Source organism: Mesorhizobium qingshengii, assembly GCF_027563465.1.
Lineage (GTDB): Bacteria > Pseudomonadota > Alphaproteobacteria > Rhizobiales > Rhizobiaceae > Mesorhizobium > Mesorhizobium qingshengii_A.
In genome coordinates, this window is the sequence record NZ_JAPFQA010000004.1 from 1 (window position 1) to 56,100 (window position 56,100).

Genomic DNA, 56,100 nt, shown 5'->3' on the forward strand with positions numbered 1-56,100 from the left:
GATTGAGGTATCCGAGCGTCGTCACTCCCCTTGAGAAAGACAGGTATAATTCCGGCGTTCCCGACGCGGGATAGGCCCGTTTCGGCGAACAGGAGGGTAAGATGCTGCGCGCAATATTCAGGGTTCTGGCTATCGTCGTCCTCTGCTCCACCGCCGTCGGAATCACGGCAAGTCTGACCATGGCTGACACGCGTGACGCTGGCCACAAGCCGGGTGATAGGGGACACTAGGTCCACTGCCCAATCCCGACGCGAGATCGGTCAATTCGTCACCGCCCAAGTTGATGGCCCGTTGCTCCCGCGGCGGGCCTATCTTTCGCCCAAGGCAGCAAGATCGCTGGGGTGTGACAGGTAAGCTTGGAGAATGAACCGACAGTTCGAATCCCGGCAAATCCTGCAAACGTAGCCCAGGATACAGCGCCGATCGGAAGGCAGCACGGTGCGTCAAATGAAACCGTGCTGCCTCCTGTGTTCAGCGATTTCCCAAATCAGCCGGCAGGCCTGTAAGCGCAGGCAGCCTTTTTGGCGACTGCAATCACGGCTTTCATGTCGAGTTCTTCGAGCACGACGACGTCGCTCACCGAGCCGCTTGCCCGCACCGCCAGCGTTAAGCCCATCCCAGCGGATTGATCCGGCACTTCACCGTTGATGACGACGTCATTGATGGTACGCGTAAACATCATGCTGGCTACTTTGCCGCCGACGCTTTCAAAAAGCGCCTTGACGGCAGCTTCCCAATCCCAGTCGGAGAGGCGCGGAAATATCCACCACAAGCCCCAAGGAAAGCTTCGCCCCCCAGCAGGCGCGCTTGCACGAATGTCAATAACGACGTGGCCGCAACGAAAGTATCAGCCCGACCACCAAGCCGAGAACGAACCCGAGCGGCCCTGTGATGAAGATGCCGAGCAGCGGCCCCTGGTTGGCCTCGGGCGTGAAGATGAGCGGCCCAACGAACCCGCCGACAAAGCCGACGACGCCCAGGATCACGCCCCAGCGGAACATAGTAGCGATCATGTATCCCCCAAAACCTCGCCCCGATTTGCTTACGAATCTGCAAGTCGCGCATCTGAGCCTAGTCCAATAGGCTGACCGGGGAGCAGCGAATTCATTCAGCCCTTCGCTACTCCCTGGGTTCCCCACACCCGACAGCCCGCTGCACCCCCCAAAAATCCCGGCAGCGGGCTGGTTCCCGCGGCGGTCCTGGACGAACGCAAAACCACCGACTGATCAAGTCGTCAAGTTGGCGATGTGGCCCGCTGCCTCGGTGGCGGGTCTCCTGGCCTGGAACAAAAGAGCGGCGATCCGGTTTCAGCGGGATGGGAGGAAATGGCTATGCCAAACAAAATCAAAGATCCGTCACCGAAACCCGACCCGGAGAAGGCACCCATCCGTCGCCGCGAAAAGGAAGCACCGCCAGAGCTAGAACATGTCAATCCGCCACCGCGAGATGTGCGAGAGGCACCGGTCCCAAATCCAAACGGCGAGAAGAATTGTTAAGCGCCGGCCGCATGCGGCGACGATGAGTTGCGGGTGGCTGTGCGTTTTAGCCAGTGCACCTCCGGCATGATAATTGCTTCCACATCCCTGAGGGGGAAATGGCTGGGCCAATGCATCGAAATGATGAAGAACTGTGCAATTGGGCGGGCGCAAGGGGCATCACGATCTACCAGCGATCAAAGACTGTCTGGATTGCGGCGGGAACGTATCGGGGCCGTGAATATGAGGTGAAGGGCCGTACTCCTGCCCTTGCGCTTGCATTGTGGATGGAGGCCGCGCAGTACCGAGGTTCGGGAATATAGGGCAGCAGGGTGCGGCCGACGCCTTCGGGTCAGGGTGGCTCCATCGAGCGCCGGCCTTGGCAGGGTTGGGGTCCTGCCACCGCATAAAATTAGCTGATTCTAAAATATCAAGGAATAGTGTGATTGCGCAAAGGTGCCATTCCGATGGTCGCCTTCGCCGAACTCGTCTCCGTCGATGGAGCGGGACTCCGCTGCCCCCGTTGCCAATGAAGGACGAGGCGGGCGGCACGCACTTCAAGATGAGGGAGGCGCCGACGCCCCCACGTCTCGCAGCATCCTAGAATCGGTCGTTCACCGCTGTGAACCGGCCGTGAGCGAATAGGAGCGATGGGTTGGGCTCCAGCCGCACGACCGTGGGGGGCTTGATGTGAACCCTCTGGCCTTCCGCAAATGCCAGGGCGAATGATTTCAGCGCGAAAGAGTAGGTGCGCTCTTCGTCATGCTCGACAACACGCACGAACCACTCGCCGTCGGCCTCAAACACTTCGACTCGGGTTCCCGAGAGCCCGCCGTAGCTGGTCAGATAACCGCCGATATCGCGCTGGGAACGGGCCACCGCTTTCCTCCCATGTAGAAAAATATGCAACCATGCTAATGAAGATACCCTGCAATGAACTATGACATGGCTCACATAGCTTTCGGCCAGGCCAATTGGATCCCTGTTTTGCGGATCAATGCATGCGTTTGAAGTTCATCCCCCACTGATGCCAACTCTGTGGAACTCAGAGCCTATAGCTGCCCTATCCCAACTGCCTTTCAAAAACCGGCAGATAGCCATGGTCGATGCCATTGGCCGTAAGGTGCGGATCGAGGAGCTCGCGCCGAAGCCGACGAAGGTCGCGCGCCTCACTCAAATCGCTGCCGGCGCTCCGACCCTGGCGGTCGCAGAGAAGATGGCCGGCGCCAGTTGGGCGGGGTGGGCTTTGGGGTGACGCCGGCCAAGCGGACATCAAATCCGCCGCGATTGTAATATGCGCCAGCCGTCAGGGTGCGGTTATGGTGTGATCGCGGAAGCCGTTAGAACTTCATTGCCAGACCGACCCTGAAATCATGTGTCTGAACTGTGTGTTCGAGCACGCAGCCGCCGCCACAATATTCAAGCGTCTTCTTGCCGAAAAACGAGAAGTCGTATTCGCCGCGCAGGAACACGTTGTGGGTCAACGCCACATCGACGCCAGCGCCTACGATACCGCCCACAATTGTTCCGTCGCGCTCGGCCGAGCCGCCAGGATAGAACGTCTTCAGCTTTGCTGCGGTGACACCGGCCGTCACGAACGGCAAATACCGCCCCATGTCCATACCAACCCGGCCCTTCAACGATCCGAATAAACCGGTGGAGGCATCAAGGATGCCTGGCCCCGGAATGTCGTCGAAAGTGTTCTTCTTGAAGCGATATCCCAACTCGCCTTCGACGCCGTAGACGACCTTGCCCGATTGGAAGTTGTAGCCGGCAAAACCGCCAAGGGTCGCCGAGCCGACACTGTGCGTGGCACTGGCGCCGATGTTCGGCTCGTGAATCTTGTAGTGCTCAAGCGTTCCGGCGCCAAACACGCCTGCATAAGGCCCTTGCCATGTCCATTCTGGGGTTTCGGTCGGCGTTGCCATATCGGCGGCCATCACCGGTGTGCACAGTGCAAGACCAAAAACAGAAGCGAGCAAGAAACTCTTCATCAGAATCCCCACCGAATTCGATAAAGCCTAAAGTATATCAGCTTAGTCGGTTCTGTATGTAGCCACAAAGTCACAGGCTCAAAACAAACGTGGCGAGATTCCTTACGAATCCGTAAGTCGCCGATCCGTGCAAAGCCAGCTAACCGTCACCGGTGGCAGCGAACGGCACTTCGCTGCCCGGTGGGCCTCCACCCGCCGAAACCAATGGCCCGCTGCCTGCTCAGTCTGCCCGGCAGCGGGCTGTCGGCCTTCTTACGAATCCGTATGTAGCGCATCTGAGCCTGGGTCCCATATGTTGGCCGGGAGCAGTGAAAACTGGTTCACCCCTTCGCTGCTCGGTGGGTTCCCAAACCCGACAGCCCGCTGCTACCCCCAACAAAAATCAGGCAGCGGGCTGGTTCCCACAGTGAGCCTACATTTCGTTGTTTTCGATGATCCCGGCTTTGGCGTCGGGCAGCTTGTGATCGGGCGATTGGCAAGTATGTCGGCTCGGCCTTCATCAATTCCAGCCGTGCGATCCGCGAAGACGAGCCGCTCCTCGGAAAGTCCGCACTCGTCGCGGACCCACGAGAGAAATGTGCCGTGCGGCATCTTTGCCTTCTGCCGCTCCAATGCCTGTCCGATCTCGATTCCCTTCTTCGCAATGTCGTCAACGCGGGTCCGGACAAGGGCGGCGTCTTGCCATTGTGACGTAAGTCACAGCCGCCAGTCCATTTCCAAGCCATGCTTGCCGTCGGTCGGAATTCCCGACAGCTCAGCTTTGGAGATGATCCATGCCTGGTGGTGGACCCGAAGATTTTCCCGAGATGGAAGGCGCCTTTGAAGGACATAGCATGGGCCATGATTGGAAAGCAGGGACGGGCTTCGGCCCTGCTGGCGGCAATGACGGCGGCGTGCAGGAGTTTACCGGGGTCTACTTTGCATCATGTCAAGATTGCCCGCAGGCCGGAGGTTGGATTGGACCAAATCGGCCAACGCGAGAACAGGCTCAGGCCGACGCTGACGCCCACAATGAGAGCCATCCGGGTCACCGAGCGGGAGTGGCTTGAATTTCACATATGTCAGCTTGGCTTAATGTGCCGACGTTGATCGCGTAAGCCCTTGGCAAGCGATCGGCGCGATGAAAATAATTCTCCGGTTGCGGCGACCCCTTCAACGGAGATCGCCATGTCAAAGACCCTCGCCGATACCCTTGCCGCCAACGAGTCGCTCAGCATCACCTGCGGGCATCCGGCCTGCTGCAAATCGACAAAGCTCGATATCCAGGCGCTGGTCGCCAGGCTAAGGCCGGATCACGGCTCAATGCATCAGGATCTGGTTGGGCTGTTCGGCTGATCGAGATGCAAGGCCGCGGGCCGCGATCGCCTGCCGGCGTTCTTCACAGTCATTCCCGTTTACGAAGGCCAGCAGCGCGAGCGGAACCGCGACTGGAAGCCGACATTCGAACGACGGTCATGAAAATGGCCGGCGCCAGCCGGGGATCGGGTGGGCTTTCGGAGGCGCCGGCCAAGCGGACATCAGGCCCGCAGCCATACAGACATGACCGATTGGCCAGCGGGCGCCAAACGGCGCGATCGCGAAATGCCAGTCTTGCCGAGACGGCCCCGGACGATCACGCCGAAGCGGTCGTCGTAACTAGAAGTGGTAGTTTATGCCCACCCGAACCGTGTCGAAATTGATGCGATCGACAGACGGAAACGGGGGGTTTAGGGAGGTGATGCTCGGTGTTCCCAAGTCCACGTGCAGGTACTCGGCTTTAAAAGAGAGGTGCTGATTGAAGGCCCATTCTACGCCGGCGCCGGCGCTCCAGCCCCACCTGGTATCGCTATAGCTACAGGTCGGAGTGAAACCGCACGCCCCGAGGTCGGCCGACCCTTTGACGTGGCCGACTGCAAAACCGCCCGTCGCGTAAGGTAGGAAATTTTCGAACGCATATCCAACTCGCGCGCGGCCGGTGCCGTACCAGTTGATCTCGGCGCTACAGCCTTCGATGTAGCATGGTGCAGAGGGGGCGGGTGCGACGACATCGCCCTTCATGTCGGCGTACGATATATCCCCCTCGATACCGAACACCCATTGTCCACGCTGCCAATTGTAGCCTGCCGTGGCGCCGCCAACGAAACCATTGGCGTCGAAGTCCACCGACGACCCAAAGTAATTGGACGTGTTCCTGTCCCAGCCATAGCCAGCGACCCCGCCGATATAGGCGCCGGACCAGTTGAAATTTGCCGCCCCAACGTCCGTCGCTACGGCGTCGGCGGCAAGCGCGGAGCCGGCAACGAGTGACAGAAACCCCGCAAGCAGAATGGACAAGATGCGCATCGATATCCCCTAGCCACGTAATATCTTCAAATTGCGATAAGATCAGAAATTCTTCATGTAATCTGTGCTGTTCCTGTAACACTTGGCAAATATCCATCTGGTCGGGGTGTTTGCAGCAGCATGAGGTGCGGGTCGCAGACGGACCCGCACCAATCACTCTCGCCGAGTGTCCGCACCTATCGTGCCGGCCTAGCCGTCTACAACGCCCACGTTCCCGACGATGATGACAGGTTCATGGAAAGATATGTCGATCTGTGGCGGGTTCCTTTCGATGTTCTTTCTGAAGCCCCTTGGCATGCCCAAGGGCATGGACCCGCGCACATATGGCGCCAGGAAGTCGAGAAGCGCGTGAATGACCTTCTAGACCGCGCCATGAGCCTCATAACGGCGCTCGACTGCATGGAGGCCGATTGGGATCTGGTGGACACCGCAGACGATGAGCCGTCGTCAGGCTGGGGGCATCGCGGCGGGCAATCGTTTCTTGTTTGGCACCGCGCCTATCCCGGTCCACGCAGCACATGCGATCTGGAGCTCGACAGCTGCGACGACGAGGACGGCGGCGACCTGGAGGGTACTGCCCGGGAGACCACGGCGAAACCGTCATGTGGCCCGACGACTTGGAATCGCAGGGAGTGCTCGTGAGGTCAGGGCTATGATCACCGTGCTCAATCCCAAGTGCCCGGGGGCGGAGGGTGACTAAGTGCCTTGAAAAGATTTGGCTCCCCGGGCCGGATTCGAACCAGCGACCAACCGGTTAACAGCCGGTTGCTCTACCACTGAGCTACCGGGGAACGGAGGCTCTCATGCGAGTGGCGCAGCCTATAGCTGCCCTTTTCGGCTTTGCAAAGAAGCATTTCGCATTTTTCCGAGGCTTTTTCGCACCGCGGTTTCTCGCAATCGTCCCAGGAGCCCCTCATATAAGCCCTCTTACCAAGGGACAGGGAACCGAAAAGCGTGTCTGCGGCTTTGGTTCAATGACGGTCCTGAACGGTCAAACGGGTCAATCTTTCGAGACGATGACAGCACAAGACAACCATATGCCGGCGCGGAAAATTTCGGTTTTGGGCCGCGAGTTCAAAATGCCGCGCTCGCGTGGCCTCAGAATCGCGATCGGTATGCTGCTGACCGTCGGCGGCATCCTCGGTTTCCTGCCGATCCTCGGCTTCTGGATGGTGCCGCTCGGATTTCTGGTGCTGTCCTATGAATTCGCCATGGTTCGCCGCCACCGCCGGCGCTTTGTCGTCTGGTGGGAACGGCGACGTCGACCGGATTGAAGTTCGATGGTGCAAGATGGCACGCCTTAGCGGTCGGCGTGCTCCTTCGGTGCCTCGCGGATCTGCCTGAGAATCGCCACGGCTGAGGCGAGCTTCGCACGGTCCAGGGCGACAGGCTGCTGGCACCGCCGATACATGGGCGGTCAAAGGCATTGCGCTAAAGCTCATCGCATCGCGGCAGCGACAGGCCGGCTGGCGCGCTCCTGTCTTTTGCCGCCATTGCAGCATGGCTGGCGCCTCCTGTCCTGCTCAACACCTGGGTCGCTCTCCGGTTTCTTCCGACGGCGGCCCATGCTAAACAAATCGCTAATATATCGTTGCGATTCCCGGAGCTTGAGGATTTGACACATGCCGCCCGGATTGGCGCCGAGGAAACCGTTCGGAATGCACGGTGGCCGCTTGACGGCATTTTCGCCGCAACCTATTGGAACCGGGTGGAACGCCGGGAGCAACGAGGCCTCGTGGCGGAGTGGTTACGCAGAGGACTGCAAATCCTTGCACCCCGGTTCGATTCCGGGCGAGGCCTCCAATGCCCGAGCTCCCGCGCATCCGCGCCGGAGCTTGAAGTTCCGGTCGAAATGAACCGCGCCTCTGGCGCGGCAAGCGGATTGGTTGGGACATGAACGCTGATTTTTCCGAACGTCGCGTCAAGATGGTCGATGGTCAGGTTCGCACCACCGATGTGACCAGCGCGCCATTGCTGGAAGCAATGCTTGTCGTGCCGCGAGAGGTCTTTGTCGGCACCGGCCAGCGCGATCTCGCCTATATCGACGAGGACATCCGCATTGCCGATGGCGCGGGTGGCGCGCGCTACCTCATGGAACCTTCGCCGCTGGCCAAGCTGATGCAACTGGCTGAGATAAGCCAGACCGATTCGGTACTCGATGTCGGCTGCGGCACCGGCTACGCCGCGGCCATCCTGTCGCGACTGGCCGGCTCCGTGGTGGCGCTCGAGAGCGATTCGGCGCTGGCCGAGACCGCCAGATCGACACTTTCATCGCTTGGCTGCGGCAATGTGACCGTGGTGCAGGGGGCCTTGTCGCAAGGTCATGCCGCCAAGGCGCCCTATGACGTCATTTTCATCGGCGGCAGCGTCGAGGACGTGCCGGCACCGCTGCTCGACCAGCTTGCCGAAGGCGGTCGCCTTGTCGCCGTTGAAGGGCAAGGCAATTCCGGTGTGGCCCGGCTTTTTTTCAAGGCAGGGGGGGTTGTAACCGGAAGACGTGCGTTTAATGCGGCAATTAAGCCACTACCGGGGTTCGAACGTGCGCGTGCCTTCGAATTCTGAGTGATTTTGCCTTGCAGGACAGGCTTTGTCATGGTCGCTTGTGTTTGAACAATCGTTGCTGATCCGCAAACTGGGGGCGCTTTGGGGCTGAGCAGCAGGGAACACCAAACACGCGGCGCCGGTTGCTCACAGGGAGAGGCTGGCGTGGCGTGGTTCCCATGGAAAACGAATGAGGGATACACCGTGCTGTCTGTACGCAAGAGCCTTTTTGCCGCCATCCTCGTTTCCGCGACCGCGCTTTCTCCATTCTCGGCTTCGGCGGAAACCATCCTTGGCGCGCTTGCAAAGGCCTATCAGAACAATTCCCAGCTCAATTCCGCCCGCGCAGGCGTCCGTGTCACCGATGAAAGCGTCGCCATCGCCAAATCGGGCTGGCGGCCGACCGTCACAGGCTCGGCAAGTATCGATTACTCCAGCAGCCACATCAACGGCACGGACAGAAGCGCCCGTCTGACCACTGGCAACTTTGGCGTCCAGATCAATCAGACGCTGTTCGACGGCTTTCAAACCAGGAACAATGTGGCCGCCGCCGAATCGCAGGTCCGCGCGTCGGTCGAAAGCCTGCGCAACACCGAAGAGAACATCCTGTTCAGCGCGGCCCAGGCGTATATGAACGTGATTCGCGACCGGCAGGTGGCCGTGTTGACCGAGCAGAACCTGCAATTCCTGACTGAAACGGCGCGTGCGGCGCGTTCGCGCTTCGATGTTGGCGAAGGTACGCGTACCGATGTGGCGCAGGCCGACGCTTCGCGGGCTGCCGCCGTGGCATCGCTGAGCGCCGCCCGGGCGCAGGCGCTGGCAAGTGCCGCCCTCTATCGTCAGATCGTCGGTGACGAGCCGGGCAAGCTCAAAGCCGCTTCGCCGGTGGCAAAGCTGTTGCCATCGAGCCTCGCCGCCGCCGTCGGGGTAGCCTCGAATGAGCACCCGGCCATCCTTGCCACCCAGCATCTGGTCGACGCCGCCGGCTTTTCGGTGAAATCGGCTGAAGGCGCCCTGCTGCCGCAGCTGTCTGCTTCCGCCGGTGTTTCGAGCGCTTATCGCAATACCGTGCCGGGCTCCGTTTCGACGCAGGATGGCACCACAAATTCGGCCAGCATCGGGGCCACGCTGACCATCCCGATCTATTCGGGCGGCCGCACCTCGGCGATCGTGCGCCGGGACAAGGAATCGCTCAGCCAGGCCCGCATCGAAGTCGACGTCAGCCGCGACCAGGTGCGTCAGGCGGTCACAGCCGCCTGGACCGAGTATACCGCCGCGCAGCAAAGCCTCGCGGCCAACAGGCAAGTGATCGAGGCCGCGAAGCTGGCACTCAACGGTGTTATCGAAGAACGCAATGTCGGCCAGCGCACCACGCTCGATGTCCTCAATGCGCAGGCGACGGTCATCACCGCCGAGATCAACCAGGCCGGCTATGAGCACGACGTGGTGGTGGCGAGCTACGCCATCCTGCAGGCGACCGGCCGTCTGTCTGTCGACCGTCTTGGCTTGCAGGTGACGAAATACCGGCCCGAAGAGCATTACAACGCGGTCAAGGACAAGTGGATCGGCCTGCGCACGCCGGATGGCCGCTGAACGCGTTCGGCTCGGATTCCGCAGTCTTCCTGTTCGAACGTGATCTTTTCGGAAACCGGTTTCCGCTTTCTGGAATCATGCTCTAATCTGTTGAAATCCCACAAGTCCCCAGATTGGGGATTCTCGTGCGGCGATCCGTCGGCTACGCTGTCGCCATGATTCGATCCGGCCTTGCCGGAGCGGAAATCTGCAATGGGTCACAAAGGCGGCGGATGTGACGATGGCAACGGCAAGCAGCGCGCAGCGCGAACCTTCGATGGAAGAGATACTGGCTTCCATCAGGAGGATCATCGAAGACAGCGATACCGGCCGCAAGCAGCCGGGCGAGGCCGATGAGCCGCGGCAGGATATGGGGTCGAGCGCCGATCCAGCCCCCGACGTCGAGGCATTCCGTGCCGACCTGCATGCCGCGCCCGAGGTCAGGAAGCCTGTCAAGCTGGCGGAAGTGCAGGCGCTGGTGACGACGGCCGAGCCGGTGATCGGGCGGATGGAAACATCGGTGCGTCCCGAACCCACCCCGGCAAGGCCATCGATGACACTCGCCGAGGTCAGTGCCCGGGTCGCCGCCGAGCCGGCCCCACTGGCCGCCGCCGAGGCGCCGGCGGCGCGTGCTGTCGCTAACCCCGATGCCAGCGTTGCCGATTGGCGGCGCGAGATCGCCGCGGTCGGCGAGCAGGCCCAGATGGGGCAGGACAGGGGCGAGGCGCGCAAGCCGGTTGCCCAGGCGCAGTTGGACAATCCCGGGGACGAGCCGAACGCGAACCGGGCCTTCGAGCAATCTCGTCCGGGCGGAAGCCCGGCGCGGCCGGTGGTGTCCAGCGACGCGCCGTCAGCTCGTCCGGCCATTGTTTCCGAGCACACGGGCCGGCAGGTTGCCGCTGCCTTTGGCGAGCTTTCCGATGCGTTTGCCAGCCGCAGCAAGAAGACATTCGACGAGATGGCCGAGGAGATGCTGAGGCCGATGCTGCAGGATTGGCTGGACAACAATCTGCCGACACTGGTCGAGCGGCTGGTGCGCGAAGAGATCGAGCGCGTGGCGCGCGGAGCGCAGTAATCTCCATCCAAATCACCGATGAAACGCCGCCCGAGAGGCGGCGTTTCTGTTGGCAGGGTCCGCTGGCGCGATAGGCTTTCCTGACCTGATCCGGGCTCTATCTATTTGACGTCGACAGCCCGGGCTGCCCTTGCGGTTGACTTGGTCAAGACCTTCCGATTTACACCGGACCAGCAAAAATCCCGACAGCGCGGACCATTTCCCATGCTTGAAAAGACCTACGACGCAAAAACCGTCGAGCCCAAGATCGCCAAGATCTGGGAGGATGCCGACGCTTTCCGTGCCGGCGCGGGCGCGGAGGAGGGGGCGGAAGCCTTCACCATCGTCATCCCGCCGCCGAACGTCACTGGCTCGCTGCATATGGGGCACGCGCTCAACAACACACTGCAGGACATATTGGTGCGTTTCGAGCGCATGCGCGGCAAGAACGTGCTGTGGCAGCCCGGCATGGACCATGCCGGTATTGCCACGCAGATGGTCGTCGAGCGGCAGTTGATGGAGAAGCAGATCCATCGCCGCGACCTGACGCGCGAGCAGTTCATCGAGAAGGTGTGGGAGTGGAAGGCCGAATCCGGTGGCGCCATCTTCAACCAGCTGAAGCGGCTCGGCGCCTCTGCCGACTGGTCACGCGAACGCTTCACGATGGACGAGGGCCTGTCCAAGGCGGTGCTCGAGGTGTTCGTCACCCTCTACAAGGAAGGGCTGATCTACAAGGACAAGCGCCTTGTGAACTGGGATCCGAAGCTGTTGACCGCGATCTCCGATCTCGAGGTCGAGCAGCAGGAGGTCAACGGCAATCTCTGGCACTTGCGTTATCCCATAGAGGGCGCGGTCTTCGATCCGGAAAACCCCAAGACTTTCATCACGGTGGCGACGACGCGCCCGGAGACGATGCTGGGCGACACGGCCGTGGCCGTGCATCCGGACGACGAGCGGTTCCGGCATCTGGTCGGCAAGAACATCGTGCTGCCGATCGTCGGCCGCAAGATACCGGTGGTGGCGGATGAATATTCCGATCCCGAGAAGGGCTCCGGCGCGGTCAAGATCACGCCGGCACACGACTTCAACGACTTCGAGGTCGGCAAGCGCCACAAGCTGCCGGCGATCAACATCCTCACCATCGAGGCCGCGATCAATCTGAGGGACAACGAGGATTTTCTCGCCGGGCTCGAGGTGACACCGGAGCGTCAGGCCGTCTGGGATGAACTCGATGGCCTCGATCGTTTCGTCGCGCGCAAGAAGATCGTCGAGCTGATGGAAGCCGGCGGGTTCCTCGAAAAGGTCGAGCCACACCGCCACGCCGTGCCGCATGGCGACCGCGGCGGCGTGCCGATCGAACCCTTCCTCACCGAACAGTGGTATGCGAACGCGGCGGAACTCGCCAAGCCGGCGATCGCCTCGGTGCGCGAGGGCCGTACCAATTTCGTGCCGAAGAACTGGGAAAAGACCTATTTCGACTGGATGGAGAACATCCAGCCCTGGTGCATCTCGCGCCAGCTGTGGTGGGGCCACCAGATACCGGCCTGGTACGGGCCGGACGGGCGTGTCTTCGTCGAGAAGACCGAGGAAGAGGCGCTGGGCGCGGCGATCGAATATTATCTGGCGCTGGAAGGCCCTTGGAAGGCCTGGGTCGAGGACAAGCTGGAGAACTTCAAGCCGGGCGAGATCCTGACCCGCGACGAGGACGTGCTCGACACCTGGTTCTCGTCGGCGCTGTGGCCGTTCTCGACGCTCGGCTGGCCGGACGAGACGCCGGAGCTGAAGACCTACTACCAGACCGACGTGCTGGTGACCGGCTTCGACATCATCTTCTTCTGGGTTGCCCGCATGATGATGATGGGCCTGCATTTCATGGACGAAGAGCCGTTCCACACCGTCTATGTCCACGCGCTGGTGCGTGACAAGAACGGGCAGAAGATGTCGAAGTCGAAAGGCAACGTCATCGACCCGCTCGATCTCATCGACGAATATGGCGCCGACGCCTTGCGCTTCACCTTGACGGTGATGGCGGCGCAAGGCCGCGACGTGAAGCTCGACCCGGCACGCATCGCCGGTTATCGCAATTTCGGCACCAAGCTGTGGAACGCGACGCGTTTCGCCGAGATGAACGAAGTCGCGCGCAATGACGATTTCTGGCTGAACGATGCCAAGCTGGCGGTCAACCGCTGGATCCTCACCGAACTGACGCGCTCCGCGCGGGAGATAACGGACGGCATCACCTCATATCGCTTCAACGAGGCTGCGGGTGCCGCCTACCGCTTCGTCTGGAACCTGTTCTGCGACTGGTACCTGGAACTGCTGAAGCCGGTGTTCATGGGCACGGACGAGGCGGCCAAGGCCGAAAGCCGCGCCTGCGTCGCCTTCGTGCTCGACGAGATCTACAAGCTGCTCCACCCGATGATGCCGTTCATGACCGAGGAATTGTGGGCGCAGACAGCCGGCGAGGGCAAGGAACGGGCCTCGCTGCTGTGTCATGCGGCGTGGCCGTCGCCGGATTTCGAAGACGCGGATGCTGCCGCCGACATCAACTGGCTGGTCGACCTCGTCTCCGGTATCCGCTCGGTGCGCTCCGAGATGAACGTGCCGCCGGCGGCCATTGCGCCGCTCGTGGTGGTTGGCGCCAACGACGTAACGCGCCAAAGGCTCGCTCGTGAGGATTCGGCGATCAAGCGGCTGGCACGGGTCGGCGACATCTCGCTGGCCGAAACTGCCCCAAAGGGTTCGGCACAGATCGTTCTCAACGAGGCGACGATCTGCCTGCCGCTTGGCAGCCTGATCGATCTCGCCGCCGAGGCTGCGCGGCTACAGAAGGAACTGGCCAAGCTGACCGAGGAAATCGCCCGCCTGCACAAGAAGCTGTCCAACGACAGGTTCGTCGCCAGCGCGCCGGCCGAGATCGTGGAGGCCGAGCGCGAAAAGCTCGCCGAATACCGCGATGCGCAGGACAAGCTTTCGGTGGCGCTGACCAGGGTTCGCGACGCTGGTTGAAGGGCAGATTCGCGATGTTTCGACTTGCCCCAAAAGAGGGTCTTCTTGCCTCGAAGATGGGCATTCCGTTGCGTTAATGTTGACGTAAACGGAAGTTTTCGCCCCATTGTTGCCATAATGTAACAATGGGGCCCAGCGCCTCGCAAAATGCTGTTTTTGGCACCTTTTCCAGCGGGATTTTTCATTTTTTTTTCGGCCGATACATCGCAAATGGCTGTTTTTTAGCCCCGCGACGCTGGCTGGCATTTTGTCGAAAATGCGTTCGCCAGGCCTGTACGTGTACGCCTCATGAATTCGTTGTTGCAGCGTTAACCTGAATTGGTTCTAGCTTGAGCCACTAGTTATTCGGGGAGGATATTTATGAACAATTTGCGTCTGAGAGCGCTGCTGGGGGCAGGGTGCTTTTCATTGGCTTTGGTCGCATCGGCGCACGCTGGCGGCTTGGAACGCGGCGGTTACAACATTGATCTGCTGTTCGATCCGGCTCCTGTCGTGGGGGAACTTTCAGGCACCTATGTGATGCCTGACCGGAAATTGAAGAATGTTGTCGATACGCAAACGGGAAATGGTTCGCCCGGTGGCGGCAACCTCAACGGCCGGCCAAACTCGGCTGACGAGACCGAAGGCTATTTCGTCCCGCGTATCGGGTTCAAGGCAAGCATCGGCCAGCAAATCGATTGCATGGCCGACTACTCACAACCCTGGGGGGCTCACACCAAGCCGGGATCGAATTGGGCTGGAGCAAACAGCAACATCGAAACCAAGATCAATAGTGACAATTATGCCGCGACATGTTCGTATAAATTTGACGCCGGCAAAGGGCAACTTCGTTTCATCGGCGGCGTTTTCTATCAGGAAGTCGATGGTTTCAAAGAAAGACTGGTTCAAGATACCAGTATCTTTCCTTTCCCAATCAACACGCTGAGCGGTGTTGGCCGGCTCGATCTCGCCGGTCATGGCGTTGGTTGGCGTATCGGTACCGCCTATGAGATTCCCGAGATCGCGTTCAGGGCAAGTCTGGTTTACAACAGCGCGGTCGATCTCGGCGACATCACCGGCACGCTGGACCTGAGCCAGGTTCCTGGTCAGCCTTCGACACCCATCCCGGTATTCGGCAACCAGTCGATGCCGCAATCGGTTGAACTCAAGCTGCAGTCGGGTATCGCGCCAGGCTGGCTTGCCTTCGGCTCGGTCAAGTGGGTCGATTGGAGCCAACTCGGGATTGTCAGCTTCTGCTCTACAGCGATCAAAGCGGCTGGGTTGTCATGTGCATATGGCGGCCCCGGCTTTGCCACCTCGCTGGATCTCCTCTATCGAGACGGCTGGACAGTTTCCGGCGGTATCGGCCACAAGTTCAATGAACAGTGGAGCGGTGGGGCGACCCTTACCTGGGATCGCGGCACGACGACTGGGTTGAGCTCTTTGACCGATACCTGGACTGTTGCTGCTGGTGCGTCGTACACGCCGACCAAGAATGTTGAGGTTCGGTTCGGCGGCGCGGTTGGCATTCTGACCAGTGGTTCTGTCGGCGCGGAAAACGATCCGCAGGGGCATCCACACGGCACCGACGCCTCCTATACATTCGGCAATGACCTTGTGACTGCCCTTTCGGCCTCCGTGAAGGTTAAGTGGTAAGCTATTGGACTTAACCACAGAAGCCGGGCAATGCCCGGCTTCTGTCTTTTTTGGGCCATCCAGCCGGCTCTCGAAAAACCGCCTGGAGCCCGCATTCAGTTGCGCTACTGTTGACGTAAACGGAAGTTTTCGTCCTGTTGTTGCCATAATGCAACAATGGCCAAATGACCGCCAGAGGCGTCGTCCCCGGACCGTTTTGGGCCGTTTTTCCTGAATTTTTTGAGGACGCACCGCGCACGGACCGGTTTTTTTGCCGACCGGCCCTGGGTCAAGAATGCGGTCGGAAAATATGTACACGTACGCCTCTTGAAATCGTTGTTGCGTCACCCATGCGAATTGGTTCTTGCTAGGTTGTGTTTCGAATTCGGGGAGGGACTCATGAGCAATTTGCGACTGAAGGCGCTGCTGGGGGCGGGGTGCTTTTCGCTGGCTTTGATCGGGACGGCGATGCATCCGGTGCATGCCGGTGGCCTGGAGCGCGGCGGCTACGACATCGACTTACTGTTCGACCCGGCACCCTTCGCCACCGAAGCGGAATCGACCTACGTGATGCCGGACCGCAAGTACAAGAATGCGCTCGGACCAGGGGGGACCAATCTCGGCTTGAGCAGCACCGCCGACGGAGCCGAGGGCTATTGGGTCCCGCGCATTGGAGCCAAGGTCCAGGTTGTGCAAGGCGTCGACTGCATGGTCGACTATTCGCAGCCTTGGGGTGCGCATACCGCGCCGGGCAGTACGTGGAACGGCGCGTTTTCCAACATAGAAACCGATATCAAGAGCAACAACTACGCAGGTACCTGTTCCTACAAGATGGATGCTGGCAAGGGCCAGATCCGCTTTATCGGAGGGTTGTTCTATCAGGACATCTCGGGGTTCAAGGAAAGCTTGGTGAACCTCACTCCGGCATTGACAGGTCGTGTTGATCTGAAGGCCAGCGGATGGGGCTGGCGCGCCGGCATTGCTTACGAAATCCCTGATATCGCTCTCCGCGCCAGCTTGGTCTACAACTCGCAGGTCAAGCTTGACAACATCTCAGGCACACTCACTTTGCCAGGAGGTCCTACCCCGATCTTCGGTGCGACGGAGTACATGCCGGACTCGTTGGAACTGAAATTGCAATCGGGCATCGCCCCCGGCTGGCTCGCCTTCGGCTCGGTCAAGTGGGTCAACTGGAGCCTGCTGCAAAGCGTCCCGATCTGCCCAGTGGGTTTTCCCGCTTCGTCATGCGTCACTGGTTCTCCGGTTGCTGTGACATCGCTGGACCTGATGTATCGCGATGGCTGGACGGTCACCGGTGGCATTGGTCACAAGTTCAACGATGCATGGAGTGCCGCCGGCCAGCTTTCCTGGGATCGCGGCACCTCGCATGGCTATGGCGCGCAGTCCGATACCTGGACGCTCGGCGGTGGCGTTGCCTATACGCCGACACCGAATATCGAAGTTCGCTTGGCCGGTGCGATTGGCGTCATGACCAGTGGCCACTCCGGCACGTTGGCTGGCGAGAACGGTTATGTGGCCGGCCTCGACGCCAGCTACGACTTCGGCAACGATCTCGTGACGGCAATTTCCGGCGGTCTCAAGATCAAGTTCTAAACCGCTGAAAGTTTTAACAAAAAGGCCGGGCAATGCCCGGCTTTTTCTGTTTGGACAGGCGGTGTTTCCGGTATCCAGGCTGCGTTGCAAATAAGCCGCACGGCTTTTGCCTCGTGCGATTGTTGTGTTTTGGCAACACTTTCTGAACAACCCCTGCGCTAAAAGTCAGGCCGGGGGAATTGCCCATTTCCCGCCATAAACCCGGCGCACCTCGATCTTGTCTCGGGACACGCGCCAAAAGGCTCGGCGATGGGGCAGGCCGCACCGCCCGCGGCAAGGAAGAGTATGGACGCCAGAGTCATTTCCAAGGCAAAGCTGCCCAGCCGTCATGTGACCGTCGGTCCGGCGCGTGCGCCGCACCGCTCCTATCTCTATGCGATGGGATTGTCGGCGGCCGAGATCGCGCAGCCGCTGGTCGGTGTCGCGTCCTGCTGGAACGAGGCGGCACCCTGCAACATCTCGCTGATGCGCCAGGCGCAGGTGGTCAAGAAGGGCGTCGCGGCCGCCAACGGGACGCCGCGCGAATTCTGCACCATCACCGTCACCGACGGCATTGCCATGGGCCACCAGGGCATGAAGTCATCGCTGGTGTCGCGCGAGGTCATCGCCGATTCGGTCGAACTCACCATGCGCGGCCATTGCTACGACGCGCTTGTCGGCCTCGCCGGCTGCGACAAGTCACTGCCCGGCATGATGATGGCCATGGTGCGTCTCAACGTGCCGTCGATCTTCATCTATGGCGGCTCGATCCTGCCCGGCAGCTATCGCGGCCGCCAGATCACCGTGCAGGATGTATTCGAGGCGGTCGGCCAGCATTCGGTCGGTACGGTCAGCGATTCCGAGCTGCTTGAGATCGAGCAGGCGGCCTGTCCTTCGGCCGGCTCTTGCGGTGCCCAGTTCACCGCCAACACCATGGCCACGGTCGCCGAGGCGATCGGTCTGGCGCTGCCCTATTCCTGCGGCGCGCCGGCGCCCTACGAGATGCGCGACCGTTTCAATTTCGCCTCGGGCGAAAAGATCATGGAACTGATCGCGAAAAATATCCGGCCGCGCGACATCGTCACCCAGAAGGCGCTGGAAAATGCCGCGACCGTGGTCTCCGCCACCGGCGGTTCGACCAACGCGGCGTTGCATCTGCCGGCGCTCGCCCATGAGGCTGGCATCAAGTTCGACCTGTTCGATGTGGCGAAGATCTTCGAGAAGACGCCTTACATCGCCGACCTCAAGCCCGGCGGAAAATACGTCGCCAAGGACATGTTCGAGGCGGGCGGCATTCCGCTGCTGATGAAGACGTTGCTCGACCACGGCTACCTGCATGGCGATTGCCTGACCGTGACTGGCCGCACTTTGGCCGAAAATATGGAGCACGTTGCCTGGAATGAACATCAGGACGTGGTCCGCCCGGCCAACAGACCCATTACTCAAACCGGCGGCGTTGTGGGCTTGAAGGGAAACCTTGCCCCCGAAGGCGCGATCGTCAAGGTCGCGGGCATGTCGGAGTTGAAGTTCTCCGGTCCGGCGCGCTGCTTCGATTCGGAGGAGGAATGTTTCGAGGCGGTGACGCATCGCAACTACAGGGAAGGCGAGGTTCTCGTCATCCGTTACGAAGGGCCGCGCGGCGGCCCCGGCATGCGTGAGATGCTGTCGACGACGGCGGCTCTCTATGGCCAGGGCATGGGCGGCAAGGTGGCGCTGATTACCGATGGGCGCTTCTCGGGCGCGACGCGCGGTTTCTGCATCGGCCATGTCGGGCCGGAAGCAGCCGTTGGCGGCCCGATCGGGTTGCTCAGGGATGGCGACGTGATTTCGATCGACGCGGTGAATGGCACGATCGACGTGGCGTTGTCGGCGACCGAACTGACGGAGAGGGCAAGGACTTGGAAGGCGCGCACGACCGATTATCAATCGGGCGCGATTTGGAAATATGCACAGACGGTAGGGCCGGCGCGCGATGGCGCGGTCACCCATCCCGGTGGTGCGAAAGAAACACACTGTTATGCGGACATCTGAGTTGCTGAGGTCGTCTGTCTTTCCGGCACTGGTCGTGCTCGCCATTTTTGGCGCGATCTTTGGCGCCGTGGGCCAGGCCATGGCCTTCGACGACAAGGTGTTCGATGACAAGACCGGGGTGAAGCCGCAGTCCAGCCCGTGGGCGGTGTTCCAGTTCGGCTTCTCCGCTTACAAGAACGGCCACAAGGAGCAGGCCGCGGAGGCCTACAAATACGCCGCCGAAAACGGCCAGATCGGCGCCACCTGGAAGCTTGCGCGCATGTATGCCGAAGGCGACGGCGTGGCGCGCGACGACTATGAGGCGTTCAAGTTCTTCTCGGAGATCGTCGACCAGGATGTCGAGCCCGGCTCGCCCGAGGAAAGCTATGTCTCCGACGCGCTGGTGGCGCTCGGCGACTATCTGCGCAAAGGTATTCCCGGCAGCCCGGTCACCGAGAACGAGGTGGCGGCCCAGGAATATTACATGCGCGCCGCCGCCAACTATCGCAATCCGAACGCGCAGTTCGAGATGGGGCAGATGTTCCTGAAGGGCGAGGGCGGCGTGAAGGCCAGCGTCAAGCAGGCCGGGCGTTGGTTCCAACTCGCCGCCGAGAAGGGCCATGCCGGCGCGCAGGCGACGTTGGGCCACCTGTTGTTCCAGAGCGGCAAGATCGTTCGCGGCCTGGCGATGATGACCGCGGCGCTCGAACGCGCTTCGCCGGCCGATCAGCCCTGGATCCGCGGCATGCAGGAAGAGGCATTTGCCACCGCCGGCGAAGCCGACCGCCGCACCGCGATCTCGCTGGCGGATGACATCCTCACCAAGGGCGGCAACGCCGACCAGTAGGGTCGCGGCCACGCAGGCCTCACCCACCGCCACACTCGATTCTGGATCTTGATCAGTTCTCGGTCGGTTCCGTCGGCACCATGCTAGGGGCCGGTGTCGAGATCGGCGTGACATGCGGGTGCGGCGCCAGCGTGTTTTCAGGACAGCTGTCCTGGATCTTCGTCCACGACGTGTTGTTGAGCACCATCTCGCAGCGGGCAAGATGGCTTTTGTCGGCAACCGTCAGGCATGCGACCTGGCCAAGTGGGTACGATTTTCCATTGGCCAGGCATTCCTGGGCGGCAAGTGCCGCTGCAGGTGCGACCATGGCAAATGCCAGGCCGATCGGACAAAGAGCAAATCGTATGGTCATGGAAACCCAGCCGCCACGCTGATCCCAAGTCAAGGGCGCGATTGTGGCGATATGAGGGTTGGGGCCGGTATCACCGCGCGAGGCGGGGTGGTATTTACCACACCCGCGGCGGTAGAAGACCGTCAGGCCGGCCGCAGCGCGAGATCGATCGCCACCGGCACGTGATCGGACGGCTTTTCCCAGGCGCGCACATGCTTTTCGATCGAGGCGGATGAAAACCGGTTGGCGGCCTCCGGCGACAGCAGCAAATGGTCGATGCGGATGCCGTTGTTCTTCTGCCACGCGCCGGCTTGATAGTCCCAGAACGTATAGGTGTCGGGTGCGTCGGTGACGGCGCGCACCGCCTCGGTGAAACCCAGATTGAGCAGCCGGCGGAAGGCCTGCCGCGTCTGCGGCTGGAACAGCGCATCGCCCAGCCAGTTCTCCGGAAACCGCGCGTCGATCGGCTCGGGAATGACGTTGTAGTCGCCGGCAAGCACGAGGGCCTCCTCCAACTTGAGCCGATCCTCGGCCCAGCGCTCCAGCCGTGCCATCCAGGACAGCTTGAAGGGGAACTTCTTCTCGTCATCGATCGGGTTGCCGTTCGGCAGATAGAGCGAGACGACGCGCAACGCGCCCTTGTCGGTCGAGAAAACGCCTTCGATGAAACGCGCCTGCTCGTCGGCATCGTCGCCGGGCAGGCCACGATTGACTTCGTCGAAGCGCAGCTTCGACAGGATGGCGACGCCGTTGAAGCCCTTCTGGCCATGGGTTTCGACATTGTAGCCAAGCGCCTCGATCTCAGCGCGCGGGAATTGGTCGTCGACTGTCTTGATCTCCTGCAGGCAGACGATGTCGGGTGCGCTCTCGGTCAGCCAATGGGTGAGGTTGCCGATGCGGGCGCGGACGCCGTTGATGTTCCAGGTGACGATTTTCATGACGGTCTCATTGTTCTTGCGGCGGATGGCGTTCGACGAGGCCGATCGTATTGCCGGCCGGGTCCTTTAGGAAGGCCATCCATTCGCTTTCCCCCGCCGGACCGAACTGGCCTTCGGTGTCGCGGTGGACGAGCGTCGGCGGCGCGGTGAACGGCACACCCGCGGTTTTCGCCCGGGCATGGAAATCGTCAAGGCCTGAGATGTCGAGATAGACGGTTCCAGCCGGTATGCCGTCAGTGAACAGCAACCGCACATCGCCGGCCATGATGAAGGCAATGCCCGGCGGATCGAAGCGCGCATGCAGGTCCATGCCGAGCACGTCGAGCCAGAAGGCCAATGTCGCGTCGAGGTCGCGTCCGGCCGACAGCGCGATCTGACGGACCGCGCCGATGGCAGGCATCGCACTATCGCTAGATGGAGAAGCTGGTGCCGCAGCCGCAGGAGGCGACCGCGTTCGGATTGCGGATCTGGAACGACTGGCCCATCAGGTCGTCGACGAAGTCGATCACCGAACCACCCATATAGACCAGCGACAGGTCGTCGATCAGCACCGTGGCGCCATCCTTCTCGATGGCTACATCGTCGTCGTTGCGGGTGTCGACCAGATCGAACTTGTAGGAAAAGCCGGAGCAACCGCCGCCTTCGACCGAAACGCGCAACGCCGTTTTGCCGGCTTGCCCCGAGACAATCTTGGCGATCCGCTTGGCGGCGGCCTCGGTCATATCGACTTTCATGGCAGTCTTGGCATCCGCGCCCATGGGCGTCACCTTGCTTTCGGTTTCACATGATAGGTATGAAGCGCGACGGGGCAAGTCAACTGCGGCGGCATCAGCTATGACAAATGAGCTTGGCGACATCGGATTCGGCTATCGGCCACGCGCGGCCTATGCCTGCGACCCGGCGAAGTCGCGCGGACGGCTTTTCGACGAGGTCGAAAGCCCGACCCGCACGCCGTTCCAGCGCGATCGTGACCGCATCATCCATTCAACGGCATTCCGGCGGCTGAAGCACAAGACGCAGGTCTTCATCGCCCATGAGGGCGACCATTATCGCACCCGGCTGACCCATTCGATCGAAGTGGCGCAGATCGCCCGCGCCCTGGCGCGAGCGTTGCGTGGCGACGAGGATCTCGCCGAGGCGGTGGCGCTGGTGCATGATTTCGGCCACACGCCCTTTGGCCACACCGGCGAGGATGCGCTGAACGAGAAAATGGCGGAATGGGGCGGCTTCGACCACAACGCGCAATCGCTGCGCATCGTGACAAGGCTGGAGGCGCGCTACGCCGAATTCGACGGGCTGAACCTGACCTGGGAGACGCTGGAAGGCCTGGTCAAGCACAACGGGCCGATGACGGACGCCAACGGCAAGGGCCTGAAAGGGCCGGTGCCGCAAGCGATCCGTGATTACTCACAACTGCACGACCTCGAGCTGGACCGCTTTGCCGGCATCGAGGCGCAGTGCGCGGCGATCGCCGACGATATCGCCTACAACACACATGACATCGACGACGGCCTGAGGGCAGGGCTGCTGACGCTGGACATGCTGGAGGCTGTCTCGCTGCCGGGAACGATCCTGCAAGGCGTGCGGGCACGCTATCCAGTGCTTGATGCCGTGCGCACCGGCCATGAACTGATGCGCCGGCAGATCACCGCCATGGTCGAGGATGTGATCAAGTCGACGACCGCCAATCTGGAGCGCATCAGGCCGCGAAGCGCCGACGCGGTGAGGGCGGCGGGCGAGACCATGGTCACCTTCTCGACCAAGATGGCCGCGGCCGAGAAGGAACTGAAGGCATTTCTCTACAAGCATCTCTATCGGCACGAGGAGGTCATGCGGGTGCGCGCCGACGCCGAACAGATCGTCAGGGACCTCTTCGACGCCTACTTCGCCGACCCTCGCGCGATGCCGGACGGCTGGCGCGAGGGGCTGGATCGGGCCGACGACCGCATCAAGGCGCGCAGCGTCGCCGATTTCCTGGCCGGCATGACCGACACCTACGCGCTCAAGGAGCACCGGCGTTTGTTTGACCATACGCCGGATTTGAGCTAGGGCGGGCTCGATTTTGCCGGCCAACGAGCCGGATTCCCTGCAAGCCGCCAGCGCCAGACCCAGAGTCAGACCAATGAACATTTTCGCCGATTTCACCGCGCGAATCACAAAAGCCGTCGAAGCACTTGATTTGAAAGACAATGAGGGCGTTTCGCCCGACCTGTCGCGCATTGCCGTCGAGCCGCCACGTGACGCCAGCCACGGCGACCTGGCAACCAATGCGGCGATGGTTCTGGCCAAGCCGACGGGCCAGAATCCGCGCGTGCTGGCCGAAAGGCTGGCGCAAGCGCTGCGGGACGACAAGGATGTCGCCGCCGCCGAAGTGGCCGGGCCTGGCTTCGTCAATCTCCGGCTGAAGGACGGTTTCTGGCAAGCGCATCTTACCGCACTGCTCGGCGAAGGCCGCAATTATGGCCGTTCGACGGTTGGCGGTGGCCGGAAAACCAATGTCGAATATGTTTCGGCCAATCCGACGGGCCCGATGCATGTCGGCCATTGCCGGGGCGCCGTGGTCGGCGACGCGCTCGCCAATCTGATGGCCTTCGCCGGCTACGACGTGACCAAGGAATATGTCATCAACGATGCCGGCTCGCAGATCGACGTGCTCGGCCGTTCGGTTGTGCTGCGTTACCGCGAGGCGCTTGGCGAGGATATCGGCGAGATCCCGGCCGGTCTCTACCCCGGCGATTACCTGGTCCCTGTCGGCCAGGCGCTGGCCAAGGAATTTGGCCACTCCTTGCTGCAGATGCCGGATGACGAGGCTCTCGCCATCGTCAAGGACCGCACCATCGATGCGATGATGGCCATGATCCGCGAGGATCTGGCGATGCTCAACGTGCATCACGACGTGTTCTTTTCAGAGCGCACGCTGCACGCCGACAATGCCAAGAAGATCCGCTCGGCGATCAACGACCTGACGCTGAAGGGCCATATCTACAAGGGCAAGCTGCCGCCACCCAAGGGCGAGAAGCCCGACGATTGGGAGGACCGCGAGCAGACCCTGTTCCGCTCGACGGCCGTCGGTGACGACATGGACCGGGCGCTGGTCAAGTCCGATGGCTCTTTCACCTATTTCGCCGCCGATGTGGCGTATCTGAAGGACAAGGTCGATCGCGGCTTCGTCGATCTGATCTACGTGCTTGGTGCCGACCATGGCGGCTATGTCAAGCGGCTGGAGGCGCTGGCGCGCGCGATTGCCGGCGACGAAGTGAAGCTCACGGTGCTGTTGTGCCAACTGGTGAAGCTGTTTCGCGACGGCGAACCGGTGCGCATGTCGAAGCGCTCCGGCGATTTCGTCACCCTGCGCGAAGTGGTGGAGGAGGTTGGCCGCGACGCGATCCGCTTCATGATGCTCTATCGCAAGAACGATGCGCCGCTCGATTTCGACTTCGCCAAGGTCACCGAGCAGTCCAAGGACAATCCGGTGTTCTACGTGCAGTACGCCTCGGCACGCTGCCATTCGGTGTTCCGGCAGGCGAGCGAGCAACTGGGCGAAGCAAATTTCGACCGCGCCAGCCTTGCCGGCGCTGTGACATCGCTGACCGACGAGGGCGAGATCGGCCTGATCCGCAAGCTTGCCGAATATCCACGCCTGATCGAGTCCGCGGCACTTGCGCTCGAGCCGCATCGGCTGGCATTTTACCTCTACGATCTGGCTTCCAGTTTCCATGGACACTGGAACCGGGGTACCGATAATCCGGACTTACGTTTTGTTAAGGTTAACGACCGACAATTGACGCATGCCAGACTAGGGCTGGTGCAGGCTGTTTCGGACGTTCTGACGTCCGGCCTGACGTTGATCGGAGCCGCCGCGCCCACCGAAATGCGTTAGGTTTGACTAAAAAACCTGTCACCTTTTGCCCACATTGCGCTGGTAAGGGCCAACCCTACGCGACGTCCATGGCGTCCGAATGAGTGCGAGTTCGGGAACAATAATGGCAGACAGAACCCAGCTGAGAGTAGCCGACCACAACGACATCGCCGACGATGATCCGTTCGCGGAACTGACCAGGATCATGGGATTCGACCCGCGCCAGCCGGTCAGGCCGCAAGGGCCTGCAGTCGCCGATCAGCCGGCGGAAGAGGGCGATTTCGACATCGACCTCGAAAAGGAACTGATGGGCGAGTTCGGCGCTGATGACAGCGACGCCGCTCTGGTTGCCGAGGCTCATGAGCCGGCATTCGAAACGGCTGCCGTGAGTTCGGCGGACGAAGATCTAGCTGTGTCGCTCGACGACGATTTCCATCTGGACATGGCGGATTTCGACGATCATGCAACCAGCGTTGATCGTGCCGATCTCTCCGCTGCCGAAACCGCGCCATCCGTCGAGGCGGCTTTCGGCTCCGATTTCGACAATGCCGTCGCCAGTTCGCTCGAAGACGTTTCGCCATTCGAAGACGACCAGCCGATGGAAGACGAGCTCGCGGCGTCGCTCGATCATGATTTCCGGATCGATGACGAAGCCCAGCACGTTGCTGCCGTTGCCGACATGCATGCTTCTGTCGAGCCGGCCCATGATCCCGAATTCGACGATGCGGTAGCGATTTCGCTCGAGGACGAGCTGATGCTGGACGACCATTCGTCCGCGGAGCAGTCCTACAAGGCGGCGGATGCGGTCGCGTACCCCATGCCGGCCCAGGCAGCCGCGAGTGACAGCCAGGCGATCTCCAGCGGCGATTTCGCCGGTCACCTGGACGATGCCATGGCTGATGTCGACATGGATTTCGATCTTGCCGCGCATCGACCGGTGGCTTTCGATGTGCCGGAAACGCATGACTTGCTCGCTGATGAAGTGGACGCGAAGGGCGAAAGCCACAGCTCCGAAAAGGCGTCGGACGATGCTTTCGACCTGAACTTCGACGATGCGTTCGTCGACACGGACGAAGAGCCGGTCGCCGAAGTTGCCGCCGCCGCGGTTCAGCCGGCAGCGCCGGCTGCCACTGTGATCGAGCCGGCGCATGCCCCCATCGCGGATGAACGAAGCCTGGAAGACGAGTTGAACGCGCTGCTGGGCGCCATGACCGCGCACACGACGCCGGTGGCCAGGGAGGCCGCCATGGTTCAGCCAGCCGTCGCTGTTCAGCCGGCTGTAGCCGCGGCAGAAAGCGCCGGTGAACAGACTGATCCCGTTGGCGACCTCGACTGGGATCTTGACGAACCCGCGCTTGATGAGCCGCAACATCCTGGCGCCGCCCAAGCCGCCGAAGCGGATCTCGACGATCTGCTGCTTGATGAACTTCAGAGCCAGGATCTGGGCTCGGATGTCGCCGGACAGGCTGACATCGATTTCGACAATGATGCGTTCGACGCAGCGCTCGCCAAAAGCCTCGATCCGCGTGATGTGGCCGCTTCCCGGCAAGATCAGGCTGATTCTCTCGATTGGCTGGCGGAGCGTTCCGCACCGGCAGAACCTGCCCGCTCGTGGAGCCGCGTGACACCGGTTCCGCAACAGCCGGCATTTGCCGCTCAGCCGACCGTTTCGATGGCATCCATGGCCGCGGCGACGTCAGTGGCCGCCCTGCCGTCCTACCGTCCGGCCGAGTCGGTTGAGACTGCCGCCCCTGCAGCCCCTGTATCCGTGCCGCAGTCGCGACAGCCCGCGCGTTACGAAGAAATGCCCGATGTCGAGACAGTCGATGTGCCGGAACGTGTCGTGGCGTTGGCGGACGATCTCGACATTCCGGAACTGCACTTCGAGGAAGATGAGCCGGCGGCGTCTGGCTATGACGATCTCGATGCCGAATTCGCCAGTCTTCTCACCGACATGAACGCGGTGGATGTCGCTGCCGCTCCGGCGGCCAGCGCCCCCAGTGCATCCTATGACGATGAATCCTACAATGCCGGTTTCAAGCCGGGCTATGACCAAGTCAAGCCGGTCTATGATCAAATCAAGCCGGGCTATGAGGGGCTCAAGCCGGGCTATCAACCGGAAGCGCGGACCTATGCGGCGCGGCCGATGGAAATGCCTGCCCGCGCGGCAACGCCCATGGGCTATGCCGATGCCGCTGACGGCTTCAACCTCGACAACCTGCCCGGCAGCCAGCCGGCTTCACAGGCGGACGATTTCACCGTCGATGAGCTAGACTACGATCCCGAGCTGGACGAGGCGATGTCTGTCCCGGGGCTCGGCGAGCGGGAAGCCGCAAAATCCTCACGTGGGCGTGGCATGTTCATTGCCGCGATTATCGGCGCCGTGGCGGTGGCTGGCGGCCTCGGCGCCTTTGCGCTGTCATTCGGCGGCAAGGGCGGCAGCGAAGCGCCGGTGATCGTCAAGGCCGACAACACGCCGATCAAGGTCAAGCCGGAAAATCCGGGCGGCGCCGTGGTGCCCAACCAGGACAACAAGGTCTACGACGCGGTGGCCAAGGGGGCCAAGCCCGCCGAGCCGGTCCAGGAAAAGCTGGTCACCAACACCGAAGAGCCGGTGGATGTGCAGGCGAAGGACCCAGCTCGTGCCATCGATCTTTCGCCGGGGACGGCCGATGATACCACCGCCGCCGCTGATGGTGCGGATGCGGCTGGCAATGCCGTTGCGGCCGCTCCGGCGCCGAAATCCGAGGATCGCATCGCGCAGGTGCTGCAGGATGCCGACAAGGGGACGAACGCCGATGTCGTCGCGGTCGCGCCGCGCAAGGTGAGGACCATGGTGGTCAAATCCGACGGTTCGCTGGTGCCGCGCGAGGATCCGGCGCCCGCCGCACCGCAGGTGGCCGCGACCGAGCCGGTCGATCCGGCGCCGCAGCATGTCGGCCCGGCGGCACAGGCCGACGCGGACCAGACTGGCACCGTGGCGCCAGCCGCCGTCCAGGCGGATGTCGAGCCGGCGCTCAAGCCGGCAGCCAAGCCCAAGGCTGAGGCCAAGGCTCAGTCGGCCAACACGCCGGCCAAGGTTCCGGTCGCGCCGCAGCGCCCGTCCGACCAGCCGGTTGACGTCGTCGGCGAGGTGAAGCCCGATCAGGTTGCATCCATCGATCCGTCGTCAACCGCGAGCGGCGGGGGTTCATGGTCGATGCAGATCGCTTCGCAGCCGACGGTCGAAAGCGCCCAGTCCAGCTATCAGGACCTGCAGCGCCGCTACGGCAGCGTGCTTGCGGGCCGCACCGCCAACATCGTCAAGGCCGAGATCGCCGGCAAGGGTACGTTCTACCGCGTCCGCGTGCCCGCGCAGTCGCGCAACGATGCGATCAACCTGTGCACCAGCTACAAGGCGGCCGGCGGCAACTGCTTCGTGTCGCGCTAGGACCTGACCAACCAATCAAAGCCGGCGTGACCCAAGGGCCACGCCGGCTTTTTCATGTGCCCTGACTTGTTCGTGTGGAGGCAGATCTGACGTTTGACCGCATGTGGCCCGGGACGATTCCCTTTGATCGCGCGAAGCCTTAGACTCCTGACATGACCGAATCAAAATCCATGATCCTCGGCTGTGCCGGGAAATCGCTCACCCGCGAAGAAATCAATTTCTATCGCAATGAATGCCCTTGGGCTTTCATCCTGTTTGCGCGCAACATTGGCGAGACCGAGCAGATCCGCGATCTGGTCGCCGAGATGCGCGACTGCATCGGACGCCCGGACGCGCTGGTGTTCATCGACCAGGAGGGCGGCCGGGTGCAGCGCCTGCGCCCGCCGCTGGCGCCGAACTATCCGGCCGGCGGCGCGCTCGGCGCGTTGTGGCGCAACGATCACGACGCCGGCGCGCGCGCGGCGTGGCTGATGGCGCGGCTGCATGCTTTCGATCTCTTGCGCTACGGCATCACGGCGGATTGCCTGCCGGTGCTCGACGTGCCGATCGAAGGCGCCAGCGACGTCATCGGCGCGCGTGCTTACGGCAAGGAGCCGCGCCCCGTCATCGAACTGGGCCGGGCCGCGGCCGAAGGCCTGATGGCAGGCGGGGTGTTGCCGGTCATGAAGCACATTCCCGGCCACGGGCGAGCCTTTGCCGACACGCATTTCGAATTGCCGATAGTGAATGCCTCGCTGAGCGATCTGCAACGGCATGACTTTGCCCCGTTCAGGGAACTCAACCATCTGCCGATGGCGATGACGGCGCATGTCGTCTACAGCGCGATCGATCCCAACAACCCGGCGACGACTTCCGGAAAGGTCATCGATGAGATCATCCGTCGCGAGATCGGTTTCGACGGGCTGCTGATGAGCGACGACACCTCGATGAAGGCACTTTCTGGGGATTTCCCGACAAAGGCGGCCTCGATCCTTGCGGCGGGCTGCGATCTGGTCCTTCACTGTAACGGTGTTTTCGAGGAGATGGCCGGCATCGCGTCGCGCACCACCGGGCTTGAAGGAACGTCGCTTGAGCGCGCCAAGCGGGCGCTGACCTATATAAGGAAAAGCGACGCGGCTGAAGAAGCCGAGATACGTGCGGAATTCGCCACCTATTTCGACGCGGTGGCCTGACAAAGGAAGCGAGAGGAAGTGGCGGAGACATTGGAAAGCAAGGCCGCGAAGGCCGCACCGATGGACCGTCTGTGGGCCGAGAACGACGATTCACGCGTCACTGGCGACCCGTCGCTGGTCGTCGATGTGGCCGGCTTCGAAGGTCCGCTCGATCTGCTCCTGCATCTCGCCCGCACGCAGAAGGTCGATCTGGCGCGGATTTCGATCCTGGCGCTGGTTGAGCAATATCTGACCTTCGTCGAGACGGCGAGGGCGCTGCGGCTCGAGCTTGCCGCCGACTATCTGGTGATGGCGGCGTGGCTGGCCTTCCTCAAGTCGAAGCTTCTCATTCCCAAGCAGCCGGGCGACGAAGGCGAAAGCGGCGAGGAACTGGCGGCGGTGCTGCAGTTCCGGCTGAAGCGGCTGGAAGCCATGCGCGATGCCTCGGCGCGGTTGGTCAACCGCAATCGGCTCGGCCGCGACGTGTTTGCGCGCGGCATGCCGGAAATGGTCATCGTCGAAAGGCGCAACGCCTATTCGGCGTCGCTCTACGATCTCTTGACCGCTTATGCCCAGCAGCGGCAGAAGCAGGCCATCAACAATGTGACGATCGCCAGGCGCGGCGTGTGGTCGCTCAAGGATGCGCGCGATATCCTGACCCGGCTGGTCGGATCTCTGCATGACTGGGCAACGCTGGAAAGTTTTCTCATCGAGTACATGACCAGCCCCGAGGAGCGGCGCACGGCGATCGCGAGCTCTTTTGCGGCCACGCTGGAACTGGTGCGCGAAGGCAAGATGGATGTACGGCAGGACGAAGTGTTCGCGCCGATCTATCTGCGCGGCCGTGTGCAGGCAATCAAGGCAGTCGAGGTGGCATCATGAGCGAACGCGCCAACGCTTCGGTTCTCCCGTTCAAGGTCGGTGACGAACCGGATGAGGCGCTGTTTTCCGAGGAGCCGGCCGAGCAGGTACAGAACCCGGCCGAGCGGCTGCATCTGGCGGAAGCCGTGCGCATGGCCGAGGCGATCGTGTTCGCCAGCGCTGAGCCGGTCAGCGAAAAGCAGCTCGCGGCGCGCCTGCCTGACGGCATCAACGTCGCCGTCGCCATGGCTGAACTGCAGCAGATCTATGCACGGCGCGGCGTCAATCTGGTGCGGGTCGGCGAAGCCTGGGCATTTCGCACCGCCGGCGATCTGGCCTTCCTGATGAGCCGCGACACGGTGCAGCAGCGCAAGCTGTCGCGCGCCGCGCTCGAAGTGCTGGCGATCATCGCCTATCACCAGCCGGTGACGCGCGCCGAGATCGAGGACATCCGGGGTGTCGAAACCTCGAAAGGCACGCTCGACACGCTGCTGGAAACGGAATGGGTGCGCATGCGCGGTCGGCGTCGGACGCCCGGCCGTCCCGTCACCTATGGCACGACCGACACGTTCCTCGACCATTTCGCGCTGGAGGAAATCCGGGATCTTCCCGGTATGGAGGAACTGAAGGGCGCCGGGCTGCTTTCAGGCCGCATGCCGTCGAATTTCTCCATTCCGCAGCCGCCGGCCGATCCCGACGCGCTGACCGACGACGAGGATGCGCTGACCGACATCGATCTCGAGGAACTCGGCCTGCTGACGCCGCGCGTCACGGAAGATTGACTGGCAATTGCAGCCCATTTGTCGAGGATGCGCGGATTCGTAGCGGCCATGGTGTCGAAAATGCGTGACATCCGCCACCCTTTCATAAACTCTGTCGCAGTTGTGTTTGAATCCCAACGCGAAAACGCATAGATCATCGCCAGGGAAAACATTCGAGAGAGATTTGCTATGGGTTCATTTTCGATTTGGCATTGGATGATCGTGCTGGTGATCGTGCTTTTGGTGTTCGGCCGCGGCAAGATTCCCGAGTTGATGGGCGACATGGCCAAGGGCATCAAGAGCTTCAAGAAGGGCATGGCCGACGACGACGTCGCCGAAGACAAGCGCACCGTCGAACACCGTGCCGACGAGACCGTCTCGGCCGTGAAGGAAAAAGCCAGCAAGAGCTGAGCCACAGGTTCTAGTCGGAACAGAGTGCCATGTTTGAAGTCGGCTGGACCGAAATGCTGGTGATTGCGATCGTCATGATCGTGGTCGTCGGGCCCAAGGATTTGCCCAACATGCTGCGCACCTTCGGCCGCACGACGGCCAAGCTGCGCGCCATGGCGGCCGATTTCCAGAAACAGTTCAACGAAGCGCTGAAGGAAGCCGAGCTCGACGATGTCAAGAAGTCGGTCGACGAACTCAGGAACCTCAGCCCGGCCGCCGAGATCCGCAAACAGCTCAATCCCTTCGAGCAGGCGGCGGCCGATGTGCGCTCGGGCGTCGATGCGGCGATGAAGCCGAAGCCGGCCGCCGATCCTGCAGCACCTGCCGCTTCGACCCCGCAGGCGGCCGAACCCTTGAAGAACGGCGCAACGACCATGCCTGGCGTCAACGGGCCGGAAGCCGCGCCAGCAGCGCCGATTTTCCCGGCCATGACCGATGAATCGGTGGTGACATCGTCCGCGCCCACCGAACCGGTCGTGGCGCCGAAGGCATCCGCGAAGAAAGTGGCCAAGGCTGCAAAGGCGACGCCGGCGGCAAAAGCGCCGGCCAAGGCGTCGGCGAAGGTGGTGACGGCGTCAAAGCCTGAGTTGCCCAAAACAGCGAAGCCGGCCGTGGCCAAGACGGTCGCGACCAAGACCGTGGCGAAAGCCGAGCCGAAACCGGTCGCGGCGAAGAAGCCGGTGGCCAAGAAGACGGCTGGAGCCGCCAAGTGAGCGTTTCGGACAAGGAAAAGGACGAGATCGAAAAATCGTCGGCGCCGCTGATGGAGCATCTCATCGAGTTGCGCCGGCGGCTGATCTGGTCGCTCGGTGGCTTCTTCGTCGCCTTCCTGATCTGCTTCTTCTTCGCCAAGAGGCTGTTCAACCTTTTGGTCGTCCCGTTCAAATGGGCGACGAAGTGGGCGGGGCTCGATCCGCACAAGGTCGAGCTGATCTACACCGCACCGCAGGAATTCTTCTTCACCCAGGTCAAGCTCGCCATGTTCGGCGGCATGGTCATCGCCTTTCCGCTGATCGCCACGCAGATCTACAAATTCATCGCGCCCGGCCTCTACAAGAACGAGCGCAACGCCTTCCTGCCGTTCCTGATCGCGTCACCCATCCTGTTCCTGATGGGCGCCTCGCTGGTCTATTTCTTCTTCACGCCGATGGTGATGTGGTTTTTCCTCGCCATGCAGCAGGCCGGCACCGACGATCAGGTGCAGATTTCGCTGCTGCCGAAGGTGTCGGAATATCTCAGCCTGATCATGACGCTGATCTTTTCCTTCGGCCTGGTGTTCCAGCTGCCGGTGGTGACCAGCCTGATGACGCGGGTCGGCATGCTGTCGTCCAAGGGACTGGCCGAGAAACGCAAATGGGCGATCGTCATCGCCTTTATTGTCGCGGCGGTGCTGACACCGCCCGATCCGATGAGCCAGATCGGCCTGGCCCTTCCGACCATCCTGCTCTACGAGGTTTCCATCTGGGCCGCGCGGTGGATCGAGCGCGACCAGGAAAGGCAGCGGGTGGCGCGCGAGAAGCAGGACGCCGCGGAAGCCGTGGCGGACAAAGCACCGGACGAGCCACCGGCGCCGGCGGCCTCGTAAGGCAACAGAGTGCTAACGGCGGAAAACAACAGCCGCCGGCCAGCCTCATCTTGCATCAATCAAGGATGCGGTTTACGCCCCTCTAGCCTAGCTTGAGGACGAAAAAACCATGCTTGATATCAAATGGATTCGCGACAACCCGAAGGCCCTTGTCGAGGCGCTGGTGAAGCGCTCCTGGTCGGCCGGTGACGCGCAGTCCACGGTCGATGGGCTGATCGCCTCGGACGAGGCGCGGCGCGAGCACGTCACCGAGCTGCAGACGAAGCAGGAGCGCCGCAACGCCGCCTCGAAGGAGATCGGCAACGCCATGCGCTCGGGCGATGCGGCTCTCGCCGAAAAATTGAAAACCGAAGTCGGCGAGATCAAGACTTTCATCCAGAACGGGGAGGCACGCGAACGCGAACTCGACAAGGCGCTGAACGATGCGCTGGCGGTGCTGCCCAATGTGCCGCTCGACGACGTGCCGGTCGGCAAGGACGAGCACGACAATGTGGTCAAGCACATCGTCGGCAAGATACCGACGCGTCCGAACTGGGTGAAGGAGCATTTCGAGGTCGGCGAGGCGCTCGGCATGATGGATTTCGAACGGGCCGCAAAGCTCTCCGGCTCGCGCTTCACCGTGCTGAAGAGCGGGTTGGCGCGGATGGAACGCGCGCTCGGCCAGTTCATGCTCGACCTGCACACGACCGAGCATGGCTATGAGGAAGTCATCCCGCCGCTGATGGTCAAGGACGACGTTCTTTTCGGCACCAACCAGCTGCCGAAGTTCGAGGAGGATCTTTTTTTCACCTCGCACGGGGAGGGCAGGCTTGGCCTGATCCCGACCGCCGAGGTGCCGCTCACCAATCTGGTGCGCGAGGAGATCACAGCGCATGAAAAACTGCCGCTGCGCTACACCGCGCTGACACCGTGCTTTCGTTCGGAAGCGGGTTCGGCCGGGCGCGACACGCGCGGCATGCTGCGCCAGCACCAGTTCTACAAGGTCGAACTCGTCTCGATCACCGATCAGGAATCGTCGCTCGCCGAGCATGAGCGGATGACGCAATGCGCCGAGGAAGTGCTGAAGCGGCTCGGCCTGCCGTTCCGCACCATGACGCTGTGCACCGGCGACATGGGCTTTGGTGCGCGCAAGACCTACGACATCGAGGTCTGGCTGCCCGGCCAGAACGCCTATCGCGAAATCTCGTCCTGCTCGGTGTGCGGCGATTTCCAGGCGCGCCGCATGGACGCCCGCTACAAGGACAGGGACGGCAAGGGCAACCGCTTCGTCCATACGCTCAACGGCTCGGGCACCGCGGTTGGCCGCGCCCTCATCGCCGTCATCGAAAACTACCAGAATGAGGATGGCAGCGTAACCATTCCTGAAGTGCTGCGGCCTTACATGGGCGGTCTGGAAAAGATCGAATCGAAATGATGCGTATCCTCCTGACCAATGACGACGGCATTCATGCCGAGGGACTGGCGTCGCTCGAACGGGTCGCGCGAACGCTGTCCGACGATGTCTGGGTGGTGGCGCCGGAGCAGGACCAGTCCGGCTATGCGCATTCGCTGTCGATCTCGGAGCCGCTGCGGCTGCGCAAGATCGGCGAGAAGCATTTCGCCGTGCGCGGCACGCCGACCGATTGCGTCATCATGGGCGTCAAGAAGATCCTGCCGGGTGCACCGGACCTGATCCTGTCCGGCATCAATTCCGGCGCCAACATCGCCGACGACGTCACCTATTCGGGAACCGTCGCCGGCGCCATGGAAGGCGCGCTGCTCGGCATCCGCTCGATCGCGCTCAGCCAGGGCTACAGCTATGTCGGCGAGGATCGTGTCGTCCCTTACGAGACGACCGAGGCGCTGGCGCCGGCGCTACTGAAGAAGCTTGTCGCGACGCCGTTGCCGGACGGCGTGCTGCTCAACGTCAATTTTCCGAACTGCCTTCCCGAGGAAGTCGCCGGTACGGTGGTCACCTCGCAAGGCAAGCTCGTGCATAGCCTGTGGGTCGACGAGCGCCGCGACGGGCGCGGGCTGCCTTACTACTGGCTGCGTTTCGGCCGCGAGCCGGTCGAAGGCAAGCGTGGCTCCGACCTCTACGCCCTGCACAACAGGCTGGTGTCGGTAACGCCGTTGCATCTCGACCTCACCGCGCATGAAATCCGTGACCAACTGAGCAAGGCGCTTGCATGAATCAGGGCCTCCCAATCGATGATCGCGAAGGCTTTGCCGCCTTTCTGCTGCGCTTGCGTGGCCGGGGAACGGTGCCGAAGGCGCTGATCGCTGCTTTCGAGGCAACACCGCGGCGTGGTTTTCTTGGTGCCCAGTTCCATCAGATCGCCTGGTCGGACCGCATGCTGCCGATCGAATGCGGCGAGGCGATCGAGGGCGCCGACATGCAGGCGGCGGTGATCGCGGCGCTCACCATCGAGCAGGGCAACCGCGTGCTCGAGATCGGCACCGGCTCAGGCTACACGGCAGCGGTGATGTCGCGGCTGGCGGCGCGGGTCGTCACCACCGACCGCTACAAGACGCTTGTCGAGCAGGCCAGGCAGCGCTTCGAGGCGCTCGGCATCGGCAATGTCATCGTGCGCCAGGCGGATGGTTCCGGCGGACTGCCGAATGAAGGGCCGTTCGATCGTATCGTCGCGTGGGCCGCCTTCGACAGCCTGCCGCGCTTCCTGCTCGACCAATTGTCGAGCGGCGGCATCGTCATCGCCCCGATCGGCCCCGAGGAGGGCGAACAGGTTCTGGCCAAGCTGACCAAGGTCGGCAGCCGGTTCGAGCGTGAGGACATCGGCCTCGTTCGCCTGCAGCCGATCCTGCGCAGCGTGGCCGCCGTCATCTAGAGCCCATCCCGATTCAATCGGGATGGGCTCTATCTGTTTGTTTGAGCATGATCTTTTCCGAAAGCCGGGTCCACTTTCGGGATCATGCTTTAGCTTTGTTTAGGCGATACAGGCTGCGGACGGCGAGGTCATGAGCTTTCGTGACAGCGCGGCGCAATTGCGCTCAGCTAGGGCGACCGCTTGCAAGCTCGTCGGAGCTGGTCTCGGTGCCTCTCCAGGCGGCCTCAAATATTTTAAGAAAATTTGCGTCTGATTTTAAGGGGTTAACCGACCAGTAACATTAACGCGCTTTAATCATGCCCAGTTGGTAAAGAGTATGTGCGGGTTATTGCGATGCAACTCAGTGTTTTGAAGGCAAACGGGCGCAATCTGGCGCGAGGCTGCGCCGTCCTCGTGATTGCAGGCGCCGCGGCTGGGTGCAGTTCCCAGGCCTCTCGGTTCAACAGCGTCGACGACGTCTTCACGTCCTCGACCAACAATCAGCGCGCCATCATCAACAAGCAGGATGCCGTGCAGCCCTATCCGGGCGATGTCTCGGCCGCTCCTCTCGACGGCAGCCATACGCAGTCGGTCAGCCGCTCCAGCCTCGAGCCGGTTTCGTCCCGGCCGCTGCCGCCGCCCGTTGCCCAGGCGCAGCCTGCTCCGGCGCTGGCGCCTGCCGCAAACCCGGTCCGTGTCGCTTCGGCGCCGGCCTTGGTGCGTCCGGCTCCCCGCGTCGACAGGACGACGACCGGCACCGTTGCTCCGGCGGCATCGCCGTTCAAGACGGCGCAGCCCGACGCCCCGCGTGTGGCGACAGCGGCCGGTACGCCACATGCAACCGAGATCGTGGTCAGGGATGGCGAAACCGTCTCCGCCCTGGCGCAGCACTACAAGGTGCCCGCCGATGTCATCATGAAGGTCAATGGGCTGAGCGCGACCAAGGGGCTGAAGACCGGCCAGAAGCTGATCATCCCGGCCTATGCCTATTCGAGCAAATCAGAGCCGAAAGTCGCCGACGCCAAGCCGGCAAACGGCGGCAAGCGCGACCTGCCGGCCACCGCGCCGGACAAGGTCGCGGTGCTGCCGCAGCAGCCGAAGCTCAAGGAGGGCAAGTCCGCCGCACAGGTGGATGCCTCGGCCGCCGCGAGCCAGCCCAAGGAGCCCAAGCCCGTGCAGGTGGCCAAGGCGACCGGCGCCGCAGGCACCTATACGGTCCAGTCGGGGGACACGATGTCCTCGATTTCCAGGAAGACCGGCGTCAGCGTCGTCGCGCTGAAACAGGCCAACGGCATGAAGGATGGCCTGCTCAAGATCGGCCAGACCCTGAAGGTGCCGGCTGGTGGGACCGCGACGGTCGCCAGCGCCAAGCCGGCGAAGGTCGATCCGGTGACTACGGCGACGACGCAGCCCGCTGCAAAGACGACGCCGTCGGAAACGCTGGCGTCCTACACGCCGCCGAAAAAAGATTCGAAGGTCATTCAGCAGGCCGAGGACGACGAGGCTGTCGCGCCTGACGCCACCGGCATCGGCAAGATGCGTTGGCCGGTGCGCGGCCGCGTGATCTCCGGTTTCGGGGCTGGCAAGGACGGCGTCGACATCGCCGTGCCCACGGGCACGCCGGTCAAGGCAGCCGAGAATGGCGTCGTCATCTATGCCGGCGATGGGCTCAAGGAATTCGGCAATACGGTGCTGGTGCGCCACGAGAACGGCCTGGTCACCGTCTACGGACACGCCAGCTCGATCGAGGTCCAGCGCGGCCAGAAGGTCAAGCGCGGCCAGGAAATCGCGCTGTCTGGCATGAGCGGCACGACGGACTCGCCGAAGCTGCACTTCGAAGTGCGCAAGAACTCGGCTCCGGTCGATCCGTCGGGCTATCTCGAATAGAATAAAAAAAGCGATTTGCAGGCCGCCTGACCTCCAGTCCGGCCCGCCGGCTCAGCCCGCTCCGCAAGGGGCGGGCTTTTTCAGTTGGGTCGGGGCAGGTTAGTCCTTGAGCGGCTTGCCAAGCCGGCCTGCCAGATCCTGGGTGAACTGCCAGGCGACGCGACCCGATCGGCTGCCGCGCGTCGTTGCCCATTCCAGCCCTTCGGCGCGCAGCTGCTCGGGATCAATGTCGAGGCCGTGATGGCTGGCATAGCCGTCGATCATGTCGAGATACTCGTCCTGCGAACATTTGTGGAAGCCGAGCCACAGGCCGAAGCGATCGGACAGCGAGACCTTTTCCTCGACTGCTTCGGACGGGTTGATGGCGGTCGAGCGCTCATTGTCGATCATATCGCGCGGCAACAGATGCCGGCGGTTGGAGGTGGCGTAGAAGATGACGTTGGCCGGGCGCCCCTCGACGCCGCCCTCGAGTGCTGCCTTCAGCGATTTGTAGGACGTATCGTCGTGGTCGAAGGAGAGGTCGTCGCAAAACAGGATGAAGCGAAAGGGCGCCGCTTTGAGCAGGCCCATCAGCTTCGGCAGCGTGTCGATGTCCTCACGGTGGATCTCGATCAGTTTCAACGGCTGGTCGGACCTGGCCCTGGCATTGATTTCCGCATGCACGGCCTTGACCAGCGACGATTTACCCATGCCGCGCGCGCCCCACAACAGCACGTTGTTGGCCGCATGGCCGGCGGCGAAGCGCTCTGTGTTGTCGACAAGAATGTCGCGGACGCGGTCGACGCCCCGGATCAGGCCGATGTCGACGCGGTTGACCTTGCGTACCGGCTCCAGAAAACCAGGGTCGGCCTGCCAGACGAAGCAATCGGCCTCGCCGAGATCGGTTCGAGGCACCGGTTGCGGGGCGAGGCGGCTGACCGCCTCGATCAGCCGGTCGAGCTTCTGGTTCAGGGCGTCAATGCTGCTGTCGGTCATGTCTGGCTTTTGTTTTTTCGCGGTTTTGAAGTGTGGGAGCGTGGACCTGTCCAATTCCGACGGGTTCGAAACCGGTTGCAACCTTTTGTTCGAGCGTGATCTTTTCCGAAAACCGGCTCGCGCTTTTCGGGATCATGCTCTAACACGGCTCAACAGGCCGGAAAAGCAGCCGATTTGCCCGGCCGCGCAGTTGCATTGACAACTTTACCGACTATATTCCGGCCAAATTTCAAGGGGCCGCCAAACTCCACAGGACGGTTGGCGGCTGTTTTCAAAATTCAGGAGTACTCTCGATGTTCGTGACACCGGCATACGCCCAAGGCATCGGCGGCGCCTCTCCAGATATGTTCATCAGCATTTTGCCGTTTGTCCTGATTTTCGTGATCATGTATTTTCTCATCATCCGGCCGCAGCGCACGCAGCTGAAGAAGCGCGGCGAGATGCTGGCCGCGGTTCGTCGCGGCGACACGGTCGTCACCGGCGGCGGCTTTGTCGGCAAGGTGACCAAGGTGATCGACGACAACGAGCTCGAGATCGACCTCGGCGGTGGCACGAAGGTGACCGCGTTGCGCTCGACGATCGCCGACGTGCGCGTCAAGGGCGAGCCGGTGGCCAACCAGAACGCCAAGAAGTAATCCAATTCCAGGCGGAGCGATCCGCGGACACGCTCTGACGGACGACGCCATATGCTGTATTTTTCGCGCTTCAAGATGATCCTGATCTGGGTGGCAGTGGCCATCACAGTGATCCTCGCCGCGCCCAATCTGTTCTCCGCCAGCACGCTGGCCCAACTGCCCAGCTGGGTGCCGAAGCGGCAGATGACGCTCGGCCTCGATCTGCAGGGCGGTTCGCACATCCTGCTCAGGATGGATCCCAACGACCTGATCAAGGACCGGCTGTCAACGACGCGAGACGAGATCCGGACGCTGCTGCGCGATGCCAAGGTCGGCTATACCGGTCTTGCCGGATCGGGCCGCACCGTGCAGGTCCGCATCACCGATCTGGCCCAGGTCGATGCCGCCAAGAAGGCGTTGAAGTCATTGACCGACCCTGTCGCCGCCGGTCTGTTCAGCGGCGGTTCCATCCAGGAAATGACGCTGGATGAATCCGAACCCGGCCTGCTCAAGTTCAATGTCACCGACGCAGGCATCAAATACCGCACCTCGACGGCGCTGACGCAGTCGATCGAAGTCGTCGGACGCCGTGTCAATGAACTCGGCACCACCGAGCCGATCGTGCAGCGCCAGGGCGATGACCGCATCCTGGTCCAGGTGCCGGGTCTGCAGGATCCGCAGCGGCTGAAGGAAATCCTCGGCCAGACCGCCAAGCTGACCTTCCAGATGGTCGATCAGTCAATGCCGGTGCAGGACGCGCTGAAGGGGCGCCCCCCCGCCGGGTCATCGATCCTCTATTCACAGGACGATCCTCCGGTTCCCTACCTTATCGAGAACCGCGTCATCGTCTCGGGTGAAAACCTCGTCGATGCCCAGGCGACTTATAATTCGCAGAACAACGAGCCGGTGGTTTCGTTCCGTTTCGATTCGAAAGGTGCGGCGCGCTTCGGCCAGGCGACCTCGCAGAATGTCGGCAAGCTGTTCGCCATCGTGCTCGACAATCAGGTGATCTCGGCGCCGCAGATCCGTGAGCCGATCCTCGGCGGCACCGGCCAGATCTCGGGTAACTTCACCGCCCAGAGCGCCAACGACCTCGCCGTGCTGCTGCGCGCCGGCGCCTTGCCGGCGACACTGACGGTGATCGAAGAGCGCACCGTGGGTCCGGGCCTCGGCCAGGATTCGATCCATGCCGGCAAGGTGGCCGGCATCATCGGCTCTATCCTCGTCGTTGCGTTCATGTTCGTCGCCTATGGCTTCCTCGGCTTTCTCGCCAACATCGCGCTTGCGGTGCACGTGGCAATGATCGTCGGGCTGCTTTCGCTGCTTGGTGCGACCCTGACCTTGCCTGGTATCGCCGGTATCGTGCTGACCATCGGCATGGCGGTCGATTCCAACGTGCTGATCTACGAACGTATTCGCGAGGAGCGACGTAACGGCCGCTCCGTGATCCAGGCGATCGACACCGGCTTCTCGAAGGCGCTCGCGACCATCGTCGATTCCAATGTCACCTCGCTGATCGCCACCGTGGTGCTGTTCTATCTCGGTACGGGTCCGGTGAAGGGCTTTGCCATCACCTACGCCATCGGCATCCTGACCACCGTGTTCACCGCCTTCACCTTCACCCGCCTGCTGGTGTCGATCTGGCTGCGCCGCGCCCGTCCGAAGGAATTGCCGAAGGCACCGGTGACCTTCATTCCGCCCGGCACCAAGATCCCTTTCATGGGTATTCGCCGCTGGACGTTCGCGCTGTCGAGCTTGCTGTCGGTCCTGTCGGTGGTGTTGTTCATGACCGTCGACATCAACTACGGCATCGATTTCAAGGGCGGTTCGCTGATCGAGGTGCAGGCCAAGACCGGCAATGCGGATCTCGCTGACATCCGCGCCAGACTGACGGAACTCAACATCGGCGAAGTGCAGGTGCAGCAGTTCGGCGAGCCGAACGACGTGCTGATCCGCGTCGGCACGCAGGATGGCGGCGAGAATGCCGAGCAGAGCGTCGTCGACAAGGTGCGTGGTGAGCTGCAGGATCAGTATGATTTCCGCCGTGTCGAGGTGGTGGGGCCGACGGTTTCCGGAGAGTTGGCCAAGCAAGGCACGATCGCCATGCTGGTCGCGCTGCTCGGCATCCTGGTCTATGTCTGGTTCCGCTTCGAATGGCAGTTCGCGGTCGGCGCCATCGTGGCGACGGTGCACGATGTGGTGATGACGCTGGGCTTCTTCGTCATCACCGGGCTCGAGTTCAACCAATCGTCGCTGGCGGCGATCCTGACCATCATCGGCTATTCGCTGAACGACACGATCGTGGTCTACGACCGTGTTCGCGAGGATCTGCGAAAATACAAGCGAATGCCGCTGCCGCAGCTGTTGAACAACGCCATCAACGAGACGCTGTCGCGAACGACGCTGACCTCGGTGACGACGATCCTCGCCTTGCTGGCGCTGGTGCTGTTCGGCGGCGAGGTGATCCGCTCGTTCACCATGGCCATGCTGTTCGGCGTCGTGTTCGGCACCTATTCGTCGATCTTCATCGCGGCACCGCTGCTGATCCTGTTCAAGCTGCGGCCACAGGCTACAAGCTCCGACGAGGAGAAGCCGGTTGGCGGCGGCAAGGCGATCGCGACCTGACGCGCGGCCGCGAAGGGGTGACATAACGGTGACCAGCAAAGGCATCGTCATCCGCGAGGCGCATTTCCCCGGCCGCGCGCCGATCGAGGCCTACGGTAATGGCGGGTTCCGCTTCGCCGACATGTCGCATCGCGGCTCGTTGCTGTGCCTGCCATCCGGCATCCACGGTTGGGAGCCCACGAATCCGCTGGCGTTGACGGTGGCGGATTTTGGCAAGCTGCTGGCTGAAGCCGACAAGGTCGAAATCCTGCTGGTCGGCATGGGTAGGGAACTCCGGCCGCTACCGGCGGCGCTGCGCGCGGCGCTGAAGGCGGCGGGCATCGCGTCCGATCCGATGTCGACGGGGGCAGCGGTGCGGACTTACAATGTCCTCCTGGCGGAAGACCGTGCGGTGGCCGCCGCGCTCATCGCCGTCGATTGACATGTCCCAAAATGCCCAAATCGTCATGGATGCGGTGCGCGCCGCCGACCACGACCGCTATCTGACCGCGCTCTACGCGCCGGCCGGCCGCCGCGACGCGCTGTTTTCGCTCTATGCCTTCAATGCCGAGATTGCTGGCATCCGGGATCGCATCCACGAGCCGTTGCCCGGCGAAGTGCGGCTGCAATGGTGGCGCGATGTCATTGCCGCCGGTGGCGAGGCGGGTGCCGGCCATCCCGTTGCCGATTCCTTGAACGCCACCATTGCTGCGTTCAAGCTGCCGAAACCCGCGTTCGACAACATGCTCGAGGCGCGCATTTTCGATCTCTATGACGATCCGATACCGTCGCGCACCGATCTCGAAGGCTATTGCGGCGAAACGGCAGCCGCGCTTATCCAGCTTGCGGCGATGGTGCTCGATCCCGTCGAGGCACCGCGTTTCGCCGAGCTGGCGGGCAGGGCCGGCTGCGCCCAGGCGATAACCGGCCTATTGCTCCTGCTGCCGCTGCACCGCAAGCGTGGGCAGTGTTTCGTCCCGGTCGATATCCTGGCGGCGGCGGGCTCTTCGCCGGAGGAGTTTGTTGCCGGCGACGGCGGCCCCGGCGCCAAGCGCGCGGTGGCGGCAATGATCGCGCTGGCGCGGGACCATCTTTCCGCCTTCGAGCAAGGGGCGTCGGCGCTGCCGGCCTCGCTGCGTCAGGCATTTCTGCCGCTGGCCCTGTCGCGTGCCTATCTGACGAAAATGGAAAGCAGCTCGCCGCTCGACGGCATGGCGCGGCTGTCGGCCCTGCGCCGGCATTGGCTGTTGTTGCGTCGCGCGAGCAAGGGTTGGTCGGCACTTTGACGTAAACGTCAATCGTGTTAAGGAATCTCCGAGCTGAGAACTGTTGCCGCAGACGACAGACCGGCCCGGAGGAGATAACCCATCCATGAGCTTGCCTGTGCTGGTCGCGATCGTCGCCCTTGGCATTGCGCTGTCGGTCGCCGCGGTGCATTTCACCGGTGGCAGCAAGACAGCGGCGCTGGCCGGCCCGGATCAGGCATTGAGCCGTTTCGCCGAAGATTTTCCCGATGAGACGGCCGTGACAGTCCGCCTGACGGCGGATGCCAAGACGGCATTTCTGGATCTTGGGCGAGGGCGCATCGGCATCGTTCACGGCATCGGCGATTGCTTTTTGACCCGCATCGTCACGCCTCGCGATGTCACGGCTTTGACCGCCGGCGATGCAAACACGGTTTCGTTCCAGCTTGCCGATTTCACCTGGAAGGGCGGCCGTTTCAGCTTTGCGGACGCTGTTGATGCCCAGGCCTTGCTGAATGCTCTCGGGTCGCATCATTCAAATTCCACGAGGGAGGCCGCGTGATGGACAGCTATGATTTCCCGCAGGTCACCCAGCTTGCCATTCCGTTCTTCGTCGCCGCGATCCTGATCGAACTGTGGCTGGTACGCACCGGCCGCGCCAAAGGCTCGTTCGAGACGCGCGACACGCTGACCAGCCTGATGATGGGCACCGGCAATGTCGTCGCCGGGCTGCTGCTTGGCGTCGTGTCCTACTGGGCACTGCTATGGCTGTGGCAATTCAGGATCTTCAATCTCGGCCTGTCGTTCTGGGTGTTCCTGGCCGCCTTCCTGCTCGACGATCTGCGCTACTATGTCTATCACCGCATCGCGCACCGGGTGCGCTGGGTTTGGGCCGAGCACGTCAACCATCATTCCAGCCAGCATTACAATCTGTCGACGGCATTGAGACAAAGCTGGACCGGGCTGTTCACCTTCATGTTCGTGCTGCAGGCCCCGCTGGTGCTGCTCGGCTTTCACCCGGCGGTGATTGCCTTCACCTTCGGCTTCAACCTCGTCTGGCAGTTCTGGATCCACACCGAGACCATCGGCAGGATGTGGCGCTGGTTCGAGTTCATCTTCAACACGCCGTCCCACCACCGCGTCCACCACGCCACCAACCCGCGCTATCTCGACGCCAACTATGCCGGCACGCTGATCATCTGGGACCGTATGTTCGGCACCTTCGTCGAGGAATTGGAGGAGGATCGGCCGCGCTACGGCATCGTCAAGAACCTGGGCACCTTCAACCCGCTGAAAGTGGCGTTCCACGAATGGATCGGCATGTTCGGGGATGCCTTTGCGCCAGGGCTTACGCTCAGCGATCGTTTCAACTACCTGATCAAGCCGCCTGGCTGGAGCCATGACGGTTCGCGCGAGACCTCGGAAAGCCTGAAGGCTGCCTATGTCAGGCGGAATCCCAGCGAGGCGGGCAAGCCGGGGCTGCCGGCTGCAAGTGCCGAGCCGGCGGAATAGCTGCTTTTATCATGAGGGCTCGTTCGAGCCACCATCGCGCATCAGTGTCTCGTAGTCGCGGCCGCCGTAGAAAATGTTGACGATACGGACGAGATCGTCTTCCACGATGTAGGCGATGACAGCAGAGTGCTCGAACGGCACCGTTCGCAATCCTGGCACGATGTGGTCACGAGAACGACCACCCCGAGGTGCGTTACCAATGCTCTGGCAGCGGTCTTCGATGCGCAGCACGAATCTCAGCGCTACGTCTGAACTTCCAGTTGCCTCGGCTATGTGTGTGAAAATGTTGGCAAGATCGTCGCTGGCACTTTCGCGGTACTCGACTTCAAGCCGCCGAATCATCAGCGCGGCTCGAATATTGCCCAGCGAATTTCTTAAGCCGGTCGCGAACCTCTTTTCCAGAAAGGTTCGGCCTCGTGTCCTCGATCGATGCCGTCACCCGCGCCCGGATCGCCGCCATCCGTTCGGTATGCTCTTCCTCTTCGCGCTGGAAAGCGCGAAGTGCGGCGCGGATGACCTCGCTCGCCGAGCCGAAGGAGCCGTCCTGGACTTTCTCGCGGATCATGCGCGCCATGGCGGGCGTGACGGTGACCGACAGTTTTTCAGCGGCTTCCATGGATGTCTCTCTCAGGCATAGGTAGGATATTATCCCACTTTACGCCAGGGGTCCATCAGACCGGCAAGTCTACTCCGCTGCTTCTGCCGTTTGCGCCGGCAAGCCCAGCCATTGCCGGCAGTCGGCTTGGGCGCGCGACGTGATGGCATGGCGCTTGGCGACCGTCTTGTCCTTGCCGCGCATGTGTTTGCCTTCGGTTTTCGGGGCTTCGACGGGCGGGAACAGGCCGAAATTGACGTTCATCGGCTGGAACGAGCGCTTGCCGGGCTCGTCATCGGAAACAATATGGCCGCCGGTGATGTGGTTGAGCAGCGCGCCGAAGGCCGTGGTGAGCGGCGGCAGGGACGGCGCATGGCCGAGCCGTTCGGCGGCGGCGAAGCGACCGGCAAGCAGGCCGATCGCGGCGCTCTCGACATAGCCCTCGCAGCCGGTGATCTGGCCGGCGAAACGCAGGCCGGGGCGCGATTTCAGCTGCAGCGAAGCATCAAGCAGGGTCGGCGAGTTGATGTAGGTGTTGCGGTGCAGGCCGCCGAGGCGGGCGAAATCGGCGTTTTCGAGGCCCGGGATGGTGCGGAACACGCGCACCTGTTCGGCATGCTTCAGCTTGGTCTGGAAGCCGACCATGTTGTAGAGCGTGCCCAGCGCATTGTCCTGCCTCAGCTGCACGACGGCATAGGCCTTCACCGTCGGATTGTGCGCATTGGTTAGCCCCATCGGCTTCATCGGCCCATAGCGCAGCGTCTCGACGCCGCGTTCGGCCATGATCTCGATCGGCAGGCAGCCGTCGAAATAGGGCGTGCCTTCCCATTGTTTGAATTCGGTTTTCTGGCCGTCGACCAGCGCCTGCACGAAGGCAAGGTACTGGTCCTTGTCCAGGGGACAGTTGATGTAGTCCTTGCCAGTGCCGCCGGGCCCGACCTTGTCGTAGCGCGACTGGAACCAGCAGATGTCCATGTCGATCGTGTCGAAATGGATGATCGGCGCGATGGCGTCGAAGAAGGCGAGCGCGTCGGCGCCGGTCGCCTCGGCGATCGACTGGGCAAGCGATGGGGCGGTCAGCGGCCCGGTGGCGATGATCGCCTGGTCCCAGTCCGCCGGTGGCAGGCCCGCCACTTCCTCGCGCTGGATGGTGATCAGCGGATGCGCCTCGAGCTTTTTCGTCACGGCGTCGGAGAAGCCATCGCGGTCGACGGCAAGCGCGCCACCGGCTGGCACCTGGTTGGCGTCGCCGGCACTCATGATCAGCGAGCCAGCCAGCCGCATCTCGGCGTGCAGCAGGCCGACGGCGTTGTTTTCGGCGTCGTCGGAACGGAACGAATTGGAACAGACGAGCTCGGCAAGGCCATCGGTCTTGTGCGCGTCGGTGCCGCGAACGGGCCGCATTTCATGCAGGACAACCGGCACGCCGGCTTGCGCCGCCTGCCAGGCGGCTTCGGAGCCGGCGAGGCCGCCGCCGATGATGTGGATGGGATTTTTGCTCATGAGCGCCGGAATAATCGCTTGGTGCGGCGATTGCAATTGCCGAGCGTGGTGCCGGGCAAAACAGCTCCCGAAGGAACCAGCCCCTGAAAACAACAACACCCGCCGGGGGAGGAGGTCCGGCGGGTGTCGTTTTGGGGGTCGACCCTCGGGAGGAGGTGAAGGCCGACCGTATTCGTCATCACCGGGGAGGAGGTCGGCTTTGACGAAATCTCTTTCGCCAATTTTGAAAGGGGCGAAACCTTTGGGACAAAATTCGTTTTGCCCCGGGGAAACAGCGCCCGCCGCGGGAGGAGGTGCGGCGGGCGCCGTTTTGGTGGTCAACCCTTGGGAGGAGGTAAGGGGTGACCGTATTCGTCAGGGTCGGGGAGGAGGTCGACCCTGGCGAAATTCCTGGTTAGATCGCCCGGCGGGCGACGGTCTTGATTTCGTCGCGGACGATACCGAGATCATGCAGCTGGCGGTTCGAAAGGCGACCCAGCTCGGTAACCGTCTCGCGATAAACGCGCCAGTTACGATAGTTGCGGATCAGGTTCATTGTCGTTCTCTTTTTCAAAACTGGTTCGGACCATTCGCGGTCCGAAGAATTAGACCGCCTTGCGAGCGACGTAAGGAATGTCGCTGCGGCTGATGCCGAGGTCGGTCAGTTCACGGTTGCTCAGGCGGCTCAGCTCGGAGACAGTGTCCCGGTAGCGGCGCCAGTTGCGGTAGTTGCGGATCAGGTTCATGGTATTTCTCGTTTCGTCTTTCTTCCGGATCATTCCGTCTTTGTGTACGAACCATAGATAGGCGGGCTCATATCGATTTAAAAGCGCTATGGCTGCATGGCAGCAATGCAAATTGTGCAATGCAACATTAACGCGCGTTCACGGACCTGACACAAAGAAACCCGAATCGGAAAATGCCGTTGCGTCAACGGTTTGGCCGGATCGGCTGAAAAAAAGACCAAACCGGGGGAGGGGCAACATGGCGAGCTATTCGTCGCGGATCAGGTTGGATATCGCGCGCTGGCACCAAACCGGCCTGATCGACGCGGCGACCGCCGATTCCCTGGCGCGCGATGTCGAGGCCAATGAGCGCAAATCGCTCAGCTTCGGCTCGATCCTGGCGATGATGGCCGCCTTGCTGTTCGGCGCCGCCATCCTGATTTTCGTCGCCGCCAACTGGGACGCGATCCCGCGGCTGGCACGGATAGCGGCACTGTTTGCCGTCATCCTTGGCGGCTATGTCGGCGGCGCGGTGCTGAAGACACGCGACCATGCGGCGATCGGCGAGGCGCTGTGGATCGTGGCGGCCGCGGCTTTCGGCGGTTCGATCGCGCTGATCGGCCAGATGTATCATCTGTCCGGCGACGAGGCGTCCGCTTTGGTCACCTGGGGTGCCGGCACGGCATTGGCGGCGGTGGCGTTGCGATCGAACCCGCTGACCGTCGCTTCGGTCGGCATCGCCGATGCCTGGCTGTTCCTGAAGGGATTCGACTATTTCAATCGCAGCGAATTTCCGCATCTCTTCGTCGTCATGGCGATCGTGCTGTTTGCCGTTTCGTTCTGGACCCGCAGCCAGCCGGCGCGGCACCTGATCATCCTGTCCCTGCTCTTCTATCTCGTCCTGTTCGCCATGGATCACGCGACGCTGCCGGTGGCGATCCCCCTTGTCACTGTCTCTGCCGTGCTTTTCGCGGCTGCCGTCTTCGCACCGGAACCAGTCGACCGGATCGTGCAACTTGGCGGCCGTTTGCCCTTGCATGCTCTGCTCGGCTTCCTCACCGGCCTGGCTATCATCCAGTTCGAACTGGCGGACGAAAGCACCTATAACAGCGGTTTCACCATCGCCTCGGTCGTTGCGCTCGCCGGTATCGTCGCGGCCATCGTGCTGGCCGGCCGGGAGAGCCGTGGGCTGCGCTGGCTCGCCTATCTCGGCTTCGCCTTCGAACTCGCCATCATCTATGTCGTGACCTTGCAATCGATGCTCGATACGGCCGGCTTCTTCCTTGCCGCCGCGGTGCTGCTCGGCATCCTTGCGCTCGTCATCATCCGCGTGGAGAAGCGCATGAAAGGTCCAGCAACCGGGGGAGCCACGGCATGATGACCGGAAAGCGGCTGATCATTTCGGCGCTGGTGCTGGCGCTCGTCCAGATAGGCTTCCTGAGCTGGATCATCGCCGGCCGGGCGGCGATCCTGCGCAATGGCAAGGAGGTGCTGCTGAAGATCGAACCCGTCGATCCACGCGATCTCCTGCGCGGCGACTACATTGTTCTTGGCTACGAGATTTCGCGGATACCGGTGAAAATGATCGCCAACATCCCGGCCGACAAATTCTCCAGCGACGACACGTCGATCGTGGTCCGCCTGAAGAAGGGTGCCGACGGCTACTGGACGCCGACCACCGCCTGGTTCGGCAAGGCACCGACGCGGGCCGCCGCCGACGAGGCCGATATATCAGGCCATGTCGCTGAAGGCTGGGATCTTCGTGGGGAGGGAATGACCATCGCGCCGGATTATGGCATCGAACGCTTCTACCTGCCGGAAGGCGAGGGGATGGCGATCCAGAACGACATGCGGGTGCGTCCGTTCGGGATACGCCTTGCGCTCTCCGGCGATGGCACCGCCCAGATCAAGGCGCTGGTGGATGGCGACAAGACGCTGTTCGAGGAGCCGCTTTACTAGAATGTCCGTGCCTGCCGTGGTGTGAAGCATGCCAATCATCCTGACGACGCGTGAAGACATCAATCTCGACACTGTTTTGCGTGTCGCCTGGAAAAAGGACACGGTGGAGATCGGCGAGACGGCCTTGCGGCGCATAGCCGACTGCCGTGCCTCGTTCCTGAAGCTGATTGAAACCGATCCGCCACCGGTGATCTATGGCGTCACCACCGCCATGGGGGAACTGGCCAGCCAACGGCTCGCGCATGACGAGCGCGACCGCCATGCGCGCATCAAGGCGTTTGCCGCCGCAACTCGTTCGGTGATCCTTTGCCCGATCGCGTGGTCAGGGCGATCGTGCTTGCCCGCCTGACGACTTCATCGAGGGCAACGCCGCCACCACGCCGCGCATCGCGCTCGCGTTGCCGCGATGCTCGACGGCGGCCCGATGCCGATGGTGCCGGCCTCAGGCCAGGGCGGCGCCGGTGAAGTCCTGGCGCTCTATCCGCTGTTTGCCGAACTTTCGACGCGTTTCGACCTGGAGGTCAAGGAACGGGGCTCGCTGATCAACGGCTCGCCCTGTGCTGCCGCTCTGGTGGCCGACGCAGCGCTCGCGGCACGCCGCCGCATCCGGATCGCGCACAAGGTGTTTGCGCTGTCGATCGAAGCGTTTCGCGCTCCGCTCGAACACTACGACGCGGCGCTCGACGCGCTCTGGGGCGATGAGCACGAGGCGGCGGCCCTCCAGGGATTGCGGCAATTTCTGGTCGAAGCCGGAGATGGCAGGCGCAACTATCAGGCGCCGGTCAGCTACCGCATCGTGCCGCGCGTTCTCGGCCAGGCGCATCGCGCACTTTCGTCGGCCGAGCGGGCGGCAGATGTCTCGCTGGCCTCGATATCGGACAATCCGGTCTACATTCCGCCCGATGACGCGCATCCGTTGGGGCGCTGCATCAGCACGGGCGGCTATCACAACGCCATGGCGACGCCGGCGCTGGACGGCCTTGCGGCGATATGGGCCGATATCTGCCTGCTCTGCGACCGTCACGCCTCCAAGCTTCTGAATGGCAAGGTGTCGCTGCTGCCCGATCTCCTGATGACCGGGCGGCATTGGGCCGACAGCGACGGCCACGGCAATGTCGGCTATGTACCGATGGCGATTACCGGCTATCTCGAGCAGGCCAAGCTTGCCGCGCAGCGCACCTTCATTCCGGGAACGGAATCAGCCGGCGCCGGGCAGGACGATGTCGCCACCACGGCGTTCTTCGCATGGACCAAGGAGGCGACCGCCGGCCGCTGCGTCGACGCTGCCATGGCAATGCTGGCGATGATCGCCTCACAGGCGCTGCACGTCACCGAACGCGCGGCTCCGCCGGCGCTGCAGTCATTCGTCGACGAAATCAGGGACGTCGTGCCGCCTGTCGGCGCGGATCGCGTGCTGGGGCCGGAGCTTGCAAAGCTGGCCGAGTGGTTCACACGTCAGGTTTTCGAGACGTAGGCCGTCGATGCCGGGGCTTTCGCGACGTCGCTTCTCTGGGCTTATGGCGGTATTGGCGAGGCTGGCTGACGGTCGTTTCAGCGGAGCTTTCTGCGCAGCAGGCTAAAGTCGACAAGGCGCAAGAGCCTGGTTTTGTCGGCCATGAACTTGTCGAATGCCGCATCAAAATCATCGCCGACCGATCGCCATTCGTCTTTCAGCTTGCGAACACGTCGGGCGCGCAGCCAGTTCTTTATCTTCGCGCGAGTCCCCTTGGGCTTCAAAATGACGCCACAGCCGTAATCGGCATCCACGGTGAAATAGTCGAGATCCGGGTTGCCCAGCACGAAATCGATGTACGCCTTGTAAGTCACGCCGCACCACTCGCCGTGGAGGAAGGAGGGATTGGCTGCGGACCGATTTGGGGGCAGGCAATCATGCACCACTACGGCACCACCGGGCGAGACCATGCGGAAAGCCTCCCTGATATCTCGCGCCGAGCACTCGTATGTGTGATGCGGATCGACGAACACGATATCGAACGTCCGTCCCTTCAGGCGCGTGTCATTGAGACATGCCGCGATATCCTCGTCCGCGGAGGTGAAATCGACAGGGAAGCCGTCGAGCGGCGGCTCGGTCGCCCGGTACACCAGACGCATGCAGGGCTGAAAACCCAATTGCCGTGCTTCCGCGTATCTGAAGCCTGTGGTGCTCGTGTTGATCTCCAGGTAGCTCGTGAGCCCGAAGCGAACCGAGAGCAGCCCACAGATGTGCGCTTTGTTCCAATACTCAAGCATCATCATTGCCCCGCGTTCCCCCAGCAATGAGTTGATCTCATTGCCGGCTATCTCTCAAGCGATCAATCAGCAGGACTTGGCGCATGGCCGCGCCGAGGAAAACAGGGTCAAGAACAGGAAGAGGCAGGTGAAGCGGCCACGGTGTGAGTGGTGCGGATGAAGGGACTCGAACCCCCACGCCTTTCGGCACTGGAACCTAAATCCAGGGCGTCTACCAGTTCCGCCACATCCGCATGAACCGGCAATCCCATGTAGCCATCATTCTGTCAATGTCAGGGCCGAAATGATGGTTATTCGCCGAAATGCGAAGATGGTTGAAAATTAGGCTCGCCTGTGACAAAAGGCGTGTCGAATGTGACGGGACGCGACGATCCGCTTCTACAAAATGTGATAAGAAGTAGGAAAAACAAAGACTTATTCACATTTTGGAACGCAGTTTGGGAGAGTTTGAGCCGTATTTTCGGTCAAATCGCCAGGTTCCGTACCAAAAGCCATTCCCGGCAAGAATATACCGGCAGGCTGTGAACGGCAGAAAGCCGTTTGGCAGCCTCATTGGTGAAAACAAAGGTTTTACGATGCAGGTCACCGAAACACTCAATTCCGGTCTCAAGCGCGAGATCAAGATCACCGTGCCGGCCGGTGACATGGAAGCCAAGCTGATGGCGCGGCTTTCGGACGCCAGGAACAAGGTCCGCATCAACGGCTTCCGTCCCGGCAAGGTGCCGGTGCAGCACCTGCGCAAGGTCTACGGCAAGTCGTTCATGGCCGAAGTGGTCAATGAGATCCTCAACGATTCGACCCGTTCGATCATTTCGGGCCGCGGCGAAAAGGCCGCCATGCAGCCCGAAGTCATCATGACCGAGGACGAGAAGGAAGCCGAGAAGATCCTGGCTGGCGGCGCCGATTTCGAATTCCGCCTCAACTACGAAATCATTCCTGCGATCGAGATCAAGGATTTCTCCGATATCAAGGTGACGCGTCAGGTGTTCGACGTGCCTGACACCGAGATCGACGAGCAGGTCCAGCGCGTTGCCGAATCGGCACGCAGCTACGAGCCGAAGACCGGCAAGGCCGCCAATGGCGACCGCGTGACGATCGACTATGTCGGCAAGATCGACGGCGAGGCCTTCGCTGGCGGCGCCGGTTCCGATCAGCCGCTGGTGCTGGGCTCCAAGGAGTTCATCCCAGGTTTCGAGGATCAGCTGGTCGGCGCCAAGGCCGGTGACGAAAAGCAGGTCACGGTGACCTTCCCGGAAAATTACCAGGCGGCGAACCTGGCCGGCAAGGAAGCGACCTTCGACGTCACCGTCAAGGAAGTCTCCCAGCCCGGCGCGCTGGAAATCAACGATGAGACCGCCAAGAACCTCGGCCTGGAGTCGCTGGAGCGTCTGCGTGACGTGGTGCGTGGCCAGATCGAGAACCAGTTCGGTGCCATGACGCGCCAGAAGGTCAAGCGCCAGCTGCTCGACCAGCTCGACGCGAGCTACTCGTTCGAGGCACCGTCGAAACTCGTCGACGCCGAGTTCAACAACATCTGGGCGCAGGTCAATCGTGACCTGGAAGCGGCCGGACGCACCTTCGCCGACGAAGAGACGACGGAAGAAGAGGCACGCGCCGAATACCTGCGTCTCGCCGAGCGCCGCGTGCGTCTCGGCCTGGTGCTGGCTGAAATCGGCGAGAAGGCCGGCGTCACCGTGTCGGATGAAGAGTTGCAGCGCGGTCTGTTCGAGCAGGTGCGTCGCTATCCGGCCAACCAGCAGCAGGAAGTCTTCGAGTTCTACCGCAGCAATCCGGAAGCGCTGAACACGCTGCGCGCGCCGATGTTCGAGGAGAAGGTGGTCGACCATCTGCTCGGCCAGATTTCCGTCACCGACGTCAAGGTCAGCAAGGAAGAGCTGATGGCCGACGATGAGGAGGCCGAAACCACGACCAAGGCGAAGCCGGCGAAGAAGGCCGCTGCCAAGAAGGCCGACGAGAAGAAGGCCGACGAGGCGGAAGAGCCCAAGAAGAAGGCCGCGCCGAAGAAGAAGGCCGCCAAGGACGCCGAGTAATTCGGGCATTTCGTTGAAACAGGAAAGGCCGCCCTCGGGGCGGCCTTTTTTGTTGCGAAACTGCAACAGCCGGAACGCTTCGCGAGCCACGGCCTGTAGCGATACCAAGCTTTGATTCTTATCTGCGCTTGTATCGCAGGCCGCTTGGCTGTTGGAGGGCGTGTTGAGGCTGTTGGTTGAAATGGGACACGCTGCGGCAATCGCGCTGGTTCTTGTCTCGGTCTGTGGCATTGCCCAAGCCGATACTGTTCTTGACAATTGGCGGTTCGGCACGGGCGAAGACGGCCTCGTCACCGCATCGCTTTACGCAACCAACAAGCTGATCACCGGTGGCGGCGCCTTGAGCTACAGCCCGATCCTGACGATTGCCTGCCGGGCAAACAGCGAACCGCGCTGGACAGAATGGCTGCAGCTGAATGACGCCGTCTCAGCCAGCCACAGGATCACCATGTCTGTGACGATCGACCAGGGCAGCAAGTTCGCTGAGAGTTGGTCGGTCGGGCCGCGCGGCAGGATGCTGGTTCGCGACGGTGCCGACGGCATCAGACGCCTTCTTTCCGCAAGCCGACTGTTGCTTTCCTGGCGGTTCGGGCTGCTGTCGGGGCGCGGCGAGGCCGATTTCGATCTCGCCGGGCTCCGCGAAGCCGTCAACCACATTGCCGGCAGCTGCAACACCGATCCGCTGTAATCGTAGCGCGAGGCCAGGGCAGCGACAGGCGCGACGTTCATCCCGCTATTGGCATCGCTGACGAAGGTGACCCTGTCGTCGCGTCAGCGGCACCATTTCTCGACCGCGATTGCGATTGCCTTTGTGCAATCGACGAGATCGCGCACCGAAACGCGCTCGTTCGGCTGATGTGCCTGCGCCGGATCGCCAGGGCCGAAGTTGACGGTCGGGGTGTTGCCGAGCCCGGTGGGCAGGCCGATGTCGCTGTGCGCGCCAAAACCACTCAGGACCGGTGACAGGTTGGCGTCTTTGACGGCTTGCTGGAAGACGCCGACAAAGGGGTTGTCCGATGGGATTTCGGCGCAATCGGCGTCGAGGATCCATTCGATGCGGGCTGGGTGCTTTCGCAGATAGGGGTCTGCCTGGCAGACATTGGCGATATGCTCCTCGATTTCGCGCTTGACGTTGCCGCCCAGCTTGAACTCGTCATGCTCGCTTGGCAGATATTGCGCGTCGATGATGATCTCGCCGCGACCGGCCATGGAGGAGGGGTGTTCGCCGGCACTCATCTGGGTGACGATGATCTGGTTCGGCAGGTCCATCAGCGGATGGTTCTTCCGGGGATCGAACATCCAGCGCCGGTTGAGAATGTCGATGCCGTCGAGGATCTGCCGGCAGAGCTGGACGGCATCGACCGGGCCGCTCGAGTACCAGGCATTCGGCGTGAGTTCCGCATGGCCGCCTATGCCGTCGATGATGATCTTTCCCCACAGGATGCCGTGACAGAGCGGCGCGATCTTGTTCGCCGTCGGTTCGGTCATGATGCCGGCATCGGCGTGAAAGCCGCGATCGACCATGGCGAGCGAGCCCATGCCACCGATTTCCTCGTCGACGACGGTCGTGAAGACGACGTCTCCAGACAGGGGAATGTCGAGCTCCTTCAGGATTTCTACGGCCACCAGCATGCAGGCAACGCCGCCCTTCATGTCGACGGTGCCGCGGCCATGCAGAAATCCGTCCTTGAGAACGGGCTGGAACGGGTCGGTCGTCCAGTGTCCGGCGGCGCCCGGTGGGACGACGTCGATGTGGCCGGTCAGCATGATGGAGCGCCCGCCGCCCGTGCCCTTCAGGACGCCGCCCAGATTGGGTCTGCCTTCGAACGTCCTGCCCTTGTTGGCGCCGGCGCGGCCCTTGTATTTTTCGTAGAGCGCCGGACCGTCCGGGTCCCAGAGATCGGTCGAGAAGCCAAGCGCCTCGATGCGTTTTTGCAGATATAGCTGGCAATCACGCTCGCCGGGGCCGGCGTCCTTCGGATTGGATTTCACAATCGA

Annotated in this window: 54 protein-coding genes and 3 tRNA genes (1 of these 57 only partly in view); 38 read left to right on the forward strand and 19 right to left on the reverse strand. The window is 62.2% G+C overall.

Annotated features, from left to right (window positions below; all coding sequences use genetic code 11):
• Positions 1-487: 487 nt before the first annotated feature.
• The 3 genes from OOJ09_RS11240 to OOJ09_RS11250 form a co-directional block, all read right to left on the reverse strand.
• Entirely contained in the window at positions 488-772 is a 285-nt protein-coding gene (locus OOJ09_RS11240; RefSeq protein WP_269905288.1) for a GYD domain-containing protein, read from the reverse strand.
• 46 nt (positions 773-818) lie between these two features.
• The gene (locus OOJ09_RS11245) at positions 819-1,013 is read right to left on the reverse strand and encodes a hypothetical protein (protein WP_269905289.1); all 195 of its coding nucleotides are present in this window, start codon (positions 1,011-1,013) and stop codon (positions 819-821) included.
• A gap of 1,062 nt (positions 1,014-2,075) precedes the next feature.
• Entirely contained in the window at positions 2,076-2,354 is a 279-nt protein-coding gene (locus tag OOJ09_RS11250) for a hypothetical protein (protein ID WP_269905290.1), read from the reverse strand.
• A gap of 220 nt (positions 2,355-2,574) precedes the next feature.
• Between OOJ09_RS11250 and OOJ09_RS11255 the strand changes: the two genes are divergently transcribed.
• On the forward strand, positions 2,575-2,730 hold the full coding sequence (locus OOJ09_RS11255; protein ID WP_269905291.1) for a hypothetical protein: 156 nt from the start codon (positions 2,575-2,577) through the stop codon (positions 2,728-2,730).
• 85 nt (positions 2,731-2,815) lie between these two features.
• Here OOJ09_RS11255 and OOJ09_RS11260 read toward each other — a convergent pair whose 3' ends face one another.
• Positions 2,816-3,469, reverse strand: a complete 654-nt coding sequence (locus tag OOJ09_RS11260) for an outer membrane protein (protein ID WP_269905292.1) — start codon at positions 3,467-3,469, stop codon at positions 2,816-2,818.
• 1,167 nt (positions 3,470-4,636) lie between these two features.
• Between OOJ09_RS11260 and OOJ09_RS11265 the strand changes: the two genes are divergently transcribed.
• On the forward strand, positions 4,637-4,804 hold the full coding sequence (locus OOJ09_RS11265; RefSeq protein WP_269905293.1) for a hypothetical protein: 168 nt from the start codon (positions 4,637-4,639) through the stop codon (positions 4,802-4,804).
• Positions 4,805-5,104: 300 nt separating this feature from the next.
• Here the strand turns inward: OOJ09_RS11265 and OOJ09_RS11270 are convergent, their stop codons facing one another.
• Positions 5,105-5,791 (reverse strand): outer membrane protein, encoded by a 687-nt coding sequence (locus OOJ09_RS11270; protein WP_269905294.1) that lies wholly within the window; start codon positions 5,789-5,791, stop codon positions 5,105-5,107.
• A gap of 234 nt (positions 5,792-6,025) precedes the next feature.
• Between OOJ09_RS11270 and OOJ09_RS11275 the strand changes: the two genes are divergently transcribed.
• A complete protein-coding gene (locus OOJ09_RS11275) occupies positions 6,026-6,433 on the forward strand; it encodes a hypothetical protein (RefSeq protein ID WP_269905295.1) in 408 nt (135 codons plus the stop codon).
• Between the two features lie 74 nt (positions 6,434-6,507).
• Here OOJ09_RS11275 and OOJ09_RS11280 read toward each other — a convergent pair.
• Positions 6,508-6,582, reverse strand: a tRNA-Asn gene (locus tag OOJ09_RS11280).
• 225 nt (positions 6,583-6,807) lie between these two features.
• On the opposite strand from OOJ09_RS11280, the gene OOJ09_RS11285 reads away from it, so the two are divergent.
• The 10 genes from OOJ09_RS11285 (at position 6,808) to OOJ09_RS11330 (ending at position 20,031) form a co-directional block, all read left to right on the forward strand.
• Complete coding sequence (locus OOJ09_RS11285) at positions 6,808-7,065, forward strand: hypothetical protein (protein WP_269905642.1); 258 nt, start codon at positions 6,808-6,810, stop codon at positions 7,063-7,065.
• Positions 7,066-7,520: 455 nt separating this feature from the next.
• Positions 7,521-7,594, forward strand: a tRNA-Cys gene (locus OOJ09_RS11290).
• 90 nt (positions 7,595-7,684) lie between these two features.
• Positions 7,685-8,353 carry a protein-L-isoaspartate O-methyltransferase family protein gene (locus tag OOJ09_RS11295; protein WP_269905296.1) on the forward strand — a complete coding sequence of 223 codons (669 nt, stop codon included), beginning with the start codon at positions 7,685-7,687 and terminating at the stop codon, positions 8,351-8,353.
• 183 nt (positions 8,354-8,536) lie between these two features.
• The gene (locus OOJ09_RS11300; protein WP_269905297.1) at positions 8,537-9,925 is read left to right on the forward strand and encodes a TolC family outer membrane protein; all 1,389 of its coding nucleotides are present in this window, start codon (positions 8,537-8,539) and stop codon (positions 9,923-9,925) included.
• A gap of 220 nt (positions 9,926-10,145) precedes the next feature.
• The gene (locus OOJ09_RS11305) at positions 10,146-10,979 is read left to right on the forward strand and encodes a PopZ family protein (RefSeq protein WP_269905298.1); all 834 of its coding nucleotides are present in this window, start codon (positions 10,146-10,148) and stop codon (positions 10,977-10,979) included.
• A 204-nt stretch (positions 10,980-11,183) separates the two neighbouring features.
• The gene (locus tag OOJ09_RS11310) at positions 11,184-13,967 is read left to right on the forward strand and encodes a valine--tRNA ligase (protein ID WP_269905299.1); all 2,784 of its coding nucleotides are present in this window, start codon (positions 11,184-11,186) and stop codon (positions 13,965-13,967) included.
• A 360-nt stretch (positions 13,968-14,327) separates the two neighbouring features.
• Positions 14,328-15,602, forward strand: a complete 1,275-nt coding sequence (locus tag OOJ09_RS11315) for an OmpP1/FadL family transporter (RefSeq protein ID WP_269905300.1) — start codon at positions 14,328-14,330, stop codon at positions 15,600-15,602.
• 378 nt (positions 15,603-15,980) lie between these two features.
• Positions 15,981-17,195 (forward strand): OmpP1/FadL family transporter, encoded by a 1,215-nt coding sequence (locus OOJ09_RS11320; RefSeq protein WP_269905301.1) that lies wholly within the window; start codon positions 15,981-15,983, stop codon positions 17,193-17,195.
• Between the two features lie 285 nt (positions 17,196-17,480).
• Entirely contained in the window at positions 17,481-19,205 is a 1,725-nt protein-coding gene (gene ilvD, locus OOJ09_RS11325; RefSeq protein WP_269905302.1) for a dihydroxy-acid dehydratase, read from the forward strand.
• Positions 19,192-20,031: a tetratricopeptide repeat protein gene (locus OOJ09_RS11330; protein WP_269905303.1), complete on the forward strand. Its 840-nt coding sequence runs from the start codon at positions 19,192-19,194 to the stop codon at positions 20,029-20,031. The genes ilvD and OOJ09_RS11330 overlap by 14 nt, the downstream gene beginning before the upstream one ends.
• A gap of 52 nt (positions 20,032-20,083) precedes the next feature.
• Here OOJ09_RS11330 and OOJ09_RS11335 read toward each other — a convergent pair whose 3' ends face one another.
• The 4 genes from OOJ09_RS11335 to erpA all read right to left on the reverse strand — a co-directional run bounded on the left by OOJ09_RS11335 (position 20,084) and on the right by erpA (position 22,058).
• Positions 20,084-20,383: a hypothetical protein gene (locus OOJ09_RS11335; protein WP_333474465.1), complete on the reverse strand. Its 300-nt coding sequence runs from the start codon at positions 20,381-20,383 to the stop codon at positions 20,084-20,086.
• 122 nt (positions 20,384-20,505) lie between these two features.
• Positions 20,506-21,300: an exodeoxyribonuclease III gene (gene xth / locus OOJ09_RS11340; protein WP_269905305.1), complete on the reverse strand. Its 795-nt coding sequence runs from the start codon at positions 21,298-21,300 to the stop codon at positions 20,506-20,508.
• A gap of 7 nt (positions 21,301-21,307) precedes the next feature.
• Positions 21,308-21,700 (reverse strand): VOC family protein, encoded by a 393-nt coding sequence (locus OOJ09_RS11345; RefSeq protein WP_269905306.1) that lies wholly within the window; start codon positions 21,698-21,700, stop codon positions 21,308-21,310.
• Between the two features lie 10 nt (positions 21,701-21,710).
• Complete coding sequence (gene erpA, locus OOJ09_RS11350) at positions 21,711-22,058, reverse strand: iron-sulfur cluster insertion protein ErpA (RefSeq protein ID WP_111547384.1); 348 nt, start codon at positions 22,056-22,058, stop codon at positions 21,711-21,713.
• 76 nt (positions 22,059-22,134) lie between these two features.
• On the opposite strand from erpA, the gene OOJ09_RS11355 reads away from it, so the two are divergent.
• The 13 genes from OOJ09_RS11355 to OOJ09_RS11415 all read left to right on the forward strand — a co-directional run bounded on the left by OOJ09_RS11355 (position 22,135) and on the right by OOJ09_RS11415 (position 38,091).
• Complete coding sequence (locus OOJ09_RS11355; protein ID WP_269905307.1) at positions 22,135-23,349, forward strand: deoxyguanosinetriphosphate triphosphohydrolase; 1,215 nt, start codon at positions 22,135-22,137, stop codon at positions 23,347-23,349.
• A gap of 73 nt (positions 23,350-23,422) precedes the next feature.
• Positions 23,423-25,180 (forward strand): arginine--tRNA ligase, encoded by a 1,758-nt coding sequence (gene argS / locus OOJ09_RS11360; RefSeq protein ID WP_269905308.1) that lies wholly within the window; start codon positions 23,423-23,425, stop codon positions 25,178-25,180.
• 103 nt (positions 25,181-25,283) lie between these two features.
• The gene (locus OOJ09_RS11365; protein WP_269905309.1) at positions 25,284-28,589 is read left to right on the forward strand and encodes an SPOR domain-containing protein; all 3,306 of its coding nucleotides are present in this window, start codon (positions 25,284-25,286) and stop codon (positions 28,587-28,589) included.
• Between the two features lie 152 nt (positions 28,590-28,741).
• Positions 28,742-29,761, forward strand: a complete 1,020-nt coding sequence (nagZ, locus tag OOJ09_RS11370; RefSeq protein ID WP_269905310.1) for a beta-N-acetylhexosaminidase — start codon at positions 28,742-28,744, stop codon at positions 29,759-29,761.
• 60 nt (positions 29,762-29,821) lie between these two features.
• Positions 29,822-30,622 (forward strand): segregation and condensation protein A, encoded by an 801-nt coding sequence (locus OOJ09_RS11375; protein ID WP_269905643.1) that lies wholly within the window; start codon positions 29,822-29,824, stop codon positions 30,620-30,622.
• The gene (scpB, locus tag OOJ09_RS11380; RefSeq protein WP_269905311.1) at positions 30,619-31,383 is read left to right on the forward strand and encodes an SMC-Scp complex subunit ScpB; all 765 of its coding nucleotides are present in this window, start codon (positions 30,619-30,621) and stop codon (positions 31,381-31,383) included. Before OOJ09_RS11375 ends, scpB begins: the two co-directional genes overlap by 4 nt.
• Before the next feature lie 168 nt (positions 31,384-31,551).
• Positions 31,552-31,773: a twin-arginine translocase TatA/TatE family subunit gene (locus tag OOJ09_RS11385; RefSeq protein ID WP_013895102.1), complete on the forward strand. Its 222-nt coding sequence runs from the start codon at positions 31,552-31,554 to the stop codon at positions 31,771-31,773.
• Between the two features lie 29 nt (positions 31,774-31,802).
• A complete protein-coding gene (gene tatB, locus OOJ09_RS11390) occupies positions 31,803-32,525 on the forward strand; it encodes a Sec-independent protein translocase protein TatB (protein WP_269905312.1) in 723 nt (240 codons plus the stop codon).
• Positions 32,522-33,397 carry a twin-arginine translocase subunit TatC gene (gene tatC / locus OOJ09_RS11395; RefSeq protein ID WP_269905313.1) on the forward strand — a complete coding sequence of 292 codons (876 nt, stop codon included), beginning with the start codon at positions 32,522-32,524 and terminating at the stop codon, positions 33,395-33,397. Before tatB ends, tatC begins: the two co-directional genes overlap by 4 nt.
• A 109-nt stretch (positions 33,398-33,506) precedes the next feature.
• On the forward strand, positions 33,507-34,811 hold the full coding sequence (gene serS, locus OOJ09_RS11400; protein ID WP_269905314.1) for a serine--tRNA ligase: 1,305 nt from the start codon (positions 33,507-33,509) through the stop codon (positions 34,809-34,811).
• On the forward strand, positions 34,811-35,569 hold the full coding sequence (gene surE, locus OOJ09_RS11405; protein ID WP_269905644.1) for a 5'/3'-nucleotidase SurE: 759 nt from the start codon (positions 34,811-34,813) through the stop codon (positions 35,567-35,569). Before serS ends, surE begins: the two co-directional genes overlap by 1 nt.
• Positions 35,566-36,225 carry a protein-L-isoaspartate(D-aspartate) O-methyltransferase gene (locus OOJ09_RS11410; RefSeq protein WP_256750576.1) on the forward strand — a complete coding sequence of 220 codons (660 nt, stop codon included), beginning with the start codon at positions 35,566-35,568 and terminating at the stop codon, positions 36,223-36,225. Before surE ends, OOJ09_RS11410 begins: the two co-directional genes overlap by 4 nt.
• A 333-nt stretch (positions 36,226-36,558) precedes the next feature.
• Positions 36,559-38,091, forward strand: coding sequence for a peptidoglycan DD-metalloendopeptidase family protein (locus OOJ09_RS11415; protein ID WP_269905315.1), 1,533 nt, complete (start codon positions 36,559-36,561; stop codon positions 38,089-38,091).
• Between the two features lie 99 nt (positions 38,092-38,190).
• Here the strand turns inward: OOJ09_RS11415 and OOJ09_RS11420 are convergent, their stop codons facing one another.
• Positions 38,191-39,066 (reverse strand): ATP-binding protein, encoded by an 876-nt coding sequence (locus OOJ09_RS11420; RefSeq protein ID WP_269905316.1) that lies wholly within the window; start codon positions 39,064-39,066, stop codon positions 38,191-38,193.
• 293 nt (positions 39,067-39,359) lie between these two features.
• On the opposite strand from OOJ09_RS11420, the gene yajC reads away from it, so the two are divergent.
• The 6 genes from yajC (at position 39,360) to OOJ09_RS11450 (ending at position 45,040) form a co-directional block, all read left to right on the forward strand.
• Positions 39,360-39,701, forward strand: coding sequence for a preprotein translocase subunit YajC (yajC, locus tag OOJ09_RS11425; protein ID WP_010909882.1), 342 nt, complete (start codon positions 39,360-39,362; stop codon positions 39,699-39,701).
• A gap of 51 nt (positions 39,702-39,752) precedes the next feature.
• On the forward strand, positions 39,753-42,305 hold the full coding sequence (gene secDF / locus OOJ09_RS11430; protein ID WP_269905317.1) for a protein translocase subunit SecDF: 2,553 nt from the start codon (positions 39,753-39,755) through the stop codon (positions 42,303-42,305).
• A 28-nt stretch (positions 42,306-42,333) separates the two neighbouring features.
• On the forward strand, positions 42,334-42,726 hold the full coding sequence (locus tag OOJ09_RS11435; protein WP_269905318.1) for an Mth938-like domain-containing protein: 393 nt from the start codon (positions 42,334-42,336) through the stop codon (positions 42,724-42,726).
• A 1-nt stretch (position 42,727) separates the two neighbouring features.
• Positions 42,728-43,570: a phytoene/squalene synthase family protein gene (locus OOJ09_RS11440; protein ID WP_269905319.1), complete on the forward strand. Its 843-nt coding sequence runs from the start codon at positions 42,728-42,730 to the stop codon at positions 43,568-43,570.
• Between the two features lie 97 nt (positions 43,571-43,667).
• On the forward strand, positions 43,668-44,090 hold the full coding sequence (locus OOJ09_RS11445; protein ID WP_333474466.1) for a hypothetical protein: 423 nt from the start codon (positions 43,668-43,670) through the stop codon (positions 44,088-44,090).
• Positions 44,090-45,040: a sterol desaturase family protein gene (locus OOJ09_RS11450; protein WP_269905321.1), complete on the forward strand. Its 951-nt coding sequence runs from the start codon at positions 44,090-44,092 to the stop codon at positions 45,038-45,040. The genes OOJ09_RS11445 and OOJ09_RS11450 overlap by 1 nt, the downstream gene beginning before the upstream one ends.
• A gap of 9 nt (positions 45,041-45,049) precedes the next feature.
• On the opposite strand, the gene OOJ09_RS11455 is transcribed toward OOJ09_RS11450, so the two are convergent.
• From OOJ09_RS11455 to OOJ09_RS11475, 5 genes are all read right to left on the reverse strand, one after another.
• Positions 45,050-45,382 carry a type II toxin-antitoxin system RelE/ParE family toxin gene (locus tag OOJ09_RS11455; protein ID WP_269905322.1) on the reverse strand — a complete coding sequence of 111 codons (333 nt, stop codon included), beginning with the start codon at positions 45,380-45,382 and terminating at the stop codon, positions 45,050-45,052.
• The gene (locus OOJ09_RS11460) at positions 45,366-45,656 is read right to left on the reverse strand and encodes a type II toxin-antitoxin system ParD family antitoxin (RefSeq protein WP_269905323.1); all 291 of its coding nucleotides are present in this window, start codon (positions 45,654-45,656) and stop codon (positions 45,366-45,368) included. The genes OOJ09_RS11455 and OOJ09_RS11460 overlap by 17 nt, the downstream gene beginning before the upstream one ends.
• A gap of 69 nt (positions 45,657-45,725) precedes the next feature.
• Complete coding sequence (gene trmFO / locus OOJ09_RS11465) at positions 45,726-47,138, reverse strand: methylenetetrahydrofolate--tRNA-(uracil(54)-C(5))-methyltransferase (FADH(2)-oxidizing) TrmFO (protein ID WP_269905324.1); 1,413 nt, start codon at positions 47,136-47,138, stop codon at positions 45,726-45,728.
• A gap of 394 nt (positions 47,139-47,532) precedes the next feature.
• Complete coding sequence (locus OOJ09_RS11470; protein WP_269905325.1) at positions 47,533-47,673, reverse strand: DUF1127 domain-containing protein; 141 nt, start codon at positions 47,671-47,673, stop codon at positions 47,533-47,535.
• Positions 47,674-47,722: 49 nt separating this feature from the next.
• The gene (locus OOJ09_RS11475; protein ID WP_013531315.1) at positions 47,723-47,863 is read right to left on the reverse strand and encodes a DUF1127 domain-containing protein; all 141 of its coding nucleotides are present in this window, start codon (positions 47,861-47,863) and stop codon (positions 47,723-47,725) included.
• 238 nt (positions 47,864-48,101) lie between these two features.
• Here OOJ09_RS11475 and OOJ09_RS11480 point away from each other — a divergent pair, with 238 nt between their 5' ends.
• From OOJ09_RS11480 to OOJ09_RS11495, 4 genes are read left to right on the forward strand one after another with little or no spacing between them, the layout of a single operon-like run.
• On the forward strand, positions 48,102-49,220 hold the full coding sequence (locus OOJ09_RS11480) for a DUF2157 domain-containing protein (RefSeq protein WP_269905326.1): 1,119 nt from the start codon (positions 48,102-48,104) through the stop codon (positions 49,218-49,220).
• On the forward strand, positions 49,217-49,801 hold the full coding sequence (locus tag OOJ09_RS11485) for a GDYXXLXY domain-containing protein (protein ID WP_269905327.1): 585 nt from the start codon (positions 49,217-49,219) through the stop codon (positions 49,799-49,801). Before OOJ09_RS11480 ends, OOJ09_RS11485 begins: the two co-directional genes overlap by 4 nt.
• Before the next feature lie 28 nt (positions 49,802-49,829).
• A complete protein-coding gene (locus OOJ09_RS11490) occupies positions 49,830-50,150 on the forward strand; it encodes an aromatic amino acid lyase (protein WP_269905328.1) in 321 nt (106 codons plus the stop codon).
• 57 nt (positions 50,151-50,207) lie between these two features.
• Positions 50,208-51,275 (forward strand): aromatic amino acid lyase, encoded by a 1,068-nt coding sequence (locus tag OOJ09_RS11495; RefSeq protein ID WP_269905329.1) that lies wholly within the window; start codon positions 50,208-50,210, stop codon positions 51,273-51,275.
• A 77-nt stretch (positions 51,276-51,352) separates the two neighbouring features.
• Here the strand turns inward: OOJ09_RS11495 and OOJ09_RS11500 are convergent, their stop codons facing one another.
• Positions 51,353-52,057 (reverse strand): class I SAM-dependent methyltransferase, encoded by a 705-nt coding sequence (locus OOJ09_RS11500; RefSeq protein WP_269905330.1) that lies wholly within the window; start codon positions 52,055-52,057, stop codon positions 51,353-51,355.
• Positions 52,058-52,199: 142 nt separating this feature from the next.
• Positions 52,200-52,284: transfer RNA gene (locus OOJ09_RS11505), tRNA-Leu, on the reverse strand.
• A gap of 342 nt (positions 52,285-52,626) precedes the next feature.
• Here OOJ09_RS11505 and tig point away from each other — a divergent pair.
• Positions 52,627-54,102: a trigger factor gene (tig, locus tag OOJ09_RS11510; RefSeq protein WP_269905331.1), complete on the forward strand. Its 1,476-nt coding sequence runs from the start codon at positions 52,627-52,629 to the stop codon at positions 54,100-54,102.
• A gap of 163 nt (positions 54,103-54,265) precedes the next feature.
• On the forward strand, positions 54,266-54,790 hold the full coding sequence (locus OOJ09_RS11515; protein ID WP_269905332.1) for a hypothetical protein: 525 nt from the start codon (positions 54,266-54,268) through the stop codon (positions 54,788-54,790).
• Positions 54,791-54,873: 83 nt separating this feature from the next.
• Here the strand turns inward: OOJ09_RS11515 and OOJ09_RS11520 are convergent, their stop codons facing one another.
• Positions 54,874-56,100: the 3' portion of a M20 family metallopeptidase gene (locus OOJ09_RS11520; RefSeq protein ID WP_269905333.1), read on the reverse strand. 90 nt of this gene lie beyond the right edge of the window; 1,227 of the gene's 1,317 nt are visible here — the last part of the coding sequence; its start codon lies off the right edge, out of view; its stop codon occupies positions 54,874-54,876.

Bases quoted from the DNA above. Each gene is read 5' to 3' on its own strand.
- OOJ09_RS11245 (WP_269905289.1), bottom strand. From the start codon at position 1,013: ATGATCGCTACTATGTTCCGCTGGGGCGTGATCCTGGGCGTCGTCGGC.
- OOJ09_RS11255 (WP_269905291.1), top strand. From the start codon at position 2,575: ATGGTCGATGCCATTGGCCGTAAGGTGCGGATCGAGGAGCTCGCGCCG.
- OOJ09_RS11260 (WP_269905292.1), bottom strand. From the start codon at position 3,469: ATGAAGAGTTTCTTGCTCGCTTCTGTTTTTGGTCTTGCACTGTGCACA.
- OOJ09_RS11265 (WP_269905293.1), top strand. From the start codon at position 4,637: ATGTCAAAGACCCTCGCCGATACCCTTGCCGCCAACGAGTCGCTCAGC.
- OOJ09_RS11270 (WP_269905294.1), bottom strand. From the start codon at position 5,791: ATGCGCATCTTGTCCATTCTGCTTGCGGGGTTTCTGTCACTCGTTGCC.
- OOJ09_RS11275 (WP_269905295.1), top strand. From the start codon at position 6,026: ATGGAAAGATATGTCGATCTGTGGCGGGTTCCTTTCGATGTTCTTTCT.
- OOJ09_RS11285 (WP_269905642.1), top strand. From the start codon at position 6,808: ATGACAGCACAAGACAACCATATGCCGGCGCGGAAAATTTCGGTTTTG.
- OOJ09_RS11295 (WP_269905296.1), top strand. From the start codon at position 7,685: ATGAACGCTGATTTTTCCGAACGTCGCGTCAAGATGGTCGATGGTCAG.
- OOJ09_RS11305 (WP_269905298.1), top strand. From the start codon at position 10,146: ATGGCAACGGCAAGCAGCGCGCAGCGCGAACCTTCGATGGAAGAGATA.
- OOJ09_RS11310 (WP_269905299.1), top strand. From the start codon at position 11,184: ATGCTTGAAAAGACCTACGACGCAAAAACCGTCGAGCCCAAGATCGCC.
- OOJ09_RS11315 (WP_269905300.1), top strand. From the start codon at position 14,328: ATGAACAATTTGCGTCTGAGAGCGCTGCTGGGGGCAGGGTGCTTTTCA.
- OOJ09_RS11320 (WP_269905301.1), top strand. From the start codon at position 15,981: ATGAGCAATTTGCGACTGAAGGCGCTGCTGGGGGCGGGGTGCTTTTCG.
- ilvD (WP_269905302.1), top strand. From the start codon at position 17,481: ATGGACGCCAGAGTCATTTCCAAGGCAAAGCTGCCCAGCCGTCATGTG.
- OOJ09_RS11330 (WP_269905303.1), top strand. From the start codon at position 19,192: ATGCGGACATCTGAGTTGCTGAGGTCGTCTGTCTTTCCGGCACTGGTC.
- OOJ09_RS11335 (WP_333474465.1), bottom strand. From the start codon at position 20,383: ATGACCATACGATTTGCTCTTTGTCCGATCGGCCTGGCATTTGCCATG.
- xth (WP_269905305.1), bottom strand. From the start codon at position 21,300: ATGAAAATCGTCACCTGGAACATCAACGGCGTCCGCGCCCGCATCGGC.
- OOJ09_RS11345 (WP_269905306.1), bottom strand. From the start codon at position 21,700: ATGCCTGCCATCGGCGCGGTCCGTCAGATCGCGCTGTCGGCCGGACGC.
- erpA (WP_111547384.1), bottom strand. From the start codon at position 22,058: ATGGGCGCGGATGCCAAGACTGCCATGAAAGTCGATATGACCGAGGCC.
- OOJ09_RS11355 (WP_269905307.1), top strand. From the start codon at position 22,135: ATGACAAATGAGCTTGGCGACATCGGATTCGGCTATCGGCCACGCGCG.
- argS (WP_269905308.1), top strand. From the start codon at position 23,423: ATGAACATTTTCGCCGATTTCACCGCGCGAATCACAAAAGCCGTCGAA.
- OOJ09_RS11365 (WP_269905309.1), top strand. From the start codon at position 25,284: ATGGCAGACAGAACCCAGCTGAGAGTAGCCGACCACAACGACATCGCC.
- nagZ (WP_269905310.1), top strand. From the start codon at position 28,742: ATGACCGAATCAAAATCCATGATCCTCGGCTGTGCCGGGAAATCGCTC.
- OOJ09_RS11375 (WP_269905643.1), top strand. From the start codon at position 29,822: ATGGACCGTCTGTGGGCCGAGAACGACGATTCACGCGTCACTGGCGAC.
- scpB (WP_269905311.1), top strand. From the start codon at position 30,619: ATGAGCGAACGCGCCAACGCTTCGGTTCTCCCGTTCAAGGTCGGTGAC.
- OOJ09_RS11385 (WP_013895102.1), top strand. From the start codon at position 31,552: ATGGGTTCATTTTCGATTTGGCATTGGATGATCGTGCTGGTGATCGTG.
- tatB (WP_269905312.1), top strand. From the start codon at position 31,803: ATGTTTGAAGTCGGCTGGACCGAAATGCTGGTGATTGCGATCGTCATG.
- serS (WP_269905314.1), top strand. From the start codon at position 33,507: ATGCTTGATATCAAATGGATTCGCGACAACCCGAAGGCCCTTGTCGAG.
- surE (WP_269905644.1), top strand. From the start codon at position 34,811: ATGCGTATCCTCCTGACCAATGACGACGGCATTCATGCCGAGGGACTG.
- OOJ09_RS11410 (WP_256750576.1), top strand. From the start codon at position 35,566: ATGAATCAGGGCCTCCCAATCGATGATCGCGAAGGCTTTGCCGCCTTT.
- OOJ09_RS11415 (WP_269905315.1), top strand. From the start codon at position 36,559: ATGCAACTCAGTGTTTTGAAGGCAAACGGGCGCAATCTGGCGCGAGGC.
- OOJ09_RS11420 (WP_269905316.1), bottom strand. From the start codon at position 39,066: ATGACCGACAGCAGCATTGACGCCCTGAACCAGAAGCTCGACCGGCTG.
- yajC (WP_010909882.1), top strand. From the start codon at position 39,360: ATGTTCGTGACACCGGCATACGCCCAAGGCATCGGCGGCGCCTCTCCA.
- secDF (WP_269905317.1), top strand. From the start codon at position 39,753: ATGCTGTATTTTTCGCGCTTCAAGATGATCCTGATCTGGGTGGCAGTG.
- OOJ09_RS11440 (WP_269905319.1), top strand. From the start codon at position 42,728: ATGTCCCAAAATGCCCAAATCGTCATGGATGCGGTGCGCGCCGCCGAC.
- OOJ09_RS11450 (WP_269905321.1), top strand. From the start codon at position 44,090: ATGGACAGCTATGATTTCCCGCAGGTCACCCAGCTTGCCATTCCGTTC.
- OOJ09_RS11455 (WP_269905322.1), bottom strand. From the start codon at position 45,382: ATGATTCGGCGGCTTGAAGTCGAGTACCGCGAAAGTGCCAGCGACGAT.
- OOJ09_RS11460 (WP_269905323.1), bottom strand. From the start codon at position 45,656: ATGGAAGCCGCTGAAAAACTGTCGGTCACCGTCACGCCCGCCATGGCG.
- trmFO (WP_269905324.1), bottom strand. From the start codon at position 47,138: ATGAGCAAAAATCCCATCCACATCATCGGCGGCGGCCTCGCCGGCTCC.
- OOJ09_RS11470 (WP_269905325.1), bottom strand. From the start codon at position 47,673: ATGAACCTGATCCGCAACTATCGTAACTGGCGCGTTTATCGCGAGACG.
- OOJ09_RS11475 (WP_013531315.1), bottom strand. From the start codon at position 47,863: ATGAACCTGATCCGCAACTACCGCAACTGGCGCCGCTACCGGGACACT.
- OOJ09_RS11480 (WP_269905326.1), top strand. From the start codon at position 48,102: ATGGCGAGCTATTCGTCGCGGATCAGGTTGGATATCGCGCGCTGGCAC.
- OOJ09_RS11485 (WP_269905327.1), top strand. From the start codon at position 49,217: ATGATGACCGGAAAGCGGCTGATCATTTCGGCGCTGGTGCTGGCGCTC.
- OOJ09_RS11490 (WP_269905328.1), top strand. From the start codon at position 49,830: ATGCCAATCATCCTGACGACGCGTGAAGACATCAATCTCGACACTGTT.
- OOJ09_RS11495 (WP_269905329.1), top strand. From the start codon at position 50,208: ATGCTCGACGGCGGCCCGATGCCGATGGTGCCGGCCTCAGGCCAGGGC.
- OOJ09_RS11500 (WP_269905330.1), bottom strand. From the start codon at position 52,057: ATGATGATGCTTGAGTATTGGAACAAAGCGCACATCTGTGGGCTGCTC.
- tig (WP_269905331.1), top strand. From the start codon at position 52,627: ATGCAGGTCACCGAAACACTCAATTCCGGTCTCAAGCGCGAGATCAAG.